The sequence below is a fragment of the Streptomyces sp. NPDC012474 genome, from assembly GCF_042955185.1.
In the GTDB taxonomy this organism is placed as follows: Bacteria; Actinomycetota; Actinomycetes; order Streptomycetales; family Streptomycetaceae; genus Streptomyces; species Streptomyces cahuitamycinicus.
Genome location: NZ_JBIBEP010000016.1, coordinates 1 through 57671, shown reverse-complemented (window position 1 = coordinate 57671; position 57671 = coordinate 1). Strand labels below are relative to the sequence as shown.

Sequence of the window (57671 nt, the reverse complement as noted above, 5' to 3'; positions counted from 1 at the left end):
ATCTCGGTGAGTTCGAGCGGCCGGTACGAGGGGAAGTCGACGCGGGTGGTGAAACGGGACGACAGCCCGGGGTTCGCGGCGAGCAGGCGGTCCATGCCCTCCGGGTAGCCGGCCAGGATCACCACGAGGTGGTCGCGGTTGTCCTCCGCCCGCTTCAGCAGCACCTGGAGGGCCTCGTCGCCGTACGCGTCCCCTTTTCCGTAGCCCGAGTTGGACAGCGAGTAGGCCTCGTCGACGAAGAGGACGCCGCCGAGGGCCGAGTCGATCAGATCGTTCGCCTTCACCGCCGTCTGACCGAGGTACTCGCCGACCAGGTCGGCCCGCTGGGCCTCCACGAGATGGTCGCCGCCGAGCAGCCCGAGGGCGTAGAAGACGCGGCCGAGGATGCGGGCGACGGTGGTCTTGCCGGTGCCGGAGGGGCCGGAGAAGACGAAGTGGCGTTTCGGCGGCTGGACCGGAAGCCCCTGCCCGGCCCGCAGCCGGGCCATGTTCAGCTGCGCCGACAGCGCCTTGACCTGGCGCTTCACCGGCTCCAGCCCCACCATGCGTTCCAGCTCGGCGAGCGCCTCCTCCAGTAACGCCGGGTCGGTGGGCCCGGCCGGCAGGGAGGGAACGGGGCCGGTCCGCTCACGGACCGGTGGGCCGGTCACCGGCGGCAGGGGAGCGATCGGCGGCTCGGGGTCCGGCAGTCTCAGGTCTCGCCCCTCCATGCCGAAGAGCGGATCGAAACCGTCCGGCCCGTCCACGGCGTCCTGGCCCGCGCCGGTGAGCGTGATCGCCGCGAGGTCCGTGACGTCGTCGTACCCGTCGCCCTCGGCGATGGCGGCGAGCCGGGCGGAGGTGTCCATGAAGGCCGGATCGACGCGGTGCACGGCCCGGTACAGGGGGAGCGCGGCGGCACTGCGTCCCGTGCCCTCGTGCGCCCGCGCCAGCCAGTAGCGCAGTTCCTTGCGCTGCGGCTGCTCGCTGCGGCAGCGCATCAGCGCGGCGGACAGCAGCGGTTCGGCCTGGCCGTACATCTCCAGGCGGACCCGGGCCATGCCGCCGAACAGGCCGGCCTCGATGCCGAGCATCGGATCGTCGAGCAGCGGGTCGGTGTGGCGGACCAGCTGCTCCCAGTCCTTGACCAGGTAGGCGCGGCAGGAGTGCAGGAAGCGGACCTGGTGGTCGGTGTCCACGGGCGGCAGACCGGCGAGGGCCTGATCCAGCTCGGGGACGTGGCGGCCGTCCAGCCAGTGCGAGGCGTGCGCGAGCAGCAGGTCGCGGGGGCTCTCCAGCACGGGCTGCACCCACCAGCCCAGCCAGTACCAGGAGTTGAGCGTGCGGCGGTAGCGGGAGCGCTGCTCGCCGAAACGGTCCCGGTGCCGGAACATCCGCAGCAGCGCGGTCGTCGTGTCGACGCGCAGCGCGTGCAGCCCCAGCCATCCGTCGGCCATCCCGGAGTCCATCCGCACGGCGGCGCGGAACTCCTCTTCCGCCTGCGGATACGCGCCCATGGTGTAGGCGTCCACGCCTCGCAGCCAGGCGAGGTCGGCCGGGGCCTGAGGGCCCTGCGTGCCGAAGTCCATCACGTCCCCCACAAACCGTGCCCCCGTCGGTATGCCAACGAGCCGTCCCCCAGCCGGCGAAGCCCTGCTCGAACCGCTGTGCCACGGACCGGAGTTGCACTGTTCCGAAGCAACCGTCCGTAGGTCGCGACGAGGGCATCGTACCTGCGGGGGCGGCGCCCCCGTAGGGGGCCGCACGGGCCGTTCGGCGAGGTCGGAGCGGACGCGGAGTACTCGTGTGTGGTGACCCAGGGTGAGCATTCCGCGCCCCGCGGCGGCCGCGGAACCGGAAGAAGGCAGAACGAAGCCCCCGATCACGGGGGAACAACCGGGGGCTTCGCGTCTGAGGGCGGCTCCGATGCCGCACATTGAGAACGTAAGACCTGTACGGCCCACCGGTCAAGCCGAGTTGAAGCACTCCGGCAACTTGCCCCGCAAGCCTCTTCACAAGTTCAGCACACAGCGGGCGGCCCGTCACCGTGCGTGAGGGGCTGGTCCGGTCCAAGAGTCGCAGAAGATGCCGTGAGCACCTCGTACCCCTCGTCTCGCTGCCGTACCAGGAGGTCGGCGAACGGCCGTGAGGGATCGTCGGCGAAATGCCGGCGCTCCTCCGGAACCCACCCGTCCCAGAACTCCCGCTGCTCCTCCCCGTCACGCGACCTTCCGCGCGCCCAGGCCTCCTCGCACGGCAGCTCCATCCACAGCAGCAGGGCCAGGTGGGAGCGCAGCGCCCGGCGCCCGGCGCCGACGCCCTCCACCAGGAGCACCGGGGTCGGCGGGAGCGGACGCGGCGGACCGAAGCGGCGGGCTCGCCAGTCGTAGCGGGAGTAGTGCGCGGTCCGGCCGTGGGAGAGCGGCTCGATCACCTGCTCCAGCACCCGGCCGGTCCAGTCGAACAGCGCGTCGTGGCTGGCGATGTCGTCGAGGCGCAGCACCGGCGCGCCGCCCAGCGCCGCGGCCAACCGCTCGGCGAACGTGCTCTTTCCGGACCCGGCGTGCCCGTCGACGCCGACGAGCCGGACCGGGCCGCAGGAGGGGGAGAGGCGGCGAATCCGGGAGGCCAGGTCGCGGACGGCGGGGCCCGGTGCGGGGCGGAAGGAGGAACTCATCTCGCTCAGCACTCTAGCGACGGGATCCCGGCGCGGACTCCACTGGTCGACGCCCATATTGGTGGCGCGGCGCGCGTCGAAGTGCTGGCAGGACAGGGCGGGCTGTGCTCATATGTGGCGCACGCACGGATACGACCGACCGTGCACGGACCTGCCCCGCCCCAGCCCGTCTCCGACATCCGGGGGTCCCCGTCATGCGCAGAGCCGAACCGCCGTCCCGCCGAACCGTCCTGGCCGCCGCGGTCGCCGCCGCCGTCACCGCCGGCGCCGGTCCGGCGGCCGCCGACCCCGAGGCCCCCGTGACGACCGACACCGCAGATCCCGCCCGGGCCGTACCGGCCCGCACCGTCGACAACCGGGCCTGGGTCTCGTACGGCGACTGGCGCGGCGGCACTCCCCAGGGCACCCGGGCCGTCGCGGGCACCCGCCCGGGCCTGGTGATCGCGAAGCCCGCCGGAACCGCCGACTACACGGACCCGCACACCGGCACCACCGCCGCCTGGGAGTACGGCACCTGGACTTCCCCCGTCCACCGGCTCGCCGTCCCCGCGACCGAGGTCATCGTCTCGTGGAACGCGCGCACCCCGGCCGGCACCTGGATCCAGGCCGAGATCAAGGGCACCTACACCGACGGCACCAGCACCCCCTGGTATGTGATGGCCCGCTGGGCGGCCGGCGACCAGGACATCCGGCGCACCTCGGTCGACGACCAGAGCGACGGCAGGAGCACCGTCTGGACGGACACCCTGGCGATCGACGACGCGTCGACCGGCCTGCGCCTCACGTCGTACCGGCTGCGCCTGACCCTCCACCGCAAGCCCGGCACCAAGGCGACCCCCACCGTATGGCGGCTCGGCGTCATGGGCTCCGACGTGCCCGACCGGTTCACCGTCCCGGCGTCCGTACCCGGCCTGGCGAAAGAACTCGCCGTCCCGCGCTACTCGCAGGAGATCCACAAGGGCCGGTACCCCGAGTACGACAACGGCGGTGAGGCCTGGTGCAGCCCGACGTCCTCCCAGATGATCATCGAGTACTGGGGCGGCCGGCTCACCGACGGACAGCTGGCCTGGGTCGATCCCTCGTACGCCGACCCGCAGGTCTGCCACGCGGCCCGCTTCACCTACGACTACCAGTACGGGGGCTGCGGCAACTGGCCGTTCAACGCCGCTTACGCGGCCACGTTCAAGGACCTGCAGGGCGTGGTCACCCGGCTCGGCTCGCTCACTGAACTGGAGACGCTGATCGCCGCGGGCATTCCGGCCATAACGTCCCAGTCGTTCCTGAAGGAGGAGCTCACGGGCGCCGGCTACGGCACCGCCGGGCACCTGATGACCGTCGTCGGCTTCACCGCGGGCGGCGACGTGATCGCCAACGACCCCTTCTCGGCGAGCAACGACGGGGTGCGGCGGGTCTACCGGCGGCGCGAGTGGGAGAACATCTGGCTCCGGACCAAGCGGTACAACGCCTCCGGCAAGGTCGTCTCGGGCACGGGCGGCGTCTGCTACCTGTACTTCCCGGCACGCCCGAGCGCGGCCCAGAGCAAGGCGCTGGCAGCCGTGGGCGTACGCGTGTGACCAAGCTCTCGGCCGCAAAAGCCACTTCCGGTGGCAAGGTGGACGGGACACCGGGGGGGTCCGTCCGTACCACCGAATGAGCGAGAAGCCATGACCGCGCACTCAGCCACCGCCCCACGCGTCCGCACCGGCGGCCCTCAGGACGACGGCCCGAAGGTCGTCGAGCACCTCATGGGCTGGGCCCTCGTCGTGGTCGTGGCGATGCTCGTGACCCAGCTCGGGCTGCTGTGACCTGACCCATGGACCGGGAGTGGGGCCTGCCATACTGCGGAGGTCCCGCCCCCGCCCGTTGAGACCAGGGTCGAAATTGAATATCAGCCCCCAGCCTGCCGCGCGTCCCAGGGCCCGCGGTACCGAGCGCTCGATGGCGCGCCGTGCCGAACTCATCGCCATCGGGCGGAGGTTGTTCGCCGACACGTCCTACGACGCCCTGTCGATGGACGACATCGCCCGGCAGGCGCACGTCGCCAAGGGGCTGATCTACTACTACTTCCAGTCCAAGCGCGGCTACTACCTGGCCATCATCCAGGACTCGGTCACCGAGCTGCTCACCCTCGCCGCGAGCGGTCTCGAACTGCCCTCGGTCGACCGGGTCCAGCGCACCATCGACAGCTACCTGTGCTACGCCGAGCACAATCAGGCCGCCTACCGCACGATCGTGAGCGGTGGAGTCGGCTTCGACACCGAGGTGCACGCCATCCGTGACGGGGTGCGCGAGGCGGTCGTGACCACCATCGCCGAGGGTGCGTACGGCCGTGCCGACGTCACCGCACTGGCGCGCATGGGCCTGCTGGCCTGGGTGTGCAGCGTCGAGGGCGCCACGCTCGAATGGATCGACCGCCCGGAACTGCCCCGCGACACCATGTGCGAGCTGCTGGTGAAGACCCTCGGGGGCGCCCTGCGCGCGATCGAGGAACTCGACCCCGCCCACCCTGCACCGCAGCCCGCCCGACGGGGCGCATGAGTAAGGGGCGGAGGGTCCGCAGTGAACCTCCGCCCCCACGCTCGGCGCGCTACCGGATGGCCTTGACCAGCTCACCGTTCGACGTGTCGCCGCTCAGCTCCCAGAAGAACGTGCCGCCCAGGCCCTGCTGGTTCTTGTAGTTCATCTTCGTGCCGATGGTCGCCGGGGTGTCGTAACTCCACCAGTCGCCGCCGCACTTGGCGTACGCCGTGCCCGCCACCGTCCCCGTCGCCGGGCACGTGGCCTTGAGCACCTTGTAGTCCTCGATGCCCTGCTCGTACGTGCCCGCCGCCGGGCCGGCCGCGGTGCCGCCGGGGGCCGCCTGGGTGACGCCCGTCCAGCCGCGGCCGTAGAAGCCGATGCCGAGCAGCAGCTTCGAGGCGGGGATGCCGAGGCCCTTGAGCTTGGCGATGGTCGCCGAGCTGTGGTTGCCCGCCTTGGGGATGCCGGCGTACGAGCTCAGCGGCGAGTGGGGGGCCGTGGGGCCCGCTGCGTCCCAGGCGCCGAAGAAGTCGTACGTCATCGGGTTGTACCAGTCGACGTACCGGGCGGCGCCCGCGTAGTCCGCCGCGTCGATCTTGCCGCCCGGGGTGGCGTCGGCGGTGATCGCCGCGGTGACGAGGTTCCTCGAGCCGAACTCGGCCCGCAGTGCCTGCATCAGGTTCTTGAAGGCGGCCTTGCCGCTGGTGTCGCAGGTGGCGCCTCAGGTGTTCGGGTACTCCCAGTCGATGTCGATGCCGTCGAACACATCCGCCCACTTGGAGTTCTCGACGAGGTCGTAGCAGGACTGGGCGAAGGCGGCCGGGTTCTTCGCTGCCTCGCCGAAACCGCCCGACCAGGTCCAGCCGCCGAAGGACCACAGCACCTTGAGGTTCGGGTGCTTCCGCTTCAGCTTGCGCAGCTGGTTGAAGTTGCCGCGCAGTGGCTGGTCCCAGGTGTCGGCCTTGCCGTCGACGGACTCTGCGGCGGTGTGGGCCCGGTCGGTGGCGGCGTAGCCGTCGCCCATGGCGCACTTGCCGCCGGTGACGTTGCCGAAGGCGTAGTTGATGTGGGTGAGCCTGGCGGCCGATCCGGACGTCTCGATGTTCTTGACGTAGTACTTGCGGTCGTAGGTGCCCCATTCGGTGAAGTACCCGATGACCTTGGAACCTGCGGCCCTGGCGCCGGGACCGGCCTTCGAATCGGCGGCGGCCTCCTGAGCCGGGGTCGCCGCGGTGGCGGAGGTGCCCGCGCCGGCCAGGAGACCGGCGCCGAGGACGGCGCAGCAGGCCGCGGACACGATGGCCCGGAAGCGGGAACGGTGGGGGGTGTGCATCCGGTGTCTCCTCGTGGGGAGAGGGAACGCGGCGTCTCCTCGTGGGGAGGGAACGCACGCCGATTGGCATGAACGCGGTGAATCGGTGGAGCGTACGGTAGGAGGACTAGACCAGTCAGGTCAATGGTTCGGACCAATTTCGCCAGTCCGGATGTGCGCGGACTATTCTTGAAGTGAGCGGTCGTTAACTGGTGACGGGATGCCTCCGATCGGGCATACTCACAGCGCACAGCCGCTGGTCAGCAGCTCCCGAGACCCGGGACTGCAAGCATCGGCCAGGCACCAGAACGACCCGGCGGCGCCGCCCCCACCCATGGGCCCGTCCGCCAGTGCCCGACAGGGAGGAGAGCGTCGCCATGCCCGACCGCGCCCCGCAGCCGGTGGACCGACAACTGCCCACGGAGGAGGCCCGGGACCTGATCTCGCTCGTGCGCGACATCGCGCAGCAGGAGATCACCCCGAAGGCGGCCGAGGAGGAGGACGCCGGCCGGTTCCCGCGCGAGCTGTTCACGCTGCTCTCCCGCTCCGGACTGCTCGGCCTGCCGTACGACTCGGAGTACGGCGGCGGTGACCAGCCCTACGAGGTGTACCTCCAGGTCCTGGAGGAGCTCGCCGCGGCACGCCTCACCGTCGGCCTCGGCGTCAGCGTCCACTCCCTGGCCTCCTACGCGCTCGCCGCCTACGGCACCAAGGAGCAGCAGGTCGAGCACCTGCCGGCGATGCTCGGCGGAGGCCTGCTCGGCGCCTACTGCCTCTCCGAGCCGCACTCCGGCTCGGACGCGGCGGCCCTGCGCACCAAGGCCGTGCGGGACGGCGACGGCTGGGTGATCACCGGCACCAAGGCCTGGATCACGCACGGCGGCATCGCGGACTTCTACACGGTGATGGCCCGTACCGGCGAGGAGGGCCCTCGCGGGATCAGCGCGTTCCTGGTGCCCGGCGACGCCGCGGGGCTGAGCGCCGCGGTGCCCGAGAAGAAGATGGGCATGAAGGGCTCGCCCACCGCGCAGGTCCACTTCGACGGCGTCCGGGTCTCGGACGACCGCCGCATCGGCGAGGAGGGGCAGGGCTTCGCCATCGCCCTGTCGTCGCTCGACTCCGGGCGGCTCGGCATCTCGGCGTGCGCGATCGGGGTGGCGCAGGCCGCGCTCGACGAGGCGCTCGCCTACGCGGCCGAAAGGCGCCAGTTCGGCAAGCCGATCGCCGACTTCCAGGGGCTGCGGTTCATGCTCGCCGACATGGCGACGCAGATCGAGGCGGGCCGCGCGCTCTACCTCGCGGCGGCACGGCTGAAGGACGCGGGCCGACCGTTCGCGAGGCAGGCCGCCATGGCCAAGCTGCACTGCACCGACACGGCGATGCGGGTCACCACCGACGCCGTGCAGATCCTCGGCGGCTACGGCTACACCGCCGACTTCCCCGCCGAGCGCTACATGCGCGAGGCCAAGGTGCTGCAGATCGTGGAGGGCACCAACCAGATCCAGCGGATGGTCATCGCCCGCCATCTCGTGGGTCCAGAGGGACGCTGAACTGGTCGAGGCCCCGCCAGGGGGCCGCGAGCCGCATCCACTCCGGGTCGTGCCGGCCCGGAAGGGTGCGGCCGCCCTCGGCCCAGGTCCGCATCAGGTCGCGGTAGATCGGCGGGTCCTGATAGCGGGGCGGAGCGGGCCGAACCGATTCTGCGGGCGGCGGGACGTACAGGAGGCGCTGACGCCCGGTCGCTGAGGAGATGGGGGTCATACCAGGGCAACGCGGCAAAGCCCGGACAGGTCACCGGATGACGGAATCGGGCGTTCGTTCAGTGCCGTCTCCACCTCCGCCTCCGGACGCACTGAACCGCACCACGGCGATCCGCGAGCCGTGGCGCGGTTCAGCTACGGGAGTGGAGCGAACGGGCGAGGAGAGCCCGCGCTCAGGCCGCGCGGCGCATGACCGGAACCCTGATGGGACGTGAGCCCGGGCCGCCGACGTGTGAGAAGGGCTGGGTCCGCCAGTCGAGCCCCTGAGGGAGCGTCAACAGTAGCGCGGTGTCCTGCTCCTGAGGTTCCACGGACTCGTCCGCGGCGCGGGCGTCCGTGGCCCTGCGGCCGGTTCCGGCGCAGACCGTGAGCCCGAAGGGGTTCCACGGCGAGGCGCACAGCGCGTGCTCGGGCAGAACCTCCTCGTCCGCCAGCAGGGCGATGGGCTGCGCGCAGTCCGGGCAGACGACCCGGAACATCTCGAACGTGTCGTAGGCGTCGAGTTCGTCGTCGTAGGCGTCGGGTTCGACGCCCTCCGGCTCGGGCTCGACGACGAGCTGCTGCCGCTTGGGCGCGGTGCGACCAGGGCGCTTGAGACTCTGCATTGGTTCTCCCCCTCGGGCTGGGCCGTATCAGGCACTGCGGCCTCGACCACAGCAAGCACTTCCCGTCCCCCCTGGGCGGTAATCACGGGAACATCACGGAGACTGTTCGAGGCCTGTGGCGTTCGTCACATGCCCCGTGCAGGTGTCCCGTGCGGCGCTTTTGTCCCCCGAACGGCTGACCGTCGGCTTCCGGCCACATCACGAAGCGCGCATGACCTGGGCTGCTCGGGTATCCGAGGAGATCAACCGCACTGTAGGTTCTTGCGCCATGGAGGAGCTGGACCGACAGATCGTGCAGCTGCTCGTCAAGGACGGGCGGATGAGCTACACCGACCTGGGCAAGGCCACGGGGCTGTCCACGTCGGCCGTGCACCAGCGGGTGCGGCGGCTGGAGCAGCGGGGTGTCATCCGGGGCTATGCCGCGGTCGTCGACCCGGAGGCCGTGGGGCTTCCGATGACGGCCTTCATCTCGGTGAAACCGTTCGATCCCAGCGCGCCGGACGACATCGCGGACCGGCTGGCCGGCGTGCCCGAGATCGAGGCGTGCCACAGTGTCGCGGGCGACGAGAACTACATCCTGAAGGTGCGGGTGGCGACGCCGCACGAACTGGAGGAGCTGCTGGCACGGGTGCGGACTCTGGCGGGCGTGTCGACGCGGACGACTGTCGTTCTGTCCACGCCGTACGAGGCCCGGCCGCCGCGGATCTGATCGCCGCTCCCCGGGTGCGAGTCGTTCCCGGGTCGTTCGCGCGGCCTGTGACCGGCGGCGGGCGGTACACGGGCCGACCGCGCGGGCTTCCCCGCGCCCCGTTCGGGCGCCGGGAGAGGGCCTGTGAGACTGTCCCCCATGAGTCAGTCCAGTGCGCCGCCGAAGACCGTTCTGCTTCGCCGCGGTGAGGTCCACAGCCCTGCCGATCCCTTCGCCACCGCCATGGTCGTGGAGCGGGGGCAGGTCGCCTGGGTCGGGTCCGAGGGGGCCGCCGACGCCTTTGCCGACGGGGTCGACGAGGTCGTCGATCTCGACGGAGCGCTGGTCACCCCGGCGTTCACCGACGCGCATGTGCACACCACCGCCACAGGGCTCGCACTCACCGGGCTCGATCTGTCCGGCGCACCCTCCCTCCAAGCCGCCCTCGCCCTCGTACGGGACTTCGCCGCCGCGCGTCCCGAAGACCGCGTCCTGCTCGGGCACGGGTGGGACGCCGCCCGCTGGCCCGGAGGACGGCCCCCGACGCGAGCTGAACTCGACGAGGCCACCGGGCACCGGCCCCTCTACCTCAGCCGGATCGACGTCCACTCGGCGGTCGTGAGCTCCGCCCTGCTCGACCTGACTCCCGCCGTCACCCGTGAGGACGGTCCGCTCACCGCGGACGCCCATCACGCCGTGCGGGGCGCGGCGTTCGCGGCCGTGACGCCGCAGCAGCGCACGCAGGCGCAGCGCGCCGCCCTCGCGCACGCCGTCTCGCTCGGAATCGGCACGGTCCACGAGTGCGCCGGGCCGGAGATCTCCTCCGAGGACGACTTCACCGGTCTTCTGCGCCTCGCGGGGCAGGAGCCCGGACCGCGGGTCGTCGGCTACTGGGCCGAGCAGGACGCCGCCAAGGCGCGGGATCTGGGTGCGGCCGGCGCCGCCGGTGACCTGTTCGTCGACGGCGCGCTCGGCTCGCACACGGCCTGTCTGCACCAGCCGTACGCCGACGCCGGGCACACCGGCATCGGATACCTGGACGCCGCCGCTGTCGCCGCGCACGTCGTGGCGTGCACGGAGGCGGGCCTGCAGGCCGGTTTCCACGCCATCGGCGACGCCGCCGTGGACGCCGTGGTGGAGGGCGTGCGCGCCGCCGCGGAGAAGCTCGGGCTCGGCCGGATCCGGGGCGCCCGGCACCGCGTCGAGCACGCCGAGATGCTCACCCCGGAGAGTGTCGCCGCCTTCGCCGAACTCGGCCTCACCGCTTCCGTGCAGCCCGCCTTCGACGCCCTGTGGGGCGGCGAGGACGGCATGTACGCGCAGCGGCTCGGGAAGGAGCGGGCCCGGGCCCTGAACCCCTTCGCGGCCTTGCTGCGCGCCGGCGTTCCGCTCGCGTTCGGCTCCGACAGCCCGGTCACCCCCCTCGACCCGTGGGGCACGGTCCGGGCCGCCGCCTTCCACTGCACGCCGGAGCACCGCGTCTCCGTGCGCGCCGCGTTCACGGCGCACACGCGCGGCGGCTGGCGGGCCGTCGGACGGGACGACGCGGGCGTCCTGGTCCCCGGTGCTCCCGCCGACTACGCCGTCTGGCGCACCGGCGAACTCGTCGTCCAGGCCCCGGACGACCGCGTCGCCCGCTGGTCGACGGACCCCCGCTCCGGCACCCCCGGACTGCCCGACCTCACTCCGGGCCGCGACCTGCCCGTCTGTCTGCGAACGGTCGTGGGCGGACGCACGGTCTTCGTAGGGCCGGGCGAGTGATCTACGGGGGTGGCGCGCATGAAGCCGTGCGCCGCGCCCCCGGCGCGCGACCTGCGCATCCTCGGCTCTGACCAGGGCTTTGCCACAAGATGCGCAGGTCGGACGGCTGTTGACAGGCGGCCGCAGGAGGCCGGTAGGTTCGTCCGAGTCCACCGCCGGACGCCCGACCGGGGAACGTCCGAGCACTCGCCGCGGCGCCGCCGGGTCAGGGACGGTGTGCCGCACCGGGGCACCGCCACTGGGAGCCAGGCTCAGGCCGGCGCAGCGCCGAGGGAACGTTCCGGACGGTCGGGGAGGTGTGACCCGGGTGGGGCCCAGGCGCTCAGTAGACAACGGCTCTCGGTCGATCCGCAGCCGGCGGATCCCAGGCCGGCCCGAAGGGCGCCGGGCCCCCATCCGCCGTACGCGCACACCCGCAGGCCCGATCTTGGCCGTGTCCGGCCGTTCGGCACCACGATTCGAACGTCCTGTCACGTCATCGCAGGCCGGGCCCACTATGGTGGACCCCTGCGTATGAAGATGAAGGGGCAGCAGTGAACGACGGCGACGGAACCCTCGCGGCAGAAGCCCAGGTGAGGAAGTTCGGCCCGCTCGGTACGGCCTTGGTGATCATCCCGACCTACAACGAGGCGGAGAACATCAAGAGCATCGTCGGCCGGGTACGCAAGGCCGTCCCCGAGGCGCACGTGCTCGTGGCCGACGACAACAGCCCGGACGGCACGGGCAAGCTGGCCGACGAGATGGCCGTCGAGGACGACCACGTCCACGTGCTGCACCGCGAGGGCAAGGAGGGCCTGGGTGCCGCATACCTCGCGGGCTTCCACTGGGGCCTGGAGCGCGACTACGGCGTGCTGATCGAGATGGACGCCGACGGCTCCCACCAGCCGGAGGAACTGCCCCGTCTGCTCACCGCCCTCAAGAGCGCCGACCTGGTGCTGGGCTCGCGCTGGGTGCCGGGCGGCCGGGTGGTGAACTGGCCGAAGGCCCGGGAGGTCATCTCCCGCGGCGGCAGCCTCTACTCAAGACTGGCGCTCGACCTGCCACTGCGCGACATCACAGGCGGCTACCGTGCCTTCCGCCGCGAGACCCTGGAGGGTCTCGGCCTCGACGAGGTCGCCTCGCAGGGGTACTGCTTCCAGGTCGATCTCGCCCGCCGCACGGTCCGGGCCGGCTACCACGTCGTCGAGGTGCCCATCACCTTCGTCGAGCGGGAACTGGGCGACTCCAAGATGAGCCGCGACATCCTCGTCGAGGCACTGTGGCGCGTCACGGCCTGGGGCGTGGGGGAGCGGGTCGGCAAGGTCACGGGGCGCGGCGGCAAGCCTCCCAAGCCGTAGCCGCGCGCCGCTTGCGGGGCAGCCGCTCACAGAAACAGCTGATGGTGGCCTTATCCCGTGCTGAGCCGGGGCCAGGCACACTGGAGGCATGACGACTGGCGCTCAGACCCCCCTGCCTCCTGCCCGGCCCAAGCGCTCCCGGCTGCGTACGTTCCTGCCGCTGGGTGTCGCCGCGTGGTTCGTGCTGGAGGTCTGGCTGCTCACGCTGGTCGCGGGGGCGACGAGCGGGCTGGTGGTCCTCCTCGTCCTGCTGGCGGGGCTCGTCCTCGGCTCGGTCGTCATCAAGCGGGCCGGCCGGCGGGCCTTCCGCAAGCTCTCCGAAGCGCTGCAACAGCAGCAGAGCGGTGTGATGCCCGACGCGGCCCGACCCGACAGCGAGGGCAACGGCCTGATGATGCTGGGCGGCCTGCTCCTGATGATCCCCGGCCTGGTGTCGGACGCGGTGGGCCTGCTCCTGTTGCTGCCGCCGGTCCAGAAGGCCGTGAGCCGCACGGCGGAGCGCACCTTCGAGCGCAAGCTCAGGGAGGCCCGCCCGGGCACTCTGGGCGGCGCCTTCCAGCAGGCCCGGATGCACCAGCCCGACGGCAAGGTCGTCCAGGGCGAGGTCATCAGGGACGAGCCCGGGGATACGCCGCAGTCGCCCCGCCCGCCGCTGACGCACTGAGCCGGACCCGGGTACACGTGCCCGGGCACCGGGCACGCAGAAAGACCGCGGGCGCCGTACTTCTCGTACGGCGCCCGCGGTCTTCTGATGCGCTGTTGCTTCGGCCAGACCCTGGAGGGACTATGCCGACTTGCGGCTGTCTCGGGGATGAACAGCGATGTTCATCGCACCGGAGCGCAGAACCGCCAGGCGCTCCTCGAGGACCTCTTCGAGTTCCTCGCGGGTGCGCCGCTCCATCAGCATGTCCCAATGCGTACGCGCGGGCTTGCCCTTCTTTTCCTCAGGGACATCGCCGTCCACGAGGAGTGCCTGGGCCCCACAGACCTTGCACTCCCACTCCGGCGGGATCTCCGCCTCGACCGAGAAGGGCATCTCGAAGCGGTGCCCCTTCTCGCATGCGTACTCCACGGCCTGGCGCGGGGCCAGGTCGATGCCGCGGTCCGTCTCGTAGCTGGTCACCACGAGGCGCGTGCCGCGAAGAGCTCGCTCACTCATGAATCGTGCCTCCCGGGCTTGTCGCCCACAGGACAGGTGTCGCTGTCGTCGTCATCCGGTCAACGTCCGGTCGGCGGTAAAGATTCCCGTTCCGAGTCCCGTTCCGGGTCATGCGTCGCCGTCGTAGCCGCCCTTGTTGTACCCACCAGCGCCCGGTTTGTCACATCTGATAGCAGATATAACCCAGCGTTTCGACATCTTTGACGCGCAGTAACGGTACGCCAGGCAGGCCAAACGCGTACACTACAGCCCTTTCGCTCCGAGTGCTAAATCCTGTCCGGAACCGGATTCCCCGCTTCGCTGATCGCACGCCGCACCGGAACCCGGGCGAGCAGGGCGAACCCGAGAACGAAGAAGGCCACCAGCGAGATGATCGCGTCCCGGTAGCTCCCGGTCAGCTGGTAGGTGATCCCGAACAGCAGCGGCCCGAGCCAGCTCATACCGCGGTCGCTCATCTCGTACGCCGAGAAGTATTCGGCCTCCTTGCCCGACGGGATCAGATGGGAGAACAGCGAGCGGGACAGCGCCTGGCTGCCCCCCAGGACCAGGCCGATCCCGGCGGCCAGGACGAAGAACCACACCGGCGCCCCGGCCGGCAGGAAGTATCCGGCCGCCAGCGTCACCGTCCACGCGACCAGCGAGCCGAGGATCGTGCGCTTGGCCCCGTACACCCGCGCCAGCCGGCCCATGGCCAGTGCGCCCGCCACCGCCAGCACCTGCACCAGCAGCACGGCGCCGATGAGGGTGGACTGCCCGAGGCCGAGTTCCTCGGAGCCGTACACCGAGGCCTGGGAGATCACCGTCTGGATGCCGTCGTTGTAGACGAGGTACGCGAGCAGGAAGGCCAGCGTCAGCGGGTGGCGGCGCATGTCGCGGACGGTCGCGGCGAGCTGCCGGAAGCCCGGCAGGGCCGCCTCCCGTCCGGCTGTCCTGCGATCGCGCAGCCGCCGCAGCGGGACGATGGCGAACGCACCCCACCACAGGCCGGCCGAGGCCAGGCAGATGCGGACCGCCGCGCTCTCGGAGAGGCCGAAGCCGTCGTGCCCCGTGTAGAGGATCAGGTTCGCGACGAGGACCAGGGAACCCGCCGCGTAGCCGAAGGCCCAGCCGCGGGAGGAGACGGCGTCGCGCTGCTCGGGCGGGGCGATCTGCGGCAGGTAGGAGTTGTAGAGCATCATCGCCACGGACTGAGCGGCGTTCGCGACGATCAGGAGGGCCCCGCCCAGCAGGTAGCGGTCGCCGTCCAGGAAGAACATGGCCGCCGTGGCCGTGGCCCCGGTGTAGGCGGCGGCCGCCAGGAGTGGCTTCTTACGGCCGGTGCGGTCGGCGGCGGCGCCCACCAGGGGCATCACCAGCACAGCCGCGACCACCGACAGGGACACCGAATAGGCGAAGAAGGAACCGGCGCGCACCGGGATGCCGAGGGGGTGGACGTACCCGTCGGCATCCGCGGCCGCCTCGGCGACCGACGTCAGGTAGGGGCCGAGGAACACGGTGAGCACGCTCGTCGAGTAGACGGAGCAGGCCCAGTCGTAGACGTACCAGCCGTGCTGCTCGCGCCTCAGCTCCGCCGACCCGTCGGCCGCTGGTGTCCGCACGGTGTCCTGGCCCACCCGTGCCCTCGCTTCCCCGTGAACGCGCGGAGGGGACGGGCCCGGGGTCTCAGACCCAGACGCCCCGGTCCTCCATGACCTTGCGCAACGTGTCGATGTGATCGGTCATGATGCCATCCACGCCCAGGTCGAGAAGCCGGTGCATGCTCTCGGCGTCGTTCACGGTCCACACGTGCACCTGGAGCCCGCGTGCGTGGGCGGCGCGCAGGAAGCGCCGGTCCACGACCTGGATCCCGGACTGGATCTCCGGGACCTGCGCGGCCACCGCCGAGCGGCGTACCGCGGCGGGCAGCCCCCAGGAGCGCAGTCGCAGGTTCAGCACGCCCCGCGTGCCGTACGACGTGGCCAGGCGGGGGCCGGCCAGTCGCTGGGCGCGCACCACCCGCGGTTCGGAGAACGAGCCGAGGCAGATGCGGTCCCAGGAGTCCGTCCGCCCGATCAGGTCGAGGAAGGGCAGCAGGGCGGCCTCCGCCTTGACGTCCACGTTCCAGCGCACGCCGGGAAAGGTCTCCAAAAGCTCCTCGAAGAGGGGCAGCGGTTCCTCTCCCGCCACGCGCGCCTGCCGTACCTCCTGCCACGGCAGGTCGGCGATCCGGCCCGCGCCGTCCGTCACCCGGTCCAGGGTCGCGTCGTGGAAGGCGACGACTTCGCCGTCCCGGGTCGTGTGCACGTCGGTCTCGATGTAGCGGTAGCCGGCCTCGACCGCACACCGGAACTGCCGCACGGTGTTCTCCAGGCCGTCCGCGGCCCCGCCCCGGTGGGCGAAGGCGATCGGGCCGGGATGGTCGAGGTAGGGATGGCGTATCCGCGGGGTCACGGACGCAGTATCGCTCCTCGGGGTCGACCGGTGGCAACGGCCGTGCTGACGCCGGATACAGCGGGGACGGCGAACACGCGCAGGAACGCCTGGGCGAGGGGGCCGATCGCCAGGGCGTACACAAGGGTGCCGATCCCGACGGTGCCGCCCAGGGCGAAGCCGGTCGCCACCACCGTGAGCTCGATGCCCGTGCGCACCAGGCGGATCGAGATGCCCGTGAGCTGGTGCAGTCCGGTCATGAGGCCGTCGCGCGGGCCCGGTCCGAAGCGGGCCGCGATGTACAGGCCGGTCGCCGCGCCGTTCAGGACGATCCCCGCCAGCATCAGCGTGATGCGCGGCACCAGGCCGTGCACGTCGGGCACCAGAACCAGCGCCGCGTCCATCGTCATGCCGACGACCAGCACGTTGGAGATCGTGCCCAGGCCCGGCCGCTGACGCAGCGGGATCCACGCGAGCAGCACCGCGGCGCCCACGAGGGTCAGGACGACACCGATCGACAGGCCCGTCCGCTCGGCCAGCCCCTGGTGCAGCACGTTCCAGGGCTCCAGGCCCAGCCCCGACCGGACGAGCAGTGCCGAACTCGCGCCGTACAGCGCGAGACCGGCGTAGAGCTGGACGAGTCGCCGAGTGAGCCGATCCGGCGTGAACATGGTGCGCCCCCCTGTGTGGCGGTAGTGGACTGCTGCATGACACCCTGTGGCTTGGATGGAGAGGCCATCCATGGCCAATCCGGGGAAGGTGGACTGATTTCGATGGCGGAGTGGACTTCAGCTGTGGGTGCGGCGCAGCTCGCCCGGCTCCTCGGCTCCCAGCAGGACCGCCCGGCGGGCCCCGGCACGCGCCGGCCGCCGGCCTACCGTGCGCTCGCCGACGGCATCCGCCTGCTGGTACTCGAAGGACGGGTACCGGTGGCGGCCCGGCTGCCCGCCGAACGGGAACTCGCCCTCTCCCTGTCCGTCAGCCGCACGACGGTCGCCGCCGCGTACGAGGCGCTGCGCAGCGAGGGCTTCCTGGAGTCCCGGCGCGGCGCCGGCAGCTGGACCGCCGTCCCGGCCGGGAACCCGCTGCCCGCCCGCGGTCTCGAGCCCCTGCCGCCGGAGGCCCTCGGCTCCCTGATCGACCTCGGCTGTGCCGCCCTCCCCGCGCCCGAGCCCTGGCTCACCCGGGCCGTCCAGGGCGCGCTGGAGGAACTGCCGCCCTACGCGCACACGCACGGCGACTACCCCGCCGGGCTGCCCGCGCTGCGGGCGATGATCGCCGAGCGGTACACCGCGCGCGGCATCCCCACCATGCCCGAGCAGATCATGGTGACGACCGGGGCGATGGGCGCGATCGACGCCATCTGCCACCTGTTCGCCGGGCGCGGTGAGCGCATCGCCGTCGAGTCGCCCTCGTACGCCAACATCCTCCAGCTGATGCGGGAGGCCGGGGCCCGGCTGGTGCCCGTCGCCATGGCCGAGGGGCTCACCGGGTGGGACATGGACCGCTGGCGGCAGGTCCTGCGGGACGCCGCGCCCCGTATCGCGTACGTCGTGGCCGACTTCCACAACCCGACCGGGGCGCTCGCCGACGAGGACCAGCGGCGGCGGCTGGTGGACGCGGCGCGGTCCGCGGGGACGGTGCTGATCGCGGACGAGACGATGAGCGAGCTGTGGCTGGACGCGGAGGTGCGGATGCCACGGCCGGTGTGCGCGTTCGATCCCGCCGGATCGACGGTGATCACGGTGGGGTCGGCGAGCAAGGCGTTCTGGGCCGGGATGCGGATCGGGTGGGTACGGGCCGCGCCGGACGTGATCCGCAGTCTGGTCGCCGCCCGGGCGTACGCCGATCTCGGTACGCCGGTGCTGGAGCAACTGGCGGTGAACTGGCTCTTCGGGACCGGGGGCTGGGAGCAGGCCGTTCAGGTGCGGCGGGAGCAGGCGCGGTCGAACCGGGACGAGCTGGTGGCCGCGGTGCGGCGGGTGCTGCCCGGATGGGAGTTCGAGGTCCCTCGGGGCGGATTGACGCTGTGGGTGCGCACGGGCGGTCTCTCCGGGTCACGGCTCGCCGAGGCCGGGGAGCGCGTGGGGGTGCGGGTGCCGTCCGGGCCGCGGTTCGGAGTGGACGGGGCCTTCGAGGGATACGTGCGGTTGCCGTTCACCGTGGGCGGCGCGGTGGCCGAGGAGGCCGCTGCGCGGCTGGCCGCGGCGGCGGCGCTGGTGGAGAGCGGTGCGGTGGGGAACGCGGAGGCGCCGCGTACGTTCGTGGCTTAGGCAAATGTCCGCGAAGTCGTCGTCCCCCCCCGGAGGGTGGGGCGGGCCCTGCGGCGTCCGGTGCGTGCTCTCTGCGTGCCGGGCTGGTCGGTCGTAGGGGGTGCTCGGCCGGTGCGGCGAGTGGGGGTACCGGGGACACTTCGCTGCTCGGATACCAGGGGCGCTCCCTGCTCGGGTATCGGGGCGCTCCCTGCTCGGGTATCGGGGCGCTCCCTGCTCGGGTACCGGGGCACGCCTGCTCGCTTTGCGGGCACTCCCTGGCACAGGCCGGGTGTGGCCGCCGAGGGCCGTGCACCCCCGGTGGCACGAGAACCGTGGCCGGGGCTATGTCTCCTTGGTCAGGACCGGCACCGGGTTCGGCAGGGGCTCCTCGGTCAGGACGGGCACCGCGGCCGGAGTTGCTTCCGGCGTCTGCGGGGCCTCCGGCTCCGGTTCCTCCGCCGCCGGAACCGGCTCCGGCGCGTCTTCCGACTGGTCCTGCTCCGGGATCGTCTCCCCGTCCGCCGGGGTCGTGCGCGGCGGGAGGAGGCTGAGGACCGCTTCGCAGAGGGCGTCGGGTGTCGCGTCGTCGTAGGGGTTGGGGGTGGCCGGTACCTGGAGGCGGTGGACCGGCCCCGTGCCGAGGCGGGCGTAGCCGCGGCCGGGCGGGAGCTCGTCGATCGGGGTGGTGTGCGGGGGCGCGCCCAGCACCGCCTCGAGCTGCTCCGCCGTCGCCGGGCCCAGGACCACACGGGCGCGGGTGTGCTGGCGCACCGGGTCGATCAGGGCGTCGATGCTGTCCAGCTGGTCGGCCACGACCACCGTCACGTTCGCCGGGCGGCCGTGCCGGAGGGGGACCTGGAGGAGGGACTGCGGGTCCTTGCGGCCGTCCGTCGCGGCCAGGTGGGTGAAGGCCGTCGGGCGGTCGAGGAGGATCCACAGCGGGCGCTTGGTGTCGTCGGGCGGCGGGTGGCCGGCCTGGTGGGCCCGGTTGGCGGCGATGAGCCGGCGCTCGGTCTCGGTCGCGGCCCACTCCAGACTGGCCGTGACCCCGGCGAGCCCCGCCTCGACCGCCAGGACGCCGTCCCGGCCGGTCAGGCAGGCGTACTCGCCGGTGCCGCCGCCGTCGACGATCACCACGTCGCCGTGGAGCAGGGCCTGCAGGGCGATGGACCGCAGCAGGGTGGAGGTGCCGCTGCCCGGCTGGCCGAGCGCCAGCAGGTGCGGTTCGGTGGAGCGCAGGCCCGTGCGCCAGACGACCGGCGGTACGTCCCGCTGTCGTCCCCCATGGGTGAGGGGAAGCGTGCGCTGGACCCGGGTGGGGTCGGTGAAGCCGAGAACCGTCTCGCCGGGGGTGGTGACGAAACGCTGGGCGGCGATGTCGACGGGCAGCGGCAGGAGTACGCCCACCGTCAACTGGTTGCCCTCCTCGTCCCACGTGAAGTGGTATTCGCGGCCCCGGCCCGACTTGGCCGCGAGGAGGTGCTCGATCCGGGCGCGGGCCTCGGCCTCGCCGTCGGTGAAGTACGCCGGGTAGCGAACCACCAGCTGCGAGATCCGGCCGCCGCCGTCGAACGCGTAGGTGGGGAAGGCCTTGTCCCACGCGCCGCCGTGGGAGTACAGCGGCTCGGGGTCCTCGGCGGCGGAGAAGTACGGCACCAGCGCCTCGTACAGCGACTTCAGCCGCTGGGTCTGCGACTCGTCGGGCCCGTCGGATGCCGCGGGGGAGCGGTCCCGGCCCTGCCAGGCCGCCGCCGCCATGAGGGTGATGGCGGCCAGTAGCGGTCCGTACGGCACCAGCGCCACGATCAGGATCACCGACGCCGCCAGGAACAGCAGTGCCCCCCGGCGCTCCTTGGGGGTCTCGGTCCATCTGCGCCGTCCGGCCGCTGCCAGTCGGCGCAGACCCCGCGCGATCGTGATCAGCGGGTGGAGGACGTCGGTGGCGCTGTCGGCGGCCGTCCGGGCCAGCTCCCGGCTCCGGGCGAGCTGCGCGCTGCCGTTGCTCAGAATGCGGGGGAGGGGGCGCCGGGCCACTACTGCCTCCAGTGAGTGCGTACGGGCGGGATGCCTACGGGGAGCGGGGGCGTCAGAACTTGATCCCGCCGAGGAGGCTCGCCAGGCTCTCGCCGCCCGCCTTGATGCTCGGGGCGATGGCCGTACTCGCCAGGTAGAAGCCGAACAGCATGGCGACCACGGCATGTGAGGCCTTCAGCCCGTCCTTGCGGAAGAAGATGAAGACGACGATGCCGAGCAGGACCACGCCTGAGATGGAGAGGATCATTTGAGTTCTCCTGGTTCGCGGGGACAGTCACCATGAGTACTTCCAGGCTCACAGGATGTATCCATACGATAAAAGGTGCAACTGGGTGAAATGCGGATGATTTCCCCCGCGTGGCGGAGTGGTCCCGGGCCCGGTGGAGCCGGGCTGTTGCGCTGGTCCGGGTCTGTGCTGATCTTTACCTCGGGCACATCGGGTCATGTGCCGCACGAGCCAGTACCCTGGCGATTCACTCGTACGGCTGCGCCCCTCGCAGGCGTACGCACCCGAGACGATGTGCAGTGGAGAGGTGGTCCGGCCGATGACCGAAGTCCCCGACCCCGAGGTCGTGGAGCTGGCGACCAAGATCTTCGATCTGGCCCGGCGGGGACAGACCGAGGCGCTCGTGGCGTACGTCGACGCGGGGGTTCCGGCCAACCTCACCAACGACCGCGGCGACTCGCTCGTGATGCTCGCCGCCTACCACGGCCACTCCGACGCGGTGCGCGCGCTGCTGGAGCGCGGCGCCGAGGCCGACCGGGTGAACGACCGAGGCCAGACCCCGCTCGCCGGAGCGGTCTTCAAGGGCGAGACGGACGTGATCAAAGCCCTCCTGGAGGGCGGCGCCGACCCGTCCGCCGGCACCCCCTCGGCCGTCGACACCGCTCGGATGTTCGGCCGGACGGAATTGCTCGAACTGTTCGGCGAGCACTGAACCGACAGGTCCGACCAGCAGAAACACAGAAAACGGGGGAGGCGGTACAGGGCCGCCGAAATTTCGGTCGCGGCAGACGAGAGTGCCGAGTCATCATGACGACGTGGTTCACGGTCGTGATGGTTGGGCAAGTGTTGCCGCACCGCGCGGGCCGTGACGCGGTCCGCAAGGGCCACCGACGAGAGGCAGAGGAAGATGGTCTACAGCAAGCAGGAAACGGCGGGCACTCCGACGTGTTGTCGCGCGGCCAGGTAGTACACGTCCCCGGTTGCGTCGACGCTTGATGTGAGGCTGTTTCCCATGTTCGATCCGGTCATAGCGCCCAGCGGTACGCTGCTCGGCCTGCTTCAGCGGGGCCGCGGCGACGGCACGTTGCACGCGCTCACCGCCCCCCGCCCCGAGGCGCTGGCGGCGTTGAACCACTGTGTGCTGCGCGATCCCCGCCACGACTGGCAGGTGGAGAACCGCTCCCTCTACTACGCCCGCCTCTACCTCGACCTGAACGGCGAGCTGGACGAGGTCGAGGCCCATCTCTTCTGCGCCGAGGACGTCCTCGACACCGAAGAGTCCCGTACCGGACTCGCCCTCGCCGTCCTCGGGCACCTAGCCTCCTACGGCAGGCGGGACGCGCTGGAACTCCTGCGCCGGTACGCCGCCCACGGATCCAACTGGGCCTGGGCCCTCGACGAGCTCGCCCTCAGGGACGACGACGCGGGCCTGGGCGCCCTCGCCGCACCCGTCCTCGCCCGGTTCCCCGCCGATCCGGAGGGCGATGCCGAACTCGCCGCCACCGTCCGGGACGCCTTCGAGCCCCGGCCGTGGCGCCTGTGGGCCGAGGATCCCCGCGAATCCGTCGCGACACGCGTGCGTGCCGCCCACGAAACGGGCTCCTTCGACCGCTGGCAGCGGCAGATGCGGCCCTCCGGCCCCCGCCCGGGATGGAGCGTGCAGGCCGTCTTCGAGTGGGCCCAGCAGGGCATCGAACGGGGCGCCGCCCTCCATGTGCCGGCCGCCCGCTGTCTCACCGCGGTGGCGGGCCCCGAGGACCGGGCCGAGATCGTCCGGGCGGCGAAGGACGGTACCGACGGGGCCCGGTGTACGGCCCTCAGGTACCTCGCCGACCGCAACGATCCCGAGGCCCTCGATCTGATCGACGGCGCGGTCGCCACCGGCTCGACGCTCGTCGTGGACGCGGCCGTCGACGCCTTCGAACGGATGCGCTCACTGGCCGCCGTGGACCGGGCGCGCGGCTGGGCCCATCGGCCCGACGCGCTGGGCGCCGCCGCCGGACGCGTCCTCTCTTGCCGGGGCGGGGTGCAGGACCGCGACCTCGTCCTCTCCGCGCTACGGGAGGCCGTGAGGGGCGAAGGCCCCGACGCGCAGACCCTGTGGACCCTCGTGGACGGCGCCGGACGGCTCGGCATCGCCTGCGCCGCCCCCGTACTGCGCCACGTCTACCGCGAGACCGCCTCCTCCCATCTGCGCGGACGGGCCGCCCGGGCCCTGGCCGCGACCGACCCCTCCTTCGCCACCGGCTTCGCCGTCGAGTGCCTGTGGGACTGCGAGGAGACCACCCGGGAGATCGCCGCCCGGCACGCCGAGACCGGAGACACCCGCGTCGTCGAGCGACTGCGACGGCTCGCCGCCGACCCGGCCGAGGAGGCAGAGGTCCAGACGGCCGTACGCAGCCGGATCGGTCCCGAGGAGACCCCTGTGTGACCCCCCTCCGCGGCAGGACGCCGGGGCGGAATCAGGCCGCCCGGGTGAACGAGGGGTGACTGGCGGGTCAGGAGGGCATGGACGCCACCTGACCTGCGCGGGTGCACCTCAGAACGCTCATGGGACGTTCCTCGGCTGGAAAGATCCACGTTGACGCGGCCACGTCCGCCCGCCGACAACATCGGTAGGCGTGTCGTCATGGTGACCGCATCCTCCCCCCGATGTGAACGGCGTGGGCCCACTGCGCGCTCCAGACCGCCCGGCACCTCGTCGATCGCGGTCGCGCCCCCGTCGTCGCCCCGGCCCCCGCGCCCGGCAACAACAAGCCCGATGCCTCCGCTCCGTGCCCCGTCGGCCGCGTCCCCTCCCTTCCGCTCCCCGGCCGCCCCCAGGTGTATGTCGCCCTCCCAAGCCGCCGCCTCACCGCCACCCTCGCCGAGCACCGTGCCGATGTCGTCCACCTCGCCGGCCCCTTCGTCCCCGGCGTGCGCGGCATGGCCGCCGCCGCTCCTCGACATTCCCGCCGTCGCCGTCCCCCAGACCGACCTGGCCGGCTACACCCGTCCCGGCCGGTCCTAACGGCGCCGTACGGCCACGAAGCGGACCGGCGTGCCGGGTACCGCCTGGGCGGCGGCCGGGAGGTCGGCGGTGCGAACCACGGCGATCACCGGGTAGCCCCCGGTGGTCGGGTGGTCGGCCAGGAACACCACCGGCCTGCCGTCCGGCGGGACCTGCACGGCGCCCAGCACCATGCCCTCGCTGGGGAGTTCACCCGACCGGGCCCGCTCCAGGGCGGGGCCCTCCGTGCGCAGTCCGATGCGGTTGCTCGCCGAGGACACCCGGTAGGGCCGCGAGACGAAGGCCCGTACGGCCTCGGGCGTGAACCAGCCGTCGCGCGGGCCGAGCGTCACCCGCAGCACCAGCTCGGCCGGTGGCGCCGGCTGCGGGGCGACGTCCACGCGCGCGTGCACGCCGGCCGGCCGGCCCAGGGGCAGCACCGTCCCGTCCGCCAGCGGGGGCGGACCGAGTCCCGACAGCAGGTCCGTCGACCGGCTGCCGAGCACCGGCTCGACCGCGATGCCCCCGGAGACCCCGACGTAGGCGCGCAGGCCCGACACGGCGGGACCGACGTCGAGCAGCGCCCCGGCGGGTACGCGCACCGGCGCGCCCCAGGCGACGGGCCGTCCGTCCACCGCGACCCGGCAGGGCGCGCCCGCGACCGCCACGGTGACGGTCGAACGGGGTCGTACGGCACAGCCGTTGAGGGTCGTCTCCAGCACGGCGGTCTCCGGCGGATTGCCGACGAGCCGGTTGACGAGGTCGGCGGCGGGCCGGTCCAGCGCCCCGGAGCGGGGGACGCCGAGGTGGGCGTGCCCGGGACGGCCCGCGTCCTGCACGGTGGTGAGGGCCCCGGCCCGGACGACGGCCAGGGCGCGGTCCGTCATGACCCCGACCCGGGGACGAATCGCACCGGCGTGCCCGGTGACAGCAGGGCGGCCGGTACGCGCGCGTGGTCCCACAGCACGGCGTCCGTCGTGCCGATCAGCTGCCAGCCGCCCGGCGAGGAGCGCGGGTACACGCCCGTGTACGGGCCCGCCAGGGCGACCGACCCCGCCGGGACAGCCGTACGCGGAGTGGCCCGGCGCGGGACGTCGTAGCGCGACGGCAGCCCGGTGAGGTACCCGAAGCCGGGTGCGAAGCCGCAGAAGGCCACCCGGAACTCGGTGCCGCTGTGGATGCGGGCGACCTCCCGCACCGGCACGCCCCAGTGCGCTGCGACCTCGGCCAGGTCCGGGCCGTCGTAGCGGACAGGGATCTCCACCACGTCACGCGCGCGTGGGGGAGCGGACGGCAGGTCGGCGGCGGTCAGTTCGGCGGCCAGCCGGGCGGGGTCGTCGAGGCCGTCGAGGAGGACCGTGCGGGCTGCGGGCACGATCTCGCGGACCGAGAGCGATCCCTCCGCGCGGCGCCGCAGCAGCTCCGCGTGCAGGGCCTGGGCCTGGTCGCCCGAGGAGACCTCGACGAGCAGGGCGTCCTCGCCGACGCGCAGCACCTTCATGCGAAGGCCTCCACCAAGACCCCGGAGGCCTCCAGACCCTCGCGCACCCGGCGCGCCAGCTCCACCGCGCCCGGGGTGTCGCCGTGCAGACACAGGGAACGTGCGCGTACCCCGATGCGCGTGCCCGAGCGGGAGACGACCTCTCCGGAACGGGCCAGGGCCAGGGAGCGCTCCACGACGGCGTCCGGGTCGGTGACCACGGCGCCCTCCAGCGTGCGTGGCACCAGGGTGCCCGCGTCGGTGTACGCCCGGTCCGCGAACGCCTCGGTGACGACCGGCAGTCCGGCCTTCCCGGCCAGCACCAGCAGACGCGAGCCGGGCAGCCCGAGCACGGGCAGCGCGGCGTCCACGAGGAGCACACCGTCGACGACCGCGGCGGCCTGCTCCTCGTCGTGCACGACCCGGTTGTAGAGCGCGCCGTGCGGTTTCACGTAGGCGACACGGGCGCCCGCCGCGCGCGCGAAAACCTCCAGCGCGCCGATCTGGTAGGCGACTTCCGCCGCCAGCTCGGCGGGCGGCACGTCCATCGCGCGCCGCCCGAACCCGGCCAGGTCCCGGTAGGACACCTGGGCGCCGATCCGGACCCCGCGCTCGGCTGCCAGCTCGCACACCCGGCGCATGGTGACCGCGTCCCCGGCGTGGAAGCCGCAGGCCACGTTGGCGCTGGTGACGACGGACAGCAGCCGTTCGTCGTCGGTGAGCCGCCAACGGCCGAAGCCCTCGCCGAGGTCGGCGTTCAGGTCGATCGAGGTCATGTGCCGTGTCTCCTGTCAGGCCACGCGGTACTGCTCGTCGCGGGCGTCGGTGAGGAACATCTGCCCCGGGGCGTGCGTGAGGGCGAACGGCACACGCGAGGCCATCACGGCCGCCTGTGGGGTCACTCCGCAGGCCCAGAAGACCGGGATGTCGTCCGGCTCGGCGTCCACCGGGTCCCCGAAGTCGGGGCGGCCGAGGTCGTCGATGCCGAGGCCGGAGGGATCGCCGCAGTACACGGGGCTGCCGTGCACCGCCGGCAGCAGACTGCTCTCCCGGATCGCCGCCGCCAGGTGCCGGGGCGGCACCGGCCGCATGGACACCACCAGCGGTCCGTGCAGCCGCCCCGCCGGACGGCACTGGCGGCTCGTCACGTACATCGGGACGTTGCGCCCCTGCTCGACGTGGCGGATCGGCACGCCGGCCTCGCCCAGCGCCCACTCGAAGGTGAAGCTGCACCCGATGAGGAACGACACCAGATCGTCCCGCCAGTGGGCGCGTACGTCCGTCGGTTCGTCCACCAGCTCGCCGTCCCGCCACACGCGGTAGCGCGGCAGGTCGGTGCGCAGGTCCGCGCCGTCGGCGAGCACGGTCCTCCAGGAGCCGGCGTCCGTGACGTCGAGGACCGGGCAGGGCTTGGGATTGCGCTGGCAGAACAGCAGCATGTCATAGGCCCAGTCGGCGGGCACCGAGATCAGGTTGACCTGGGTGTGGCCCGCGGCGACCCCGGCCGTGGGCCCGGTCAGGCCCTTCCGGAAACGGGACCGGGCCGTTGCGGGGCTCCACGCGTGCGCGTGCTCGTCGAGAAGGAGCAGGGGGCGGTCGTCGGTACTCGTGCGGTTCACGCGAGCTCCTTCCCGCGCGTCTCCGGCAGACCCAGCAGCGCCAGCGCCGCGATGCCGTAGCCGATGGCACCGAAGACCAGCGCGCCGCCGACGCCCCAGCTGTCGGCCAGGAACCCGACCATGGTCGGGAACACGGCGCCCACCGCGCGGCCGGTGTTGTACGTGAAGCCCTGCCCCGTCCCGCGCACCGCCGTCGGGTACAGCTCGCTCAGGTAGGACCCGAAGCCGCTGAAGATCGCCGACATGCAGAACCCGAGCGGGAAACCGAGCACCAGGAGCAGGGTGTTGGCGCCGCTCGGGATGTTCGCGTACGCCAGGATGCAGAGCGCCGACAGCAGGGCGAAGAGCCAGATGTTGCGCCGCCGGCCCAGCTTGTCGGTGAGGTAGCCGCCGGTCAGGTAGCCGATGAAGGCGCCCGATATCAGGAACGTCAGATAGCCGCCGGTGCCGACGACCGACAGGTCGCGCTCGGACTTGAGATACGTCGGCACCCAGGTGGCCAGCGTGTAGTAGCCGCCCTGGACACCGGTCGACAGCAGCCCGGCGAAGATCGTGACCCGCAGCAGGCCGGGCTTGAAGATCGCCGTGAACGAGCCCTTCTCCGCGCTCTGTTCGCGCGCGGCAGCCGCCTCCGGGGCGTCGTGCACACTGCGCCGCAGCCAGATGACGAGCAGCGCGGGCAGCGCCCCGGTCCAGAACATGATGCGCCAGGCCAGGTCGTCGCCGGCCACCGAGAAGATGACGGTGTAGGCGATCACGGCCATGCCCCAGCCCACCGCCCAGGAGCTCTGGATCGCGCCGAGTGTCCGGCCCCGGTGCTTGGCGCTGGCGTACTCGGCGACCAGGATCGCGCCGACCGCCCACTCGCCGCCGAAACCGAGGCCCTGGAGGGCGCGGAAGACCAGCAGCGTCTCGTAGTTGGGGGCGAAGCCGCAGGCGACGGTGAACACCGCGTAGGTGATCACCGTGACCATCAGCGCCTTCACCCGTCCGACACGGTCGGCGAGGACGCCCGCGAGGGCCCCGCCGACCGCGGAGACCACGAGGGTGACCGTGGTGAACAGGCCCGTCTGGCCGCTGTTCAGGCCGAAGTAGGCGGACAGCGCGACCATGCTCAGCGGCAGCGTGAAGTAGTCGTACGAGTCCAGGGCATAGCCGCCGAAGGCGCCGGCGAAGGCGCGGCGGCCGCGCGGGCCCAGCGCGCGCAGCCAGCCGAACGCCCCGTCGTCCGAGGCGTGTTCGGGGCTCGCGGGGCGTGTGTCGTCGGACAGGGCCTGCGGTGGAGGGGTCGTGCTCATGGGCACCTCGCAGTGGGAGGACGGAGGGTGCTTCGGGGTGAGCCGTGCCGTACGGAAGCGGTCGGCGCCGCCGTGGGGGAGCGACGCCGTGCGTAGCACCGTAGAGGATTGTTCAACGATCCCTCAATACCCCTGTTGGTTCGTTCTTGGGATCTGCGATTGAATTCCGGCATGGCAGAGCAGCTGAAGGACCTCGCCGACGACCGGGCTCTCCTGGGGCGCACCAGCACCGCGGAGCGGGTCTCGGACATCCTCAGGAGCCGGATCGCCGAGGGCTACTTCCCTCCCGGCACACGCCTGTCGGAGGACGGCATCGGCGGCGCCCTCGGCGTCTCCCGCAACACGCTGCGCGAGGCGTTCCGGCTGCTCACGCACGAGCGTCTGCTCGTTCACGAGTTGAACCGGGGCGTCTTCGTCCGGGTCCTGACCGTGGAGGACGTCGAGGACATCTACCGCACCCGGCGTCTCGTCGAGTGCGCCGTCGTGCGGGGTCTGGGCGAGCCCCCGTACGGCCTCGACGGGCTCACCGGTGCGGTGGAGGAGGGGCGCCGGGCGGCTCGGGAAGGTGACTGGAAGAGTGTGGGTACGGCCAACATCCACTTCCACCGGGAACTGGTCGCTCTCGCCGCGAGCGAGCGCACCGCCGAGCTGATGCGGAGCGTCTTCGCCGAACTGCGGCTGGCCTTCCACGTGGTGGATGAGCCGCAGCGCCTGCATGAGCCCTACATCGCACGAAATGTCGCGATTCTCGAGGCTCTTCACGGTGGTGACCGCGACAAGGCCGAGAGCCTGCTCGCCGGATACCTCGACGACTCGCTGGAGCGCGTGGTCGAGGTGTACCGGCGGCGGGTCGGCGAGGACGGGTGAGGGCGGCGGTCGTCGACGGTGGTTGAGGACGGTGGTTGAGGGTTGAGGGCGGCGGACGAGGACGGCGGTTGAGGGTTGAGGGTTGAGGGCGGCGGTCGAGGACGGGTGAGGACGGCGGCGCAGGGGGCGTACCGCGTCGTTTGGGTCGTTGTCAGACCCAGGACCTAGTCTGTGCACCGTGACTTCGCCTGCATCGACGGACAGCGTTCCGCCCCAGCTCAGCGCGGGGCCGCGCCCCGCACCGGGGCCGGCCGCCGACGAGGGCCTGGCGCGGCGGCTGCGCGCGCTCGCCTGCACCGCGCCGCTGCACGACCTGGACGCCCGCAAGGCCAACCTCGCCGGCGAGTACTCGGTGTACGGCATGGCGGAGGTCGCCCTCGCGGCCATCGACCTGGTCACCCTGAACATGGACTTCGACACGGGCGCGGACCACGACCAGATCGTCGCCCGCCTCATCCCGCGCATCGCCGCCCAGGCCGCGCAGCGGCCCGCCGCCGAGCACGAACGGGTGGCGCGCTGGGTCCTGGAGAACCTGATCAACGTCGGCAGCGTCGACCGCGGCTTCCGCGCGGTGTACGGCACGTTCGGGGCCGACGGCACCTATGTGCGCCGTGACTACGACTTCAAGCTGATCGAGGAGGTCCCCGGCCCCGGCGGCACGGTCTACCTCCGCACGACGGACGAGGCGGTCAACGTCCTCGTCGGCGCCCTCGACACGGACGTCACCAGTGCGCAGATCGCCGCCGAGGTCAAGCTGGAGGTGCTGATCAGCCGCGGCCGGCTCGCCGACGCCCAGCTCGCGGCGGAACAGGCCCGCTACCGCACCGTGCAGTACTCGGAGACCCTGCGCCGCGCCCTGGAGGCGACCCGGCGCAACGTGCGCGCGGTGGACTGGCTCGCCACCGTGCCCGACATGATCGCCGAGGCACTGGAGCACGTCGCCGACCGCTACCGCCACGAGAACGCGATCCTCACCAACATCCGCAAGGCGCGTGACGAGTCCGAGGATCCCGAGCAGAAGCGCCGCGCCGCCGAGCTCGTCGACATCGTCAAGGACTGCATCCGGCGCCACACACAGCTGCAGTCCCGGCTGCTGGAGGCCGGGCCGCTGTTCCGCGCCGAGCAGGACCGGCAGGCCTTCGCCACTCCGATGACGACCTCGGGCACGGACTTGTACGGGCATCTCCTCTCGCCCGTGCTGCCGCTGCCGCTGGAGCAGGCCGTCCGCGTCACGGACGCCTTCTTCGGCCGCGGCACCGGGCTGCGCACGCCGGTCTCCGTCCGGGTCGGCGACCTGGTCGACATACTGCTGACGCCGCCGGCGGAGCGGGAGCACCTGGGTGCGGAGATGCCGGAACCCGACCTGATCGCCACGCCGGACGACAGCCGGTTCAGCGAGGAGCAGATGGCGGCGGCGCAGCAGCTGCTCGACCTTCCGGCGGACGCGCCGCGCCGGTTGTCGGGGCTGCTCGCCGAAGCCCGGCGGCAGGATCCCGAGCTGCCCTACCTGGTGGCCCTGCTGGCGGTGCACGCCGCCAGCCCGCCGGTCGGTACGGCCTATCGCCAGGGCGAGCAGAAGCTGCTGTTCGCCGTGGACGACGGGACCGAGCTCGACGATCCGGAGTTCGGCGGGGCGGATCTGATCGTCGGCACCGCACTGCTGGACGCGGCGGGGATGGCGGCGGACCGGACGGAAGCAGCATGAGTCAGTACGAGTGGCACAAGGAGTCCCGACCGTGAGCGAGCATGTCGAGTGGAGCGAGCCGGACGGACCGGCCCCGGCGGCCGGCGCCCCCGTCACCCCCGCCGACGCCGCCGACGCGGCTCGGCTCGTGTCCTTCGGCCTGCAGCCCAAGCTGCAGCCCGCCCGTGACCAGGAGTACGCCGACCTGCTGCGGCGGTACCGCGAGGACCCGCCGTTCGCGCGGCTCGCCGACGCCGTGGCGACCGGTCTGGGGCTGATCGTCCTGGAGGTGTCCCCGCGTGCGGGCATGGCCGTGACCGCAGCCGAGGACTCGGTGTTCGCCGTCCGGATGGGCGACTACGCGCGTCGTACGTCCGCCGACGGCGGCGACCGGTTCCTGCACGGTCTCGCCCATCTCGCCGTCGCCGCCATGGCGTTCCCGCGCCCCGAGGACCTCGCCGACGACGGCTACATCGGCCGGGTCACGGTCAACGGCGTCGACGCCTTCGTGCGCCAGGCCTGCCGCCGACTGGAGGAACGCGCCGACGAACAGGGCGAGAACACCGACCCGGCGACCGACGCACCCGGCCTGGAAGCCGCCTGGCGCATCTGGGTGCGGCGCAGCGCCACCGGCGCCACCAAGGACGCGCGCCGGCTCGCCGGTTCGACCACCGGCATCGTCGCGAAGGCCGTCGCCTTCCTCACCGACTCCGGATTCCTCCAGCGCACCGGCGACGACCACGGCGGCACGTACCGCACGGCCGCCCGATACCAGCTCCAGGTCCGCGACCTGGCCGGCAGCGCCGCCCTGGCCGAGCTGCTGGAGCTGGGCGTCGTCCCGGTCACCGACGGCACACCGACGCTGCTGCCCCCCGAGGAAGGTGACGACCTGGAGCTGGTCGCCGACGCCGGGCTGCCGTTCCACTCCTGAACTCCCACTTCGCTTCACCTCACCTCATTTCACTTCACTTCTTCAAGGCTTACGAGAGTCCGCCATGTACGAGCTGTCCCGGGTCCGCCTCTACTCGATCGGGCCGGCCGGTGCGCGCTACGCCGACACCGTGCTCGACCTGCGGGGAGTGGGCGGGATCGTGCCCGACCCCGCGCCCACGCAGGCGGAGTTCTTCGAGGAGGAGCCGGCCGGCCCGCCGCGCCGGCCCGCCCCCGCGGGCGTGCTCTTCCTGGAGAACGGCGGCGGCAAGTCGGTGCTGCTGAAGCTGATCTTCTCCGTGATGCTGCCCGGCCACCGCAACACCCTCGGCGGCGCCAGCTCCGGCGTGCTGCGCAAGTTCCTGCTCGCCGACGACTGCGGGCACGTCGCGCTGGAGTGGCAGCACGTGCTCACCGGCGAGTGCGTCGTCGTCGGCAAGGTCAGCGAGTGGCGCGGGCGGCAGGTCTCCAACGACCCGCGGAAGTTCGCCGAGGCCTGGTACTCCTTCCGCCCCGGGCCCGGACTGAGCCTCGACAACCTCCCCGTGGCGGAGGCCACCGCCGTACGGGCCCCGGTCGAGGGCCAGTCCAGTGCGCGCGGGCGGCGCCGCACCATGAAGGGCTTCCGGGACGCCCTCACGGAGGCGGGCAAGACGTACCCGTACCTGGAGGTCCACTGGGAGGAGATCCACGACCGCTGGATCGAGCACCTCGGCGACCTCGGCCTCGACCCCGAACTCTTCCGCTACCAGCGCGAGATGAACGCCGACGAAGGCGAGGCCGCCGGCCTCTTCGCGGTCAAGAAGGACGCCGACTTCACCGATCTGCTGCTGCGTGCCGTCACCGACACGCGCGACACCGACGGGCTCGCCGACCTGGTCAGCGGCTTCGGAAACAAGCTGGGCCGGCGCGCCGAGCTGATCGCCGAACGCGACTTCACCGCCGGGTCCGTCGACCTTCTCGGACGCATCGTGGAGGCCGCCGAGGCCCGCTCGCGCGCGCGTGACATCCACGCCGGAGCCGAGCGCCGTACCCGGACCCTGGCCCGCCGTCTCTCCGCACGCGGTGTACGGGAGCGCCTCCGGGCCGCCGACCTGGCCCAGCGCGTCACCGCCGCCGCGTACGCCGTCACGCACGCCGAGGCGGCCCGCGAGCACAGCGCACTGATCTCCGCCGAACTCGCCTACCGGCACGCCTCGCTGGCGCTCGCCGGAGCGGAGAAGTCCGCTGCCGCGCAGAAGCGCGAGCTCGCCGACGCCCGCACGCTGTACGCGGCCTGGCAGGCCGCCGAGGTCGTGCTGCGCCACCGCGCCGCCTCCGACCGCGTCACCCGTGTGTCCGCCGCGATCCAGGAGGCCGAGCGGGACGCCGCCCCGGCACTGGCCGCCCGCTCCAAGGCCGCCGTCGACCTCGTACGGGCCCTGCACGCTGCCGCGGAGAAGGCGGAGAGCCACGCGAACGAGGAGGAGGAGCGCTCCGCCGCCCTCCAGGAGGTCAGTGACGCGGCCTACCGCGACTCCACCGCCGCCGCCACACAGGCACAACGCGCCCGCAGCGAGATCGGTCACCTCAAGCAGCGCCTCGCCGAGGTCGAGCAGGAGACCGCCGAGGCGGTCCGGGCCGGCTGGCTCGACGACACCGCGCCCGACGCCGACCCGGCCCGGGCGGCCCTGGCCGCCAGCGACGCCGAGAAGTCCGCCGTCGCGGCCTGGGACGCGGCCCGCGAGGCGTCCCGCCGGGCAACGGAGCACGCCCGCGAGGCCGCTTCCACCGAGAACCGCGCCGAACTGACCGCGGCCCGTGCTGCCGACGCGGCGACAGCGGCCGAGCGGTCGTACGAGGCCGAGCGCCGCACCGCCCAGGCACTGGCGAGGGAGGAGCGGCTGGCGGAACTGCTCAGCCTGCCCCCGGAGCCCCGCCCGGGGATCCCGCAACCCCGCCACGGCACGGACAGCGAGCCGGTCGTGCCGTCGGCCCCCGGCGAGCAGGGACTCACCGCCGAAGAACTCGACCGCTTCGCCGACGCCCTGCGCGACCTGCTCGACGACACCGTCTCCTCAGCCGAGCGACAACTGTTCGAGCTGCGTACGGCCGCCGCCGACGACTCCCGGATCCTCGGCGCGCTCGGCGACGGCGGGCTGCTGCCGCCCGGCCCGGACGTGCTGGCCACGGTCGAGTTCCTCGGCGAGCACGGCATCCCCGCACTGCCCGGCTGGCGCTACCTCGCCCAGGCCGTCGACCCGGCCGACCACGCACGCGTGCTGGCCGCCCGTCCCGAACTCGTCGACGGCGTGATCATCACCGACCCGGACTCCCACGCCCGGGCCCGCGAGGCGCTGGGCGACGCCGCGCTGCTGCCCCGCTCCGCCGTGGCGGTCGGCACCGCCGCCGCCCTGCTCGCCCCGACCCCGGCACCGGACAGCGACAGCGGCGACGTGTTCCTCGTGCCGCCGAACCCCGCCATGCACGACGAGCACGCCGCTGACGAGGAGCGGCAAGCACTGCGCGCCCGGGCGACCGAGCGGGACGAGGAGATCCGCACCCTCGCCGCCCGGCTCGGCAAGGACCGCGAGCTGGCCGCCCGGCTCGCCTCCTGGCGCACCGGCTGCCCCACCGGCCGGCTCGCCGAACTGACCCAGGCGGCCCACGCCACCCGGACGTTCGCCGAGGAGTCGGAGGCCGAACTGGCCGAGGCCCGCACCGTGCGGGCCGAGGCCGACGAGGTCGCCGCCGAGGCCGCGCGCGTCCGGGACGAGCGCCAGGAAGCCGCCCAGAAGGCCCGCCGCTCCGCCGACGCCCTGGCCGGGCTCGCCTTCCGGCTGCGCGAGCGGGCCGGCTGGCAGGTCAAGCTGCGCGAACTGGCCGACGAGGCGGCCGAGTCCGAGGCGAGCGCCCAGGCCTGCCTGGAGCGGGCCCGGGCCGCCGACGAGGACCGTCGTGCCGCCCAGCGCGCCGCCGACGACACCCGCCGCACCGCCCGCGCGCTGCGCGCCGAGCGCTCCGAGATCGCCGGCGCCCCCGACGACGTGCCCGAGGACGACGCCCAGACCCCCAAGGCCTCCCTGCCCGCCCTCCGCGAGGCCTACCGGGCCGCATCACAGCTGTACGAGAAGGTCGGCGTCGGCGCCGACCTGCGGGCCGAGCAGGCCCGCGCCGAGAGCGACGAGAGCGCGGCCCGGGCGGAGCTGGACCGGCTGAGCAACAAGGTCCGTACGCGCGCAGAGCAACTCCTCGAATCCACCGACGGCTCCGACGGCCCAAGCCGCCAGGCCGCCGCCGCCCGCGCCGAGGAGCTCGTGCAGCTCCTGGAGACCCGGATGTCGACCGCGAGCGAGCAGCTCGGACGGCTGCGCGGCGAAGCCGAACGGCTCGCACCCGAGGACGGCGAAGCCCACACCGACCTCCCCGAGGACCTCCGGCCCCGTGACGCCGAACACGCGCAGACCCTGCTGCGCACCGCCACGGCCGAACTCGCCTCCCACACCGAGGCGCTCGACCGGGCCCGGGAGGCGCACACGGAACTCCTCGACGCCCACCGCGCGGCCGAGGGCGCGGCGAGCGGCTTCGACGAGATCGCCGCCATGCTCCGCGACCTGCTGCGCGAGCACACGACGGACGAGGAGCACGAAGAGCCCGAGCCCTACCCCGGCACCACGGACGAGGCCCGGCAGGCGGCCGCCGAAGCCCGCCGCTCCCTGCGCGGCTGCGCCGCCGACCTGTCCGCCGCCGAGTCCGCCGTGCGCGAGGCGAGCGACATCCTCGTCCGGCACGCCAACTCCACGCGCTACGAACAGGTCCGCACCCCCGCCCGCCAGCAGATTCGCGAACTGCCCGCCTCCGCGCTGCCCGAGCACGCCCAGAAGTGGGCGGACGCCTTCGCGCCCCGGCTCCGCGTCCTGACCGACGAACTGGAGCAGCTGGAGCGCAACCGCGACTCGATCGTGGACCGCCTGCGCGGCCTCGTCGAGTCGGCCCTGGCCACCCTGCGCTCCGCCCAGCGGCTCTCCCGGCTGCCGGAGGGCCTCGGCGAATGGTCCGGGCAGGAGTTCCTCCGCATCCGCTTCGAGGAGCCCGATCAGGCCACGCTCACCGAGCGGCTCGGCGAGGTCATCGACGAGGCGACCCGCGCCGCCGTCAAGAAGAACTCCGACATGCGCCGCGACGGCATGTCCCTGCTGCTGCGGGGCGTCGCCGCCGCCCTGCAGCCCAAGGGCGTCGCGGTCGAGATCCTCAAGCCGGACGCGGTGCTGCGCGCCGAACGGGTCCCCGTCGGGCAGATGGGCGACGTCTTCTCCGGCGGGCAGCTCCTCACCGCTGCCATCGCCCTCTACTGCACGATGGCCGCGCTCCGCTCGAACGACCGGGGCCGCGACAAGCACCGGCACGCCGGCACGCTCTTCCTCGACAACCCCATCGGCCGCGCCAACGCCACGTACCTGCTGGAACTCCAGCGGGCGGTGTCGGACGCCCTGGGCGTCCAGCTCCTGTACACCACGGGCCTGTTCGACACCACCGCGCTGGCCGAGTTCCCCCTGGTCATCCGCATGCGCAACGACGCCGACCTCAGGGCGGGCCTCAAGTACATCAGCGTCGAGGAACACCTCCGCCCGGGCCTGCCGCGTGAGGCTCCCGCCGGGGAAGCCGTGCACAGCGAGATCACGGCGACCAGGATGTTCAAACGCCCCGTTTCCTAGGCCCGAGAGGCCTCACCCTCGGGTCCCCCTTCTCGTACGGTTCTCCGTCAGCCGTCAGCCGTCAGCCGTCAGCCGTCAGCCGTCAGCCGTCAGCCGTCAGCCGTGAGGCGTGAGGCGGCCGTCGTCGCGGCGCCGGGAGTGGTGGCGGCCGCGGCCTCGGAGCGGTGCTCGGCGAGCACGCCCGTCCGGTGCCACCACGGGCCCTACGAGTGGGACAACTGGCCGGCTCCACCCCGGCTGCGTATCCGCCCCTGAGCCCGCTCGGCGGCCCGCTCCCGCCGCCGGGTCCGGCGCCGCTCGCGCCGCAGGGCCCGCGCCGTGCTGCTCGGCACGGACACCACCCCGTTGCGCTGGTTCCAGACCTGGCGCGTCACCCACACGTCGAGCGCACCCCAGGTGGCCGCGATCGTGCTGACCACACTGCTGATCACCATCGGGAACGCCAGCCAGGACCCCGCCATCGTGCACAGGAAGGCCACCATCGCCTGGATGAGCGTCACGGCTATGACAAGGACCGCCCGCACGGCCGCCGTCCGCACCGGATCCGGCAAGCGACGCCGACGTGCGGGCTCCTCGACCCACAGGGGCCGGTGGTACTTCTGCTCCTTGGCGCCGCGACCCACCCCGTGAGCCGGGCCCTCCGTCGCCCGTCCCGGGAGGCTCGCCATGCCCCCGGGACTGTCGCGATCGGTCGCCTCGGGATCGCGATGCCCCGTCAGCTGCGCCCCACCCGCCCTGGGCGCACCGCGCCGTTCCGCCGTGCCCATCACCGTGTCACTCCCCACCGCCAGCAGACCGCTCGCTCGCATCCGAAGACCCGTGCTCCCCAGTGGCTGCCCGGCTTGCGCTGTTTTACGCCGCCCAGGTGCGGGACGCGGCTCCTGTGGCCGATTCCGCCCCCGTCTCCCGTAAGGAAGGACGAACAACTCCGCACGAAGATTCCCGGAAACCGAAAATTTTCAGCCAACCGCCCTGACGGAATCCGGGGATTGGCCCACGTCACGACCACCGGTTTCGGGGAGACAACTCCCGCAATGCCCGGACAACTCGCCATGCCGCGTGGCTGGCGCGGAAGTTCAGGTTCGGGACCGGCTTTCGAGTTCCCTGTGGGTCGGTAGTAGGCTCGCGCCGTTTGTTGACGCACATGTGTACCCCGGGTAGCCGGGGGCCCGAGCTGGGGGAGGCCATGCGCTTTCGCGGGAAGTCCATCCGCCGGAAGATCGTGGCGCTGCTTCTCGTGCCGCTGGTGTCCCTGACCGCGATCTGGGCCTTCGCCACGGTGCTCACGGGACGTGAGGCGGGCGACCTGTTCAATGTGTCGTCCGTGGTGGAGAAGATCGGCTACCCCATCGAGGACACCGTTCGTGTCCTCCAGGAGGAACGCCGCCAGACCCTCGTCCACCTCGCCGACCCCCGGGCCTCCGACGGGCTTGCCGCACTCCGGCGCAGCCGGACCGCCACCGACAAGGCCGTCAGCAGCATCCGCGAGAACGCCCGCAACCCTGACGTGCGCGACGCCATGGGCGCGGACACCGACGAGCGACTGACCGCCGTTCTGGACGCCTTCGACGGCATCGAGTCGCTGCGCCGCAGCGTCGAGGACGGCACCGTCAACCGAACCCAGGCCCTCGACCTCTACAACCGGCTCGTCGACCCGTGCTACGTCCTCCTCGCCAACCTGCACGTGGTCGACAACGTCGAACTGGACAAGCAGTACCGCGCGCTGGTCAATCTCGCCCGCGCCCGCGAACTGCTCTCCCGCGAGGACGCCCTCCTCGGCTCCGCCCTGATCGTCGGCAGGATCTCCCGCTCCGAAGAGCGGGACATCTCCGATCTCGTGGCCCAGCGCACTCTGATGTACGACGTCAACCTGCCTCTGCTGCCGGTGGCGGAGCGGGACCGCTACCAGGGCTTCTGGAAGAACGCCTCCTCCGCCCCCCTGCGCGTGGCCGAGGAAGCCGCAGTCTCCTCCGGGGCCGGAACCCCCCGGGGTATCTCCGCCAAGAGCTGGGACAGCGCCGCCGGCAACGTGCTCGACGAGCTCGGCACCCTCAACGACCAGGCCAACGACCGTTACCAGGACCGCGTCCACCCCGTCGCCGTAGGCGTCATCGCCAAGGCGGTCGTCGCCGGCGCACTCGGCCTGATCGCGCTCCTGCTCTCCCTCTTCCTGTCCGTACGCGTCGGCCGCACCCTCATCCGCGATCTGCGGCAGCTGCGTCTGGAGGCCCACGAGGCGTCCGGAGTGCGCCTGCCCAGCGTCATGCGCCGCCTCTCCGCGGGCGAGCAGGTCGACATCGAGACCGAGGTCCCGCGCCTCGAATACGACAAGAACGAGATGGGCGAGGTGGGCCAGGCCCTCAACACCCTGCAGCGCGCCGCTGTCGAGGCCGCCGTCAAGCAGGCCGAGCTGCGCGCAGGCGTCTCCGAGGTCTTCGTCAACCTCGCGCGCCGCAGCCAGGTCCTGCTCCACAAGCAGCTCACCCTGCTCGACGCCATGGAACGCCGGACCGAGGACACCGAGGAACTCGCCGACCTGTTCCGCCTCGACCACCTGACCACCCGCATGCGCCGGCACGCCGAGGGCCTCGTGATCCTCTCCGGCGCCGCGCCCTCCCGGCAGTGGCGCAAGCCCGTTCAGCTCATGGACGTCGTGCGCGCCGCCGTCGCCGAGGTCGAGGACTACGAGCGCATCGAGGTCCGCCGCCTCCCGCGCATCGCCATCAGCGGCCCGGCCGTCGCGGACCTCACGCATCTCGTGGCCGAACTCCTGGAGAACGCCACGGTGTTCTCGCCGCCGCACACCGCCGTGCAGGTTCTCGGCGAGCGTGTCGCCAACGGCTTCACCCTGGAGATCCACGACCGGGGCCTCGGCATGGCTGCCGAAGCGCTGCTGGACGCCAACCTCCGGCTCGCCGAGACGCCGGAGTTCGAGTTGTCCGACACCGACCGGCTCGGCTTGTTCGTGGTCAGCCGACTCGCCCAGCGCCAGAACGTCCGGGTCTCCCTGCAGCCCTCCCCGTACGGCGGCACAACCGCGGTGGTCTTCATCCCCGACGCCCTGCTGACCGACGACGTCCCGGACACCAACGGCATAGGGTTCCGGCTCGACCGCCCCCAACTGGCCAAGGAGAGCGAGCCGCAGGACAGCCGCCGTGCCGCGCTGTCCCAGACCCCCGCACAGCGCACCGGTCTGCCCGCATCCCTGCTGGACGGCCCGGTCGAGCTGGAAGCCCCCGTCGACCTGGAGACCATCGGCGATTTCCCCGGCGCCATCCAGGACGAGGACAGTGAACACGGCGGTCTGTTCCGCCATCGCCATTCCCTCACCCGCGCCCCGGACGAGACGTCGGGCCGCCGCACCGACCCGCGCCGGCAAAGCGCCGATGCCCGCGGCGCGGCGGACCGGGCCGACGGCGACGAAGAGCTGAGTGCTCCGGTCCCGCTGTCCCGCCGCCACACCCCCAAGCTCGTCAGCTCGCACGGGCGCCCGGTCACCGAGCAGCGCCCCCGGCGAGGGAAGACGGACGAGGAGACCACCACGGCCACCGGCCGGCCGGAGTCCAGCCCGGCCTCCGCCCTCCCGCAACGCCGCCGGGGCGAGGAGCCCACGAGCGGCCGGGCCGCCGGCCGGCCGGGACCCGAGCAAGCGCCCGCCCTTCCGGCCCGGCGCCCCGGCGAGAGCTCCCCGACCGGCAGCCGACGCGGGGACGCCCTGCCGGACGCGCCGCCTCCGCTGCCGGCGCGCCGTCGCGGGACGGAACCCGCCCGCCGTGGCATCGGATCGGCCGGCCGCGACGAGGACCACACCGGATCCCCGGCCTCGTCCGGCAGCACCGCCGGTGACCGCTCCGAGCCGCCCGCCCTGCCCTGGCGGACCCGCCGCGCGGAGATCGCCTCCAGCGGCCCGGACGGACCGGACCACGGCTCCACTTCGGAGACCACCGGCGGGCCCTCACGCCACGGGACAGCCTCCGGCGCCGCGGCGCCGGAGACCGGCCCCGTACCACCGCCCGGCTCCGGCTCAGCGCCGTTGCCCCGGCGGGTCCGCCAGGCCAACCTGGCCCCGCAGCTGAAGCGGAGCTCGGAGCCGCGTACCGACGACAGGGCCGAGCCCGTCGAACGCGACGCCGAGGAAGTACGCAGCCGCATGGCATCGCTCCAGCGTGGCTGGCAGCGTGGCCGTGAGGAGAACGCCGAGGGCGATGCCGCCCACAGCGGCGCAGCACCACAAGGAACGACAGAGGGGGACGGTCGATGACCGCACCGAAGGCGACCGGCCACACCGCGACCAACAGGGGGGAGCTGAACTGGCTCCTCGACGACCTGGTGGACCGTGTCGCGAGCATCCGCAAGGCCCTCGTGCTCTCCGGCGACGGTTTGCCGACGGGCGTGTCCAAGGACCTGACCAGGGAGGACAGCGAGCACCTGGCCGCCGTCGCCTCCGGGTTCCACAGCCTCGCCAAGGGCGTGGGGCGCCACTTCGAGGCCGGCAACGTCCGCCAGACGGTTGTCGAGCTCGACGACGCCTTCCTCTTCGTGATGGCCGCCGGTGACGGCAGCTGCCTCGCCGTCCTCTCGGACGCCGACTCCGACGTCGGCCAGGTCGCTTATGAGATGACGCTTCTCGTCAAGCGGGTGGGCGTGCATCTGGCCGCCGCTCCACGCACCGATCTGCCCGCAGGCGGGTAGTGGGATGACATGAGCGCTGACGGTCAGGGAAGAAGCCACTGGTTCGACGACGATGCCGGACCGGTCGTCCGTCCGTACGCCATGACCCGCGGCCGCACCAGCAGCCAGGGCCAGCACCGCCTGGACCTGATCGCGGTCGTGGTCGCGGAGCCGCACGCGGACGATCCGGAAGCCGACCACATGCTGGCCCCGGAGCATGTGGACATCGTCGAACTGTGCCGCGACATCCCGCAGTCGGTCGCCGAACTCGCAGCGGAACTCGACCTGCCGATCGGGGTGGTACGGGTCCTCGTCGGGGATCTCGTGGACGCGGAATTCGTCCATGTGAACCGGCCCGTACCCCCTGCCGAGCTGCCGGACGAGAGTATTCTGCGCGACGTGATCAACGGCCTCCGGGCGCTGTGAGCAGCGCGGAAGCGGGGTACTGACGTGACTGGCTGGCAGTTCTGGGTGGACCGAGGCGGCACCTTCACCGACGTCGTCGCCCGGCACCCGGACGGCCGGCTGCTCACGCACAAGCTGCTCTCGGACAGCCCGGCACGCTACGCCGACGCAGCGGTCGAGGGCGTCCGCACCCTGCTGGCCGGCTCCGGCGATCCCGTCGACAGCGTGCGTATGGGGACCACCGTCGCCACCAACGCCCTCCTGGAGCGCAAGGGCGAGCGCACCCTGCTGCTCATCACCCGCGGCTTCCGCGACGCCCTGCGCATCGCCTACCAGAACCGCCCCAGCATCTTCGCCCGCCGTATCGACCTGCCCGAGCTGCTGTACGAGCGGGTCGTCGAGATCGACGAGCGCATCGCCGCCGACGGCACCGTCCTGCGCGCCCCCGACCCGGACGCCCTTGCCGGACCGCTGCAGGAGGCGTACGACGACGGGATCCGCGCCGTCGCGGTGGTGTGCATGCACAGTCACCTCCACCCGGCCCACGAACAGGCCGTCGGGGAGCTCGCCGCCCGCATCGGCTTTCCGCAGATCTCGCTCTCCAGCGAGGCCAGCCCCCTGATGAGACTCGTACCCCGCGGGGACACCGCCGTCGTCGACGCCTACCTCTCGCCCGTGCTGCGCCGCTACGTCCGGCAGGTCGCCGACGAGCTCGAAGGCGTGCGGCTGATGTTCATGCAGTCCCATGGCGGCCTCACCGAAGCAGGGCAGTTCCGCGGGAAGGACGCCATCCTGTCCGGGCCGGCCGGAGGCATCGTCGGCATGGCCCGCATGTCGCAGCTCGCCGGCTTCGACCGGGTCATCGGCTTCGACATGGGCGGGACCTCCACCGACGTCTCCCACTTCGCGGGCGCCTACGAGCGTGTCTTCACCAGCCAGGTCGCCGGTGTCCGGCTGCGCGCCCCCATGCTGGACATCCACACCGTCGCCGCCGGGGGCGGGTCGGTCCTGCACTTCGACGGCTCCCGCTACCGCGTGGGGCCGGACTCGGCGGGCGCGGAGCCGGGGCCCGCCTGCTACCGCGGCGGCGGACCGCTCGCCGTCACCGACGCCAACGTCATGCTCGGCCGGATCCAGCCCGCTCACTTCCCGAAGGTGTTCGGACCCGACGGCGACCAGCCCCTCGACGAGACACTCGTCCGGGACCGCTTCACCGCCCTCGCCCGCGAGATCGGCGAGCAGACCGGCGACGACCGCACGCCCGAACAGGTCGCCGAGGGCTACCTGCAGATCGCGGTGGCCAACATCGCCTCCGCCGTGAAGCGGATCTCCGTCCAGAAGGGCCACGACGTCACCCGCTACGCCCTCACCACCTTCGGAGGGGCCGGCGGCCAGCACGCCTGCATGGTCGCCGACTCCCTCGGCATCCGCACCGTCCTCGTGCCTCCCATGGCCGGGGTCCTGTCCGCACTCGGCATCGGTCTCGCCGACACCACCGCCATGCGTGAGCAGTCCGTCGAGGCACCCCTGGCACCGGCCTCGATGCCCGGCGTCCTCAGAACCGCCGAAGACCTGGAAGCGGCGGCGCGCGCCGAGCTCCTCGCCGAGGACGTTCCCCAGGAGCACATCGAGGTCACCCGCCGCGCGGAACTCCGCTACGACGGCACCGACACGACCCTCACCGTGGAACTGACCGAGCCCGACGCGATGCGACGCGCCTTCGAAGAACGTCATCGCGCCACGTACTCCTTCACGCTCGACCGCCCGATCGTCGTCGAAGCCCTCTCCGTCGAAGCCACCGGCATCACCGAACCCCCCGATCTGTCCGCTCTCGCGCCCCGCGCGGCCACTGCCGACGGCAGCCCCGGCCGCGGCTCCGCGGCGCCGGGGACCGTCCGCCTCCACACCGGCGGCGCCTGGCGCGACGTGCCCCTCCACCGCCGGGAGGACCTTCCCCCCGGCGACACGGTCACCGGCCCGGCGATCATCGCCGAAGCCGGGTCGACGACCGTCGTCGACGACGGCTGGCGGGCCGCGGCGACCGACGACGGGCATCTGGTCATGGAACGCGCCGCGATTACACAGAGTTCCGACCTCGACACGAAAGTCGACCCGGTTCTGCTTGAGGTCTTCAACAACCTGTTCATGTCGATCGCCGAGCAGATGGGCGCCCGCCTCGAATCCACCGCCCAGTCCGTCAACATCAAGGAGCGCCTGGATTTCTCCTGCGCCCTCTTCGATCCGGACGGAAACCTGGTGGCCAACGCCCCGCACATCCCCGTCCACCTGGGCTCGATGGGCACCAGCGTCAAGGAGGTCATCCGGCGGCGCGGCACCCGCATGCGCCCCGGCGACACCTACGCCGTCAACGACCCGTACCACGGCGGCACCCACCTGCCCGACGTCACCGTGATCACGCCGGTCTTCGACGCCCCACCGCCGATCGGCACGGAGAGTGACGCGGAAGGACGGGCGGGGAGCGAACCGGAGATCCTCTTCTACGTCGCCTCGCGCGGCCACCACGCCGAGATCGGCGGTGTCGCCCCCGGCTCTATGCCCGCGGGCAGCCGCACCATCGAGGAGGAGGGCGTCCTCTTCGACAACTGGCTCCTCGCCGAGAACGGTCGCTTCCGCGAGGACGAGACCCTCCGCCTCCTCACCGAGGCGCCCTACCCCTCCCGCAACCCGAAGACCAACCTCGCCGACCTGCGCGCCCAGATCGCCGCCAACCACAAGGGCGTCGACGAGGTCGGCCGCATGATCGAGGACTACGGCCTCGACGTCGTCCAGGCCTACATGAGGCATGTCCAGGACAACGCCGAAGAGGCCGTGCGCCGCGTCATCGGCGCCCTCGACGACGGCGACTACGCCTACGAGACCGACTCGGGCGCGGTCATCCGCGTGGCCGTGCGCGTGGACCGCCGGAACCGGTCCGCGACCATCGACTTCACCGGCACGTCCGCGCAACTGCCCACCAACTTCAATGCCCCCTTCTCGGTCGTCAACGCCGCCGTCCTCTACGTCTTCCGCACCCTCGTCGCCGACGACATCCCTCTCAACGACGGCTGTCTGCGCCCCCTGCGCATCGTCGTCCCGCCCGGCTGCCTGCTCGCACCCGAGCCGCCCGCTGCCGTGGTCGCCGGGAACGTCGAAACCTCCCAGGCCGTCACCGGAGCCCTCTACGCGGCGCTCGGCGTCCAGGCCGAGGGCTCCGGGACCATGAACAACGTCACCTTCGGCAACGAACAGCACCAGTACTACGAAACCGTGGCCTCGGGCTCCGGCGCGGGCGACGGCTTCCCCGGCGCACCCGTCGTCCAGACCCACATGACCAACTCCCGCCTCACCGACCCCGAGGTCCTGGAGTGGCGACTGCCCGTGCGTCTTGAGGAGTTCGCCGTCCGGCGCGGCAGCGGCGGTGCCGGACGGTGGCACGGCGGGGACGGCGCGGTACGCCGCATCCGCTTCCTCGAACCCATGACCGTGTCCACCCTGTCCCAGCACCGCCGGGTCCCGCCGTACGGCATGGCGGGCGGCGAGCCGGGAGCGCTCGGCGCCAACCGGGTGGAGCACGCCGACGGCACGGTGACCGCGCTCGCCGGCAGCGACTCCGCGGACCTCGTCACCGGCGACGTACTCGTCATCGAAACCCCGGGCGGCGGAGGCTACGGCCCGCCGTCGCCCGACACCCATCAAGCAGGAGAAGAGATCGATGATCTTCGGGCGTTCTGAGCGCGGCAAGCCCCCGGTCGAGCCCGTCACGCTCAAGATCCTGGTGGCCGGCGGCTTCGGAGTGGGCAAGACCACGCTCGTCGGCGCGGTCAGCGAGATCAGGCCGCTGCGCACCGAGGAGCTGCTCACCGAGGCGGGGCGACCGGTGGACGACACCAGTGGTGTGGAGGGCAAGCACACCACGACCGTGGCCATGGACTTCGGCCGTATCACCCTCCGCGAGGACCTCGTGCTGTACCTCTTCGGCACACCCGGCCAGGAGCGGTTCTGGTTCATGTGGGACGAGCTCTCCGAAGGAGCACTCGGTGCCGTGGTCCTCGCCGACACCCGCCGCCTGGAGGACTGCTTCGCCGCCGTCGACTACTTCGAACGGCGCTCCATCCCCTTCCTCGTCGGCGTCAACTGCTTCGAGGGCGCTCCCCGCTACCCGACCGAGGACGTCCGCCAGGCCCTCGACCTGGACGAGGGAGTCCCGGTCCTCATGACCGACGCCCGCGACCGCGAGTCGGTCAAGGAGGCACTCATCGGGGTCGTCCAGCACGCCATGGCGTACGCGGCCGACCGCCGCGAGGCCGTCACCGGCTGACGCCGCCCGGTCGGCGGGGGTGCGCGGCCCATACCCCCGCCGACCGGGGGGACGGGCCGCCGTCGGAAACGACGCTGCACGCGCGCGTGGTCAGCTGTCGCCCTCCTCCCAGCCGAAGCTCTTCTCAACGGCCTTGCGCCAGTTGTGGTACTCGCGGTCCCGCACCGACGCCTCCATGTCCGGAGTCCACTCGACGTCCTTCTTCCAGTGCGCCTTGAGCTCGTCCAAGTCGTTCCACACACCGGTGGCCAGACCGGCCGCGTACGCGGCACCCAGGCAGGTCGTCTCGGAGATCTTGGGCCGTACCACCGGGACGTCGAGCACGTCTGCCTGATGCTGCATGAGCAGGTTGTTCTTCGTCATGCCGCCGTCGACCTTCAGGGTGGTGATGTGCACCCCGGAGTCCTGGTACATGGCGTCCACGACCTCACGGGTCTGCCAGCTCGTCGCCTCCAGCACCGCGCGCGCGAGGTGCGCCTTCGTGACGTACCGGGTCAGGCCGGTGACCACGCCACGTGCGTCGGATCGCCAGTACGGCGCGAACAGGCCGGAGAACGCCGGAACGATGTACGCGCCGCCGTTGTCCTCCACGCTCGCGGCGAGGGGCTCGATCTCGTCGGCCGTTCGGATGATGCCGAGCTGGTCCCGGAACCACTGCACCAGCGCGCCCGTGATGGCGATCGCGCCCTCCAGGCAGTAGACCGGTGCCTCGGTGCCGATCTTGTACCCCATCGTCGTCAGCAGTCCGCTCTTCGACGGCACTGGGCGGTCGCCCGTGTTGAGCAGCAGGAAACTGCCCGTGCCGTACGTGTTCTTGGCGGTGCCCACGTCATAGCAGGCCTGCCCGAACACGGCCGCCTGCTGGTCGCCCAGCGCGGAGGCCACGGGCACACCGGCGAGCTGGCCGACGGCGGTGCCGTACACCTCGGAGGAGGAGCGGATCTCGGGCAGCATGGCCTCGGGGATGTTCATGGCCGAGAGGATCGAGGAGTCCCACTGGAGGGTCTCCAGGTTCATCAGCATGGTGCGTCCGGCGTTGGTCACGTCGGTGACGTGCTGCCCGCCGTCCGTGCCGCCGGTGAGGTTCCAGATCAGCCAGGAGTCCATCGTGCCGAAGGCGATCTCGCCGCGTTCGGCACGCGCCCGGAGGTCGGGCACGTTGTCGAGCAGCCAGGCCGCCTTGGGCCCCGAGAAGTAGGTGGCCAGCGGCAGACCCGTCTGCTCACGGAAGCGGTCCTGCCCGTCCGTGGCACCCAGCTGATTGCACAGCGCCGCCGTCCGCGTGTCCTGCCAGACGATGGCGTTGTGCACCGGCTTGCCCGTGGAGCGGTCCCACAGGAGGGTCGTCTCGCGCTGGTTGGTGATCCCCATCGCGCTCAGCTGGTCGGCCCTCAGGCCGGCCTTGGCGATCGCCCCTGCCACAACCGCCTGCACCTTGGACCAGATCTCGGTGGCGTCGTGCTCCACCCAGCCGGGCTTCGGGAAGATCTGGCGGTGCTCGCGCTGGTCCACGGCGACGATCGCGCCGTCCTGGTCGAAGACGATGCAGCGGCTCGACGTGGTGCCCTGGTCGATCGCGGCGACGTACTTCTCGGCGTTGTCCGTCATGGCTACCCCTTGATCGCTTGGTCAGAAGGCTGCGTTGTAGATGAGCGCCCCGAGAATTCCGCCGACGGCGGGTCCTATCACCGGGACCCAGGAGTACCCCCAGTCCGAGGTGCCCTTGTTCGGGATCGGCAGGAACTGGTGCACGATGCGCGGACCGAGGTCGCGTGCCGGGTTGATCGCGTAACCGGTCGGCCCACCGAGCGAGAGTCCGATGCCGACGACCAGCAGGGACACCAGCAGGATCGAAATGCCGGAACCATAGATTCCGGCCGCTTCTCCCGGGACCGGGCCGATGCCGACCCCTTGGACGACCCGGTCGTCACCCACCAGGGCGAGGATCGGCAGTACCAGGGCGATGGTCGCGAGGATCTCCGTCATCAGGTTGGCGACCGGGTTCCGGATCTCCGGGATGGTGGAGAAGATGCCCAGCGTCGGAACGGGCTCGTCCGCGGTGCCTTCCGTAGTACCCGTCTTCCGTACGTTGGCCTGGAACTGGGCGAAGTAGACCAGGTACGCGAGGACGGCGCCGAGCATCGCGCCCACGATCTGTCCCAGCAGGTAGATCCCGACCTTGTCCCATACGCCTGTGTCGACGGCCAGGCCCAGTGTGACGGCGGGGTTGATGTGGCCACCCGACAGCGGGGCGGCCGTGTACGCGCCGGCCAGGACGCCGAAACCCCAGCCGAACGCGATGACGATCCAGCCCGAAGCCCGGGCCTTCGAGAACCTCAGCGTGACGGCGGCGCACACACCGGCGCCGAAAAGGATCAGGATCGCCGTGCCGATCAACTCACCGACGAAGATGTCTCCGTTACTCATGGCGGCTCCTAGGCCGTGGCCGGGGACGATCCGCCCCGGACCTCACATGAAGGCTGCGTTCCCATGGCCACCTCAGCCGAAGGCGTGAGATCCCGCGCCCCGCCCGGCATCCGTGACGAGCGTGCCGTCGCAGCCGAATCGCCCGTGGGAGGTGGGCCTTGGCGCAGGCGCATCCACGCGCCGCAGTGCCGGAATACGCCGCGTATGTACGGCGATGTCGACTGACACCGGAAGTGTTCACCGGCACCCGAAGTGCGTCAAGGTCGCCGACCGCAACGGTTGACGGCCATCCGACGGTCGCCGGGCTCGCGCCTGGCCGACGGGCCGGTTGCTCGGCCATGGCGGCGCCCGGTGGGGTCGTTGTTCACATGTGTTCCGGACCCGCGCGGGCCTGGGTGAGCCGCGCGAGGCTTGGCTGATGGTGTCCGGCCTCCGCCGGGCTCCGCCTGGGGGCGAAAGCCCAGCCGCACCTGACTCCTCGCTTGCTAGTGTCCAGGATTCACCTGACCTGGCGGTTTCTCAACCGCAGGAGTTACGCGGGGCCGTGGCCGCCTCGGAAGGCCCCGGGCAGGCCGGGTGCCGGTCGCCCCGGGCAGTCCGGGCGGGCGAGTGTCTCCGGCCCCGCGACATGGCCGGTCGTCAGCTTCCCCGTGTCCAGGATGTCGATGACCAGCGCTCGCCGAGCAGCCTGCTCGCTGCGCCCGCTCCGTGATCGGCTACAGTCCGCCGCGTGTCCGAGAATCAGTACTCCGCTTCCAACTCCGCGCCGAACTCCCATTGTTCGAGCTGCGGCGCACCCTACGGAGAGGGCGTCACCGGCTGGCCCCGCACCTGCCCGGCGTGCGGGGCCGTGGCCTACCGCAATCCGCTCCCGGTCGCGGTGGCCCTCCAGCCCGTGTACGACACCCAGGGCACCGCCCTGGTCGTCATCACCCGAACCATCGCCCCCGCGCGCGGGGGGATCGCCCTGCCCGGTGGGTACATCGACGACCGGGAGGACTGGCGGCAGGCCGTCATACGCGAACTCAGGGAGGAAACCGGCATCGACGCGGCCGGGCGTGACGTACGGCTCGCCGACGCGATGAGCTCACCCGACGGGCACCTGCTGCTGTTCGGCCTCCTCCCTGAGCGGCCCGCCGAGGGCCTGCCCTCCTCCACCGCCACGGACGAGACAGCGGGGTGGCACCTCCTGCGCAGGCCCGAGGAACTCGTCTTCCCCCTGCACACCCTGGCCGTACGGGCCTGGTTCGAGGGCCGGTACATCTGAGCTCACAGCTCCCCCGCCCCGCGGACGCGCACCGGGTAGGGCGGCGCGCCCCCACCGCCCTCACCCTCCCGCTCCACGACCACCCGCGAGCCCATCCACCGAGCGGTGTAGCGCTCGATCTCCGGCTCGTCCCACCCGTCGCCGCCGTCCGGCACGACCAGCCCGCCCCCGGTCCGCCCCCGGGCGGGCGCCCACACCTCCAGTTCCAGCCCACCGTCCTCACCGCGTACCGGAAGCACGGCCCCCGCGCGCGCCAACACCGGGATGCGCGCCAGGGGCGCGTCGAGAAGCACCTGCCCCGGCCCCTCGTACGCCTGCCCTGTCGTGGTGTCGTACCAGCGCCCCCGCGGCAACTGCACCGCACGCCGGTCGGCGCCCGGGTCCAGCACCGGCGCCACCAGCAGGCTGTCACCCAGCAGAAAGGCGTCCTGACACTCCCGTAGCGCCCGCTCCTCCGGCGCCGTCCACCACAGAGGCCGCACATAGGGCGCTCCCGTACGCCGTGCCAGATGCGCCAGCGTCACGAAGTACGGCAGCAGCCGCCGGCGTTCGACGAGCGCCACGCGTGCGTGCTCCAGCACTTCGCCGCCGAACTCCCACGGCTCCCTGCGCCCCGCCCGCAGACTCGCGTGCGTACGGAAGAGCGGCAGATAAGCACCCAGCTGGAACCACCGCAGATACAGCTCGGGGGACGGATCCCCGTCGAAGCCCCCGACGTCGGGCCCCGAGTACGGAACACCGCACAGCCCGAGCCCCATCACCAGGGCCAAAGAGGCCCGCAGCCCCGGCCAGCCGGTGGCCACGTCCCCCGACCACGTCCCTCCGTAGCGCTGCATGCCGGCCCATCCGGAGCGGGAGAACAGAAACGGCCGCTCCTCGGGAGCGAGCTTCCGCAGCCCTTCGAAGGCCGCCCTGGCCATGCACAGCGCGTACACGTTGTGCGCCTCGCGATGGTCACCGCCCCGCCCCTCCAGGGAGTGCCGGGCCGACCGCGGCAGTGTCGACTCACCGAAGGCGGTGAACGACGTGGGCTCGTTCAGGTCGTGCCAGAAGCCCGAGAAGCCCTGAGCGAGCCGCTCCTCGTAGAGCCCGCCCCACCACTCCCGCACGCGCGCGTGCGTGAAATCGGGAAACACCGCTTCCCCGGACCATGCGACACCTTCCACCACGTCCCCCGAGGCACCCCTGACGAACGCGTCCTCGGCAGCCCCGCCGTCGTACACCGCATGGCCGGGCAGGGCCTTCACAGCAGGGTCGACGATGGACACGAGCCTGACGCCGTCCCGCCGGAGCTCCTCGGCCAGGACGGGCAGCTTCGGAAAGCGGTCCTGGTCGACGGTGAAGACCTGATGCGCCTCCAGGTGGTCGATGTCCAGGTGTACGGCGTCCAGCGGCAGACCGTGTTCCAGGTACCCCGTGACGATCCGCCGCACCTCCTGCTCGCTGCCGAACCCCCACCGCGCGTGATGGTGCCCGAGCGCCCACGCGGGCGGCAGCGCGGGCGCCCCGGTGAGCGACGCCCAGGCGAGCAGCACGCGCGCGGGAGTGCCCACCATCACCCAGCAACGCAGCGGACCACCGTCCATCCGCAGTTCGCTCGTCCCGGCGAGGTCGTGCCCGGATCCCGCGCCCTCCTCACCCTCCCGCAGCGTCACCGTGCCGTCCCACGAGCTGTCGTGGAACGCCAGATGCGTACCCCCGTCGGACACCACCAGCTGCGCCGGCATCGTGATGTACAGCGGGTCGTCCCCAGGAGCGAAGGCGCGGCCGGGATCGGTGTTCCACAGCCGGTACGTCCCGTCCGGCAGCCGAGGGCCCGAGGCGCGTCCCCCGAGTCCGAAGAACCGCGCGTCGGCGCCCACCTCCGACCGCTGCATCCACCGCGCCGGGCCGCCGCCGACCGGCTCCCACCACCGCGGCGGCAGATCACGCCGCAAGGTCACACCACCCGGAGTAAGCACTTCCACCGCACCGTGCCGCGAGACCACCACCGTCACCCGCTCGGCCACCACACGCCAGCCGCCGTCCTTGTCCGGCTCCAGCACCGCCCGTGGATCGGGCTCCGGGCAACGGCCGGCCAGCGCGTACGACGGCTCGGGCTCCGCCCCGTCCCAGCCCCAGAACACGGCCCCGTTCACGGCGACCAGAATCCGCAGCTCCGACCGGCTGAACCGGACGACACCGCCCCCCGGCCCCGGCTCCGCGTCCTCCACCGGCCCGGGCACTCGCGCACGCTCGGCCCCCCGCACCGGCAGCCAGGTGGCGTCGGCCCGGCGCCTGCGCCACGCTGCTCGTACGGTACGCATGCCCTGAGCCGCCCCCACCGAAGCCACCGCTCTCACCGAACGCACCAGGTCACGACCGTTCATGCTGTTCACCCTGCCACTGACCGCCCCGCACACGTGTGTCGTTCAACTGCCGTTCACCAGTGCCAGGGCCACATCTTCACGACACGGACTATGTGGGACGCACCCTGGTATCGAAGTCGATCACATGGCATTGTCCGTGCCAGCCGCTCACGCGCACACCCCAGCCCGTGCGCGGAGGACGCACACGACGCGCACAGTCCGGGAGCCGACCATGTCGACCGACAGTTTCCAGCCGCTCTGGCAGCCCGACCCCGGGCGCATCGCCCGGGCACGGATCACCAGATTCCAGGCCTGGGCCGCCGAACACCACGGCGCCCCCGCCGAAGGCGGCTACGCGGCCTTGCAGCGCTGGTCCGTCGACGACCTGGACACCTTCTGGAAAGCCGTCACCGAGTGGTTCGACGTCCGCTTCTCGCACCCCTACGCGCGCGTACTGGGCGACCGCTCGATGCCGGGCGCCCAGTGGTTCCCCGAAGCGACCCTCAACTACGCCGAACACGCCCTGCGCGCGGCCGACACCCGCGCCGACGAACCAGCCCTCCTGCACGTCGACGAGACACACGAGCCACGCCCCGTCACCTGGGCCGAGCTGCGCCGCCAGGTCGGCTCCCTCGCCGCCGAGCTGCGTGCCCTCGGAGTACACCCCGGCGACCGCGTCAGCGGCTACCTCCCGAACGTCCCGCAGGCGGTGGTCGCCCTCCTCGCCACAGCCGCCGTCGGCGCGGTCTGGACGTCCTGCGCGCCCGACTTCGGCGCCCGCAGTGTCCTCGATCGCTTCCAGCAGGTCGAACCGGTCGTGCTTTTCACGGTCGACGGCTACCGCTACGGCGGCAAGGAGCACGACCGACGCGAGGCCGTCGCCGAACTGCGCCGCGAACTGCCCACCCTGCGCGCAGTGATCCACATCCCGCTCCTCGGCAACGAGGCACCGCAGGGAGCCCTGGAGTGGTCGGCCCTGACCTCGGCCGACACCGACCCCGTCTTCGAGCAGGTGCCCTTCGACCACCCTCTGTGGGTGCTCTACTCCTCCGGCACGACCGGACTGCCCAAGGCCATCGTCCAGTCCCAGGGCGGCATCCTGGTCGAGCACCTCAAGCAACTCGGCCTGCACTGCGATCTCGGCCCCGAGGACCGCTTCTTCTGGTACACCTCGACCGGCTGGATGATGTGGAACTTCCTCGTCTCCGGCCTGCTCACCGGCACGACGATCGTCCTCTACGACGGCAGCCCCGGCTACCCCGACACAGGCGCCCAGTGGCGGATCGCCGAACGCACGAAGGCCACCCTCTACGGCACCTCCGCCGCCTACGTGATGGCCTGCCGCAAGGCGGGCGTGCACCCGTCCCGCGACTTCGACCTCTCTTCGGTCCAATGCGTCGCCACCACCGGCTCGCCCCTGCCGCCCGACGGCTTCCGATGGCTCCACGACGAGGTCCGCGACGACCTGTGGATCGCCTCCGTCAGCGGCGGCACCGACGTGTGCTCCTGCTTCGCCGGAGCCGTACCGACCCTCCCGGTCCACGTCGGCGAGCTCCAGGCTCCTTGCCTCGGCACCGACCTCCAGTCCTGGGACCCCAGCGGCAGCCCCCTCACCGACGAGGTCGGCGAACTCGTCGTCACCAACCCCATGCCGTCGATGCCCATCCACTTCTGGAACGACCCCGACGGCAGCCGCTACCACGACAGCTACTTCGACACGTACCCAGGCGTGTGGCGGCACGGCGACTGGATCACTGTCACCTCCCGCGGATCCGTCGTCATCCACGGCCGCTCCGACTCCACGCTCAACCGCCAGGGCGTCCGCATGGGATCCGCCGACATCTACGAAGCCGTCGAGCGGCTCCCCGAAATCAGGGAGTCCCTCGTCATCGGCATCGAGCAGCCCGACGGCGGCTACTGGATGCCCCTCTTCGTGCACCTGGCCCCCGGAGCCGTCCTGGACGAGGCCCTGCTGAACCGCATCAAGCAGACGATCCGCGAGCAACTGTCTCCGCGCCACGTCCCCGACGAGATCATCGAAGTACCCGGCGTCCCGCACACCCTCACCGGCAAGCGCATCGAGGTCCCTGTCAAGCGCCTCCTCCAGGGCACCCCGCTGCAGAAGGCGGTCAACCCGGGCTCCATCGACAACCTCGACCTGCTGACCTTCTACGAGGACCTGGCCCGCAAGCGCGCCTGACCTCGAGCACCCCCGTCACACAACTCCCCGTCACCGGCGCTCGGGGCGCCGGTCAGACGGCCATACCCGCTGTGACCTGCCCATTCCGGACTCAGGTGAGCAAGCGATGGCCGGGAGGCAGGCCATTGTCAGTGTCGGCGGTTACTGTGAGTGAGCATTGATCGACCGTGCACAGGGGGAACAATGGCACACACCGCCAACCGGACCATGCGACGCGTCCTGCACCGCGAAATCGCCGGCACCATCGGCCTGCTGACCGACGAACACGACTTCCGGGCCATGCGGCGCTACCGCAGCTTCACCTTCGCCGACCACGCGACCTACCTGAAACAGGTGGAGGCCCTCCTCAGGGCCCGCGCCCTGCAGGGCAGCCACACCACGGTGGCCCTCTTCGACCCCGAGGAGTATGCCGAGTTCTGCACACACAAGGGCCTGGACCCCGACCACCCATCGAGCCGCACACACTTCACCGCACAGATCGCGGCCACAGGCCCGACCCTTCCCTACGACGGCCGTCCGCTGGCCGACCTGCTCCCGGCCCTCGTCGACGAAGCCGTACGGCAGGCCACTTGGGAGTACGCGACCACGCTCCTCGCCCGCCTGGGCGCCTGCGCCTCCTGCGGCGAGGACATCGGACGAGCCGCCTTCACCCGAGCCGCGGGCCTCGTCGTCCGCATCCTCGACACAGCCCCACCCGGCGACCGCCACCTCGTCTGCAGCGTCACCGGACCGCCCGAAACCCTCACCGCCGCCCTCCACATCACCGACGACGGCACCGCCCTGGAACTGAACGAAACAGAAGCCCTCGAGTTCACCTCGATCCTGGCCCTCGGCCTGGCCACCGAGAGCCCCGGAGGACTCGTCATCCGCACCAGCGCCCCGGACACACCCGACCGCGTCTACGGCTGGCGCATGCGCGCATACAGCCTCGAACCCCTCACCGCAGGAGAAGTCTTCGACGCCTACTGCACCGACGTCGAATCAGGAGACCTGATCTCCCCGGAATCCAACGTCGACTACTGCGCACCGCCCGACCTCGGGGAGGAGAAACCCACCCCAGGGCACCAGCACTGAAACGCCGGGAGGGGCGCCCCACCTCAGTGGAGCGCCCCTCCCGGGAAACGTCGTCGCAGGCCCGGCCTACTCGCCCGACAGCACCGCCTGCGCGGCGCTGCGCGCGTCCTCAGCGCTGTCCGTCGCACGCGCCGCCGCAGCAGCCCGCTCGCACTGCGCCAGCGTGTACTTGGCCAGCGTCGCCCTTACATAGGGAATCGACGCGGCCCCCATCGAGAGCGAGGTGACGCCCAGACCGGTCAGCACACACGCGAGCAGCGGGTCGGACGCGGCCTCACCGCAGACACCACAGCTCTTGCCCTCGGCCTTCGCCGCCTCGGCGGACAGCTCCACCAGGTCGAGCAGAGCGGGCTGCCACGGATCCTGCAGACGGGACACCGCGCCCACCTGACGGTCGGCGGCGAAGGTGTACTGAGCGAGGTCGTTCGTCCCCAGCGACAGGAACTCGACCTCCTGCAGGATCGAGCGGGCTCGCAGCGCGGCCGACGGAATCTCGACCATCGCGCCGAACTTCGCCCGCAGCCCAGCCGCCCGGCAGGCGTCGGCGAATGCCCGGGCGTCCGTACGGTCCGCCACCATGGGGGCCATGACCTCGAGGTAGACGGGCAACCCCTCCGCGGCCTTGGCGAGCGCGGTCAGCTGGGTACGCAGGACCTCCGGGTGGTCGAGGAGCGTCCGCAGACCCCGCACGCCGAGCGCCGGGTTCGGCTCGTCGGACGGCGTGAGGAATTCGAGCGGCTTGTCCGCGCCCGCGTCCAGCACCCGCACCACGACACGCCCCTCGGGGAACGCCTCGAGCACCTGCCGATACGCAGAGACCTGCTTCTCCTCGGACGGCGCCTGCTTGCTGTCGTCCAGGAACAGGAACTCGGTACGGAAGAGGCCCACCCCCTCGGCGCCGGCCTCGACGGCGGCCGCCACATCAGCGGGGCCACCGATGTTCGCGAGCAGCGGCACCTTGTGACCGTCCGCGGTGGCACCGGGCCCGGTAGACGCAGCCAACGCAGCCTTGCGCTTGGCGGCCGCGGCCTCGAGCCGAGCCTTCTTGTCGTCGCTCGGGTCCACGAAGATCTCTCCCGTGCTGCCGTCGACGGCGATCATCGTGCCTTCGGCGAGCTCCCCGGCACCCGGCAGCGCCACCACGGCCGGCACACCGAGGGCCCGGGCAAGAATCGCACTGTGGCTGGTGGGACCGCCCTCCTCCGTGACGAAGCCGAGCACCAGAGTCGGGTCCAGCAGCGCGGTGTCGGCCGGAGCAAGGTCACGGGCGACCAGGACGTAGGGCTCGTCGCTGTCGGGGACGCCCGGCATGGGCACCCCCAGCAGACGCGCGACGATACGATTCCGCACGTCGTCGAGGTCGGCCACGCGTCCAGCCAGGTACTCACCGGCCCCCGCCAGCAGCTCGCGGTAGGAGGCGAAGGCGTCGTACACCCCGCGCTCCGCCGTGCTGCCGACGGCGATCCGCCGCTCCACATCGGCCATCAACTCGGGGTCCTGAGCCATCATGGCCTGTGCCTCGAGTACCGCCTGGGCTTCACCGCCGGCCAGGTTGCCGCGCGCCATCAGGTCAGCCGCCACCGCCTCCACGGCCTTGCGGGCGCGCCCCTGCTCACGCTCCGCCTCTTCCGCGGGGATCTGCTTCGCGGGCGGCTCGAGCACCGCCGTTCCCATGTGCCGAACTTCGCCGATGGCCACACCGTGGCTCACCCCGACGCCTCGCAGCGTTGTCTCCATTTCACCCGTCTCCGATAGAGCGGCGGGCCCCGCCGCCGCGGTGGTTGTCGTACACGCCGTCTCATAGGACGGCACTGACGTCACTTCCAGAGGAAGAGACTGTCGCCGGCCTTCACTTCACCGTCGATGCGAAGATCGGAGAGAGCTTCAGCCGTGGCCTCCAGGGCCACGACCGGGCAGGTCGCGGACTTGCCGGCGGCCTCGACGGCAGCCGGATCCCAGCGCACGACACCCTGACCGCGCCGGACGGTGTCGCCCTTGTTCACGAGCAACTCGAAACCCTCGCCGTTGAGCTGCACAGTGTCGATACCTAGGTGGGTGAGCACGCCGTGTCCGCTTTCGTCGACGACGACGAACGCGTGCGGATGCAGGGAGACGATGACGCCGTCCACGGGCGAGACGGCCTCGGAAGGCTCACGTACGGGGTCGATCGCTGTGCCCGGGCCGACCATGGCCCCGGAGAAGACGGGATCCGGCACGGCTGCCAGTCCGATGGCGCGTCCTGCGAGCGGGGACGTCACGGTGGTCATGGGAAACCTCCCAGGGGTGGAGATCGATATGGCCGTCCCTGTAGGTACCGGGCGGCACACTGTTCAGCAGCGTATGTCACCTGAAGTGCCGGTTCCGCGGGAGCAGCTCGAAGTGGTCTAGACCATACCTCAAATCGATTTGCACCGGCTCCGAGGCCGCGTGTACAGTCGTACTCCTGCTTGGGGCTGAACGACGTGGTTTCGCGTCTTGGCCGAGCAGCAACCAACTTGTCAGATCCTATCTTCGGGTCACTTTCTGCATGCCTGCAGGAGGGTGGTCAGGGGGCCGGAAAAACCCTGATAGAGTTTGGAACATCGAAGGGAAGCGCCCGGAGGAAAGCCCGAGAGGGTGAGTACAAAGGAAGCGACCGTTCCTTGAGAACTCAACAGCGTGCCAAAAGTCAACGCCAG

44 protein-coding genes and 2 pseudogenes (1 of these 46 running past the window's edge) are annotated in these 57671 nt (G+C 71.9%); 24 read left to right on the top strand and 22 right to left on the bottom strand.

Annotation, left to right across the window (positions count from 1 at the left end):
* Together ACFY9S_RS29425 and ACFY9S_RS29420 are read right to left on the bottom strand one after the other, a co-directional pair.
* Nucleotides 1–1568, bottom strand: the 5' portion of a protein-coding gene (locus ACFY9S_RS29425; protein ID WP_391134014.1) for an AAA family ATPase. Its footprint begins 292 nt before the window's first position; the window shows 1568 of its 1860 coding nt (coding positions 1–1568); it begins with the start codon at nt 1566–1568; its stop codon lies beyond the left edge, outside the window.
* Between the two features lie 431 nt (nt 1569–1999).
* A complete protein-coding gene (locus tag ACFY9S_RS29420) occupies nt 2000–2656 on the bottom strand; it encodes a uridine kinase (RefSeq protein ID WP_391134011.1) in 657 nt (218 codons plus the stop codon).
* 194 nt (nt 2657–2850) lie between these two features.
* Here ACFY9S_RS29420 and ACFY9S_RS29415 point away from each other — a divergent pair, with 194 nt between their 5' ends.
* From ACFY9S_RS29415 to ACFY9S_RS29405, 3 genes are all read left to right on the top strand, one after another.
* Entirely contained in the window at nt 2851–4230 is a 1380-nt protein-coding gene (locus tag ACFY9S_RS29415; RefSeq protein WP_391134008.1) for a C39 family peptidase, read from the top strand.
* A gap of 90 nt (nt 4231–4320) precedes the next feature.
* Nucleotides 4321–4461 (top strand): SCO1431 family membrane protein, encoded by a 141-nt coding sequence (locus tag ACFY9S_RS29410; protein ID WP_106974374.1) that lies wholly within the window; start codon nt 4321–4323, stop codon nt 4459–4461.
* Nucleotides 4462–4537: 76 nt separating this feature from the next.
* On the top strand, nt 4538–5194 hold the full coding sequence (locus ACFY9S_RS29405) for a TetR family transcriptional regulator (RefSeq protein ID WP_391134005.1): 657 nt from the start codon (nt 4538–4540) through the stop codon (nt 5192–5194).
* 49 nt (nt 5195–5243) lie between these two features.
* On the opposite strand, the pseudogene ACFY9S_RS29400 reads toward ACFY9S_RS29405, so the two are convergent.
* Nucleotides 5244–6509: pseudogene (locus ACFY9S_RS29400) on the bottom strand (glycoside hydrolase family 18 protein).
* Between the two features lie 356 nt (nt 6510–6865).
* Here ACFY9S_RS29400 and ACFY9S_RS29395 point away from each other — a divergent pair.
* The gene (locus ACFY9S_RS29395) at nt 6866–8038 is read left to right on the top strand and encodes an acyl-CoA dehydrogenase family protein (protein ID WP_391134002.1); all 1173 of its coding nucleotides are present in this window, start codon (nt 6866–6868) and stop codon (nt 8036–8038) included.
* Here the strand turns inward: ACFY9S_RS29395 and ACFY9S_RS29390 are convergent.
* A complete protein-coding gene (locus tag ACFY9S_RS29390) occupies nt 8001–8249 on the bottom strand; it encodes a hypothetical protein (protein ID WP_078615159.1) in 249 nt (82 codons plus the stop codon). The genes ACFY9S_RS29395 and ACFY9S_RS29390 overlap by 38 nt on opposite strands.
* Before the next feature lie 172 nt (nt 8250–8421).
* A complete protein-coding gene (locus ACFY9S_RS29385) occupies nt 8422–8853 on the bottom strand; it encodes a hypothetical protein (protein WP_391133999.1) in 432 nt (143 codons plus the stop codon).
* Nucleotides 8854–9121: 268 nt separating this feature from the next.
* On the opposite strand from ACFY9S_RS29385, the gene ACFY9S_RS29380 reads away from it, so the two are divergent.
* The 4 genes from ACFY9S_RS29380 (at nt 9122) to fxsA (ending at nt 13303) form a co-directional block, all read left to right on the top strand.
* Nucleotides 9122–9562 (top strand): Lrp/AsnC family transcriptional regulator, encoded by a 441-nt coding sequence (locus tag ACFY9S_RS29380; protein WP_093768230.1) that lies wholly within the window; start codon nt 9122–9124, stop codon nt 9560–9562.
* 138 nt (nt 9563–9700) lie between these two features.
* Nucleotides 9701–11302, top strand: a complete 1602-nt coding sequence (locus ACFY9S_RS29375; RefSeq protein WP_391133996.1) for an amidohydrolase family protein — start codon at nt 9701–9703, stop codon at nt 11300–11302.
* Between the two features lie 533 nt (nt 11303–11835).
* Entirely contained in the window at nt 11836–12639 is an 804-nt protein-coding gene (locus ACFY9S_RS29370) for a glycosyltransferase (RefSeq protein ID WP_391133993.1), read from the top strand.
* A gap of 88 nt (nt 12640–12727) precedes the next feature.
* On the top strand, nt 12728–13303 hold the full coding sequence (gene fxsA / locus ACFY9S_RS29365; protein ID WP_391133990.1) for an FxsA family membrane protein: 576 nt from the start codon (nt 12728–12730) through the stop codon (nt 13301–13303).
* 120 nt (nt 13304–13423) lie between these two features.
* Here fxsA and ACFY9S_RS29360 read toward each other — a convergent pair whose 3' ends face one another.
* From ACFY9S_RS29360 to ACFY9S_RS29345, 4 genes are all read right to left on the bottom strand, one after another.
* Entirely contained in the window at nt 13424–13798 is a 375-nt protein-coding gene (locus ACFY9S_RS29360) for an RNA polymerase-binding protein RbpA (RefSeq protein ID WP_030247095.1), read from the bottom strand.
* Between the two features lie 266 nt (nt 13799–14064).
* The gene (locus tag ACFY9S_RS29355; protein ID WP_391133987.1) at nt 14065–15411 is read right to left on the bottom strand and encodes an MFS transporter; all 1347 of its coding nucleotides are present in this window, start codon (nt 15409–15411) and stop codon (nt 14065–14067) included.
* A gap of 49 nt (nt 15412–15460) precedes the next feature.
* Entirely contained in the window at nt 15461–16228 is a 768-nt protein-coding gene (locus tag ACFY9S_RS29350) for a glycerophosphodiester phosphodiesterase family protein (protein ID WP_391133985.1), read from the bottom strand.
* Nucleotides 16225–16878, bottom strand: a complete 654-nt coding sequence (locus ACFY9S_RS29345) for a YitT family protein (RefSeq protein ID WP_391133981.1) — start codon at nt 16876–16878, stop codon at nt 16225–16227. The genes ACFY9S_RS29350 and ACFY9S_RS29345 overlap by 4 nt, the downstream gene beginning before the upstream one ends.
* 102 nt (nt 16879–16980) lie before the next feature.
* Between ACFY9S_RS29345 and ACFY9S_RS29340 the strand changes: the two genes are divergently transcribed.
* A complete protein-coding gene (locus tag ACFY9S_RS29340) occupies nt 16981–18480 on the top strand; it encodes an aminotransferase class I/II-fold pyridoxal phosphate-dependent enzyme (RefSeq protein ID WP_391133978.1) in 1500 nt (499 codons plus the stop codon).
* Between the two features lie 324 nt (nt 18481–18804).
* Here the strand turns inward: ACFY9S_RS29340 and ACFY9S_RS29335 are convergent, their stop codons facing one another.
* Together ACFY9S_RS29335 and ACFY9S_RS29330 are read right to left on the bottom strand one after the other, a co-directional pair.
* Nucleotides 18805–20496, bottom strand: a complete 1692-nt coding sequence (locus ACFY9S_RS29335; protein ID WP_391133975.1) for a hypothetical protein — start codon at nt 20494–20496, stop codon at nt 18805–18807.
* A 52-nt stretch (nt 20497–20548) separates the two neighbouring features.
* On the bottom strand, nt 20549–20743 hold the full coding sequence (locus ACFY9S_RS29330) for a hypothetical protein (RefSeq protein ID WP_030843336.1): 195 nt from the start codon (nt 20741–20743) through the stop codon (nt 20549–20551).
* A 298-nt stretch (nt 20744–21041) separates the two neighbouring features.
* Between ACFY9S_RS29330 and ACFY9S_RS29325 the strand changes: the two genes are divergently transcribed.
* The 3 genes and pseudogenes from ACFY9S_RS29325 to ACFY9S_RS29315 all read left to right on the top strand — a co-directional run.
* A complete protein-coding gene (locus ACFY9S_RS29325) occupies nt 21042–21434 on the top strand; it encodes an ankyrin repeat domain-containing protein (protein ID WP_102913968.1) in 393 nt (130 codons plus the stop codon).
* A 300-nt stretch (nt 21435–21734) separates the two neighbouring features.
* Nucleotides 21735–23153 (top strand): HEAT repeat domain-containing protein, encoded by a 1419-nt coding sequence (locus tag ACFY9S_RS29320; protein ID WP_391133971.1) that lies wholly within the window; start codon nt 21735–21737, stop codon nt 23151–23153.
* Between the two features lie 198 nt (nt 23154–23351).
* Nucleotides 23352–23717 (top strand): annotated as a pseudogene (locus ACFY9S_RS29315) (glycosyltransferase); the annotation flags it as partial.
* 11 nt (nt 23718–23728) lie between these two features.
* Here the strand turns inward: ACFY9S_RS29315 and ACFY9S_RS29310 are convergent.
* The 5 genes from ACFY9S_RS29310 to ACFY9S_RS29290 are packed head-to-tail and all read right to left on the bottom strand — an operon-like array spanning nt 23729 to nt 28108.
* The gene (locus tag ACFY9S_RS29310) at nt 23729–24598 is read right to left on the bottom strand and encodes a 5-oxoprolinase/urea amidolyase family protein (protein WP_391133968.1); all 870 of its coding nucleotides are present in this window, start codon (nt 24596–24598) and stop codon (nt 23729–23731) included.
* Nucleotides 24595–25212 carry a carboxyltransferase domain-containing protein gene (locus tag ACFY9S_RS29305; protein WP_391133965.1) on the bottom strand — a complete coding sequence of 206 codons (618 nt, stop codon included), beginning with the start codon at nt 25210–25212 and terminating at the stop codon, nt 24595–24597. Before ACFY9S_RS29305 ends, ACFY9S_RS29310 begins: the two co-directional genes overlap by 4 nt.
* Nucleotides 25209–25967 carry a 5-oxoprolinase subunit PxpA gene (locus tag ACFY9S_RS29300; protein WP_391133962.1) on the bottom strand — a complete coding sequence of 253 codons (759 nt, stop codon included), beginning with the start codon at nt 25965–25967 and terminating at the stop codon, nt 25209–25211. Before ACFY9S_RS29300 ends, ACFY9S_RS29305 begins: the two co-directional genes overlap by 4 nt.
* Nucleotides 25968–25982: 15 nt before the next feature.
* A complete protein-coding gene (locus tag ACFY9S_RS29295; RefSeq protein ID WP_391133959.1) occupies nt 25983–26810 on the bottom strand; it encodes a putative hydro-lyase in 828 nt (275 codons plus the stop codon).
* Nucleotides 26807–28108: an MFS transporter gene (locus tag ACFY9S_RS29290; protein ID WP_391133956.1), complete on the bottom strand. Its 1302-nt coding sequence runs from the start codon at nt 28106–28108 to the stop codon at nt 26807–26809. Before ACFY9S_RS29290 ends, ACFY9S_RS29295 begins: the two co-directional genes overlap by 4 nt.
* A gap of 171 nt (nt 28109–28279) precedes the next feature.
* On the opposite strand from ACFY9S_RS29290, the gene ACFY9S_RS29285 reads away from it, so the two are divergent.
* From ACFY9S_RS29285 to ACFY9S_RS29270, 4 genes are all read left to right on the top strand, one after another.
* Nucleotides 28280–28975 carry an FCD domain-containing protein gene (locus ACFY9S_RS29285; RefSeq protein WP_391133953.1) on the top strand — a complete coding sequence of 232 codons (696 nt, stop codon included), beginning with the start codon at nt 28280–28282 and terminating at the stop codon, nt 28973–28975.
* Between the two features lie 178 nt (nt 28976–29153).
* On the top strand, nt 29154–30680 hold the full coding sequence (locus ACFY9S_RS29280; RefSeq protein WP_391133950.1) for a hypothetical protein: 1527 nt from the start codon (nt 29154–29156) through the stop codon (nt 30678–30680).
* Nucleotides 30681–30711: 31 nt separating this feature from the next.
* Nucleotides 30712–31590 carry a hypothetical protein gene (locus ACFY9S_RS29275; RefSeq protein ID WP_391133947.1) on the top strand — a complete coding sequence of 293 codons (879 nt, stop codon included), beginning with the start codon at nt 30712–30714 and terminating at the stop codon, nt 31588–31590.
* Nucleotides 31591–31654: 64 nt separating this feature from the next.
* Nucleotides 31655–36283 carry a hypothetical protein gene (locus ACFY9S_RS29270; RefSeq protein ID WP_391133944.1) on the top strand — a complete coding sequence of 1543 codons (4629 nt, stop codon included), beginning with the start codon at nt 31655–31657 and terminating at the stop codon, nt 36281–36283.
* A 203-nt stretch (nt 36284–36486) separates the two neighbouring features.
* On the opposite strand, the gene ACFY9S_RS29265 is transcribed toward ACFY9S_RS29270, so the two are convergent.
* Nucleotides 36487–37092, bottom strand: a complete 606-nt coding sequence (locus ACFY9S_RS29265) for a hypothetical protein (protein ID WP_391133941.1) — start codon at nt 37090–37092, stop codon at nt 36487–36489.
* Between the two features lie 377 nt (nt 37093–37469).
* Here ACFY9S_RS29265 and ACFY9S_RS29260 point away from each other — a divergent pair, with 377 nt between their 5' ends.
* Genes ACFY9S_RS29260 through ACFY9S_RS29240 form a run of 5 tightly spaced genes read left to right on the top strand, consistent with a single transcriptional unit; the run spans nt 37470 to nt 45677 of the window.
* A complete protein-coding gene (locus ACFY9S_RS29260) occupies nt 37470–40544 on the top strand; it encodes a nitrate- and nitrite sensing domain-containing protein (RefSeq protein ID WP_391133938.1) in 3075 nt (1024 codons plus the stop codon).
* A complete protein-coding gene (locus ACFY9S_RS29255) occupies nt 40541–40975 on the top strand; it encodes a roadblock/LC7 domain-containing protein (RefSeq protein ID WP_391133935.1) in 435 nt (144 codons plus the stop codon). Before ACFY9S_RS29260 ends, ACFY9S_RS29255 begins: the two co-directional genes overlap by 4 nt.
* A 9-nt stretch (nt 40976–40984) precedes the next feature.
* Nucleotides 40985–41380, top strand: a complete 396-nt coding sequence (locus ACFY9S_RS29250) for a DUF742 domain-containing protein (protein WP_102910027.1) — start codon at nt 40985–40987, stop codon at nt 41378–41380.
* Between the two features lie 24 nt (nt 41381–41404).
* On the top strand, nt 41405–45091 hold the full coding sequence (locus ACFY9S_RS29245; protein WP_391133931.1) for a hydantoinase B/oxoprolinase family protein: 3687 nt from the start codon (nt 41405–41407) through the stop codon (nt 45089–45091).
* Entirely contained in the window at nt 45072–45677 is a 606-nt protein-coding gene (locus ACFY9S_RS29240) for an ATP/GTP-binding protein (protein WP_102910029.1), read from the top strand. The genes ACFY9S_RS29245 and ACFY9S_RS29240 overlap by 20 nt, the downstream gene beginning before the upstream one ends.
* A gap of 90 nt (nt 45678–45767) precedes the next feature.
* Here the strand turns inward: ACFY9S_RS29240 and glpK are convergent, their stop codons facing one another.
* Both glpK and ACFY9S_RS29230 read right to left on the bottom strand, forming a co-directional pair.
* Nucleotides 45768–47285, bottom strand: a complete 1518-nt coding sequence (glpK, locus tag ACFY9S_RS29235; RefSeq protein WP_391133928.1) for a glycerol kinase GlpK — start codon at nt 47283–47285, stop codon at nt 45768–45770.
* A 21-nt stretch (nt 47286–47306) separates the two neighbouring features.
* On the bottom strand, nt 47307–48104 hold the full coding sequence (locus ACFY9S_RS29230; protein WP_391133925.1) for an aquaporin: 798 nt from the start codon (nt 48102–48104) through the stop codon (nt 47307–47309).
* A gap of 730 nt (nt 48105–48834) precedes the next feature.
* Between ACFY9S_RS29230 and ACFY9S_RS29225 the strand changes: the two genes are divergently transcribed.
* Nucleotides 48835–49371: an NUDIX domain-containing protein gene (locus tag ACFY9S_RS29225; protein WP_391133922.1), complete on the top strand. Its 537-nt coding sequence runs from the start codon at nt 48835–48837 to the stop codon at nt 49369–49371.
* A gap of 2 nt (nt 49372–49373) precedes the next feature.
* On the opposite strand, the gene ACFY9S_RS29220 is transcribed toward ACFY9S_RS29225, so the two are convergent.
* The gene (locus ACFY9S_RS29220; protein WP_391133919.1) at nt 49374–51740 is read right to left on the bottom strand and encodes a TIM-barrel domain-containing protein; all 2367 of its coding nucleotides are present in this window, start codon (nt 51738–51740) and stop codon (nt 49374–49376) included.
* A 211-nt stretch (nt 51741–51951) separates the two neighbouring features.
* Here ACFY9S_RS29220 and ACFY9S_RS29215 point away from each other — a divergent pair, with 211 nt between their 5' ends.
* Nucleotides 51952–53919 carry an acetoacetate--CoA ligase gene (locus ACFY9S_RS29215; RefSeq protein ID WP_391133916.1) on the top strand — a complete coding sequence of 656 codons (1968 nt, stop codon included), beginning with the start codon at nt 51952–51954 and terminating at the stop codon, nt 53917–53919.
* 183 nt (nt 53920–54102) lie between these two features.
* Nucleotides 54103–54993 carry a hypothetical protein gene (locus ACFY9S_RS29210; RefSeq protein WP_391133913.1) on the top strand — a complete coding sequence of 297 codons (891 nt, stop codon included), beginning with the start codon at nt 54103–54105 and terminating at the stop codon, nt 54991–54993.
* 66 nt (nt 54994–55059) lie between these two features.
* On the opposite strand, the gene ptsP is transcribed toward ACFY9S_RS29210, so the two are convergent.
* Both ptsP and ACFY9S_RS29200 read right to left on the bottom strand, forming a co-directional pair.
* Nucleotides 55060–56730: a phosphoenolpyruvate--protein phosphotransferase gene (gene ptsP, locus ACFY9S_RS29205; RefSeq protein ID WP_391134372.1), complete on the bottom strand. Its 1671-nt coding sequence runs from the start codon at nt 56728–56730 to the stop codon at nt 55060–55062.
* Nucleotides 56731–56810: 80 nt separating this feature from the next.
* On the bottom strand, nt 56811–57260 hold the full coding sequence (locus ACFY9S_RS29200) for a glucose PTS transporter subunit IIA (RefSeq protein WP_391133909.1): 450 nt from the start codon (nt 57258–57260) through the stop codon (nt 56811–56813).
* Between the last annotated feature and the right edge of the window lie 411 nt (nt 57261–57671).

Excerpts from the sequence above, each read along its gene's own strand:
- ACFY9S_RS29215 (WP_391133916.1), top strand. The coding sequence starts at position 51,952 with ATGTCGACCGACAGTTTCCAGCCGCTCTGGCAGCCCGACCCCGGGCGC.
- ACFY9S_RS29310 (WP_391133968.1), bottom strand. The coding sequence starts at position 24,598 with ATGACGGACCGCGCCCTGGCCGTCGTCCGGGCCGGGGCCCTCACCACC.
- ACFY9S_RS29230 (WP_391133925.1), bottom strand. The coding sequence starts at position 48,104 with ATGAGTAACGGAGACATCTTCGTCGGTGAGTTGATCGGCACGGCGATC.
- ACFY9S_RS29255 (WP_391133935.1), top strand. The coding sequence starts at position 40,541 with ATGACCGCACCGAAGGCGACCGGCCACACCGCGACCAACAGGGGGGAG.
- ACFY9S_RS29395 (WP_391134002.1), top strand. The coding sequence starts at position 6,866 with ATGCCCGACCGCGCCCCGCAGCCGGTGGACCGACAACTGCCCACGGAG.
- ACFY9S_RS29390 (WP_078615159.1), bottom strand. The coding sequence starts at position 8,249 with ATGACCCCCATCTCCTCAGCGACCGGGCGTCAGCGCCTCCTGTACGTC.
- ACFY9S_RS29345 (WP_391133981.1), bottom strand. The coding sequence starts at position 16,878 with ATGTTCACGCCGGATCGGCTCACTCGGCGACTCGTCCAGCTCTACGCC.
- ACFY9S_RS29305 (WP_391133965.1), bottom strand. The coding sequence starts at position 25,212 with ATGAAGGTGCTGCGCGTCGGCGAGGACGCCCTGCTCGTCGAGGTCTCC.
- ACFY9S_RS29210 (WP_391133913.1), top strand. The coding sequence starts at position 54,103 with ATGGCACACACCGCCAACCGGACCATGCGACGCGTCCTGCACCGCGAA.
- ACFY9S_RS29385 (WP_391133999.1), bottom strand. The coding sequence starts at position 8,853 with ATGCAGAGTCTCAAGCGCCCTGGTCGCACCGCGCCCAAGCGGCAGCAG.
- ACFY9S_RS29340 (WP_391133978.1), top strand. The coding sequence starts at position 16,981 with ATGGCGGAGTGGACTTCAGCTGTGGGTGCGGCGCAGCTCGCCCGGCTC.
- ACFY9S_RS29290 (WP_391133956.1), bottom strand. The coding sequence starts at position 28,108 with ATGAGCACGACCCCTCCACCGCAGGCCCTGTCCGACGACACACGCCCC.
- ACFY9S_RS29270 (WP_391133944.1), top strand. The coding sequence starts at position 31,655 with ATGTACGAGCTGTCCCGGGTCCGCCTCTACTCGATCGGGCCGGCCGGT.
- ACFY9S_RS29260 (WP_391133938.1), top strand. The coding sequence starts at position 37,470 with ATGCGCTTTCGCGGGAAGTCCATCCGCCGGAAGATCGTGGCGCTGCTT.
- ACFY9S_RS29300 (WP_391133962.1), bottom strand. The coding sequence starts at position 25,967 with ATGACCTCGATCGACCTGAACGCCGACCTCGGCGAGGGCTTCGGCCGT.
- glpK (WP_391133928.1), bottom strand. The coding sequence starts at position 47,285 with ATGACGGACAACGCCGAGAAGTACGTCGCCGCGATCGACCAGGGCACC.
- ACFY9S_RS29220 (WP_391133919.1), bottom strand. The coding sequence starts at position 51,740 with ATGAACGGTCGTGACCTGGTGCGTTCGGTGAGAGCGGTGGCTTCGGTG.
- ACFY9S_RS29410 (WP_106974374.1), top strand. The coding sequence starts at position 4,321 with ATGACCGCGCACTCAGCCACCGCCCCACGCGTCCGCACCGGCGGCCCT.
- ACFY9S_RS29320 (WP_391133971.1), top strand. The coding sequence starts at position 21,735 with ATGTTCGATCCGGTCATAGCGCCCAGCGGTACGCTGCTCGGCCTGCTT.
- ACFY9S_RS29375 (WP_391133996.1), top strand. The coding sequence starts at position 9,701 with ATGAGTCAGTCCAGTGCGCCGCCGAAGACCGTTCTGCTTCGCCGCGGT.
- ACFY9S_RS29200 (WP_391133909.1), bottom strand. The coding sequence starts at position 57,260 with ATGACCACCGTGACGTCCCCGCTCGCAGGACGCGCCATCGGACTGGCA.
- ACFY9S_RS29420 (WP_391134011.1), bottom strand. The coding sequence starts at position 2,656 with ATGAGTTCCTCCTTCCGCCCCGCACCGGGCCCCGCCGTCCGCGACCTG.
- ACFY9S_RS29360 (WP_030247095.1), bottom strand. The coding sequence starts at position 13,798 with ATGAGTGAGCGAGCTCTTCGCGGCACGCGCCTCGTGGTGACCAGCTAC.
- ACFY9S_RS29380 (WP_093768230.1), top strand. The coding sequence starts at position 9,122 with ATGGAGGAGCTGGACCGACAGATCGTGCAGCTGCTCGTCAAGGACGGG.
- ACFY9S_RS29250 (WP_102910027.1), top strand. The coding sequence starts at position 40,985 with ATGAGCGCTGACGGTCAGGGAAGAAGCCACTGGTTCGACGACGATGCC.
- ACFY9S_RS29285 (WP_391133953.1), top strand. The coding sequence starts at position 28,280 with ATGGCAGAGCAGCTGAAGGACCTCGCCGACGACCGGGCTCTCCTGGGG.
- ACFY9S_RS29265 (WP_391133941.1), bottom strand. The coding sequence starts at position 37,092 with ATGCGAGCGAGCGGTCTGCTGGCGGTGGGGAGTGACACGGTGATGGGC.
- ACFY9S_RS29240 (WP_102910029.1), top strand. The coding sequence starts at position 45,072 with ATGATCTTCGGGCGTTCTGAGCGCGGCAAGCCCCCGGTCGAGCCCGTC.
- ACFY9S_RS29330 (WP_030843336.1), bottom strand. The coding sequence starts at position 20,743 with ATGATCCTCTCCATCTCAGGCGTGGTCCTGCTCGGCATCGTCGTCTTC.
- ACFY9S_RS29325 (WP_102913968.1), top strand. The coding sequence starts at position 21,042 with ATGACCGAAGTCCCCGACCCCGAGGTCGTGGAGCTGGCGACCAAGATC.
- fxsA (WP_391133990.1), top strand. The coding sequence starts at position 12,728 with ATGACGACTGGCGCTCAGACCCCCCTGCCTCCTGCCCGGCCCAAGCGC.
- ptsP (WP_391134372.1), bottom strand. The coding sequence starts at position 56,730 with ATGGAGACAACGCTGCGAGGCGTCGGGGTGAGCCACGGTGTGGCCATC.
- ACFY9S_RS29415 (WP_391134008.1), top strand. The coding sequence starts at position 2,851 with ATGCGCAGAGCCGAACCGCCGTCCCGCCGAACCGTCCTGGCCGCCGCG.